Source organism: Paeniglutamicibacter sp. NPDC091659, assembly GCF_044756805.1.
In the GTDB taxonomy this organism is placed as follows: domain Bacteria; phylum Actinomycetota; class Actinomycetes; order Actinomycetales; family Micrococcaceae; genus Paeniglutamicibacter.
This window is the reverse complement of the sequence record NZ_JBIVTO010000001.1, coordinates 301,732-358,301: the sequence shown is the minus strand read 5'-3', so window position 1 is coordinate 358,301 and position 56,570 is coordinate 301,732. Positions and strand designations below refer to the sequence as shown.

At 64.4% G+C, this 56,570-nt stretch carries 54 protein-coding genes and 1 tRNA gene (1 of these 55 running past the window's edge); 32 read left to right on the top strand and 23 right to left on the bottom strand.

Going from position 1 to position 56,570, the window contains the following annotated elements; translation table 11 throughout:
• Positions 1-263: 263 nt before the first annotated feature.
• The 5 genes from ACIQLF_RS01725 to ACIQLF_RS01705 all read right to left on the bottom strand — a co-directional run bounded on the left by ACIQLF_RS01725 (position 264) and on the right by ACIQLF_RS01705 (position 2,499).
• Positions 264-557, bottom strand: coding sequence for a hypothetical protein (locus ACIQLF_RS01725; RefSeq protein WP_400293864.1), 294 nt, complete (start codon positions 555-557; stop codon positions 264-266).
• A gap of 11 nt (positions 558-568) precedes the next feature.
• On the bottom strand, positions 569-778 hold the full coding sequence (locus tag ACIQLF_RS01720) for a hypothetical protein (RefSeq protein ID WP_400293862.1): 210 nt from the start codon (positions 776-778) through the stop codon (positions 569-571).
• 398 nt (positions 779-1,176) lie between these two features.
• Entirely contained in the window at positions 1,177-1,554 is a 378-nt protein-coding gene (locus ACIQLF_RS01715; RefSeq protein ID WP_400293861.1) for a hypothetical protein, read from the bottom strand.
• The gene (locus ACIQLF_RS01710) at positions 1,555-1,917 is read right to left on the bottom strand and encodes a J domain-containing protein (protein ID WP_400293860.1); all 363 of its coding nucleotides are present in this window, start codon (positions 1,915-1,917) and stop codon (positions 1,555-1,557) included.
• 159 nt (positions 1,918-2,076) lie between these two features.
• Positions 2,077-2,499, bottom strand: coding sequence for an Hsp20/alpha crystallin family protein (locus ACIQLF_RS01705; protein WP_400293859.1), 423 nt, complete (start codon positions 2,497-2,499; stop codon positions 2,077-2,079).
• 141 nt (positions 2,500-2,640) lie between these two features.
• Between ACIQLF_RS01705 and ACIQLF_RS01700 the strand changes: the two genes are divergently transcribed.
• The 3 genes from ACIQLF_RS01700 to ACIQLF_RS01690 all read left to right on the top strand — a co-directional run bounded on the left by ACIQLF_RS01700 (position 2,641) and on the right by ACIQLF_RS01690 (position 4,361).
• Positions 2,641-2,937 carry a MerR family transcriptional regulator gene (locus tag ACIQLF_RS01700; protein ID WP_400293858.1) on the top strand — a complete coding sequence of 99 codons (297 nt, stop codon included), beginning with the start codon at positions 2,641-2,643 and terminating at the stop codon, positions 2,935-2,937.
• A gap of 742 nt (positions 2,938-3,679) precedes the next feature.
• The gene (locus ACIQLF_RS01695; RefSeq protein ID WP_400293857.1) at positions 3,680-3,910 is read left to right on the top strand and encodes a hypothetical protein; all 231 of its coding nucleotides are present in this window, start codon (positions 3,680-3,682) and stop codon (positions 3,908-3,910) included.
• Positions 3,911-4,055: 145 nt separating this feature from the next.
• Positions 4,056-4,361, top strand: a complete 306-nt coding sequence (locus ACIQLF_RS01690; protein ID WP_400293856.1) for a hypothetical protein — start codon at positions 4,056-4,058, stop codon at positions 4,359-4,361.
• 39 nt (positions 4,362-4,400) lie between these two features.
• On the opposite strand, the gene ACIQLF_RS01685 is transcribed toward ACIQLF_RS01690, so the two are convergent.
• Positions 4,401-4,586 (bottom strand): hypothetical protein, encoded by a 186-nt coding sequence (locus tag ACIQLF_RS01685; protein ID WP_400293855.1) that lies wholly within the window; start codon positions 4,584-4,586, stop codon positions 4,401-4,403.
• Positions 4,587-5,118: 532 nt separating this feature from the next.
• Positions 5,119-5,328 (bottom strand): hypothetical protein, encoded by a 210-nt coding sequence (locus ACIQLF_RS01680; protein WP_400293854.1) that lies wholly within the window; start codon positions 5,326-5,328, stop codon positions 5,119-5,121.
• Between the two features lie 1,463 nt (positions 5,329-6,791).
• On the opposite strand from ACIQLF_RS01680, the gene ACIQLF_RS01675 reads away from it, so the two are divergent.
• Together ACIQLF_RS01675 and ACIQLF_RS01670 are read left to right on the top strand one after the other, a co-directional pair.
• Positions 6,792-7,874 carry a glutamate--cysteine ligase gene (locus ACIQLF_RS01675; RefSeq protein WP_400293853.1) on the top strand — a complete coding sequence of 361 codons (1,083 nt, stop codon included), beginning with the start codon at positions 6,792-6,794 and terminating at the stop codon, positions 7,872-7,874.
• Positions 7,875-8,146: 272 nt separating this feature from the next.
• Positions 8,147-8,527 carry a LysR family substrate-binding domain-containing protein gene (locus ACIQLF_RS01670; protein ID WP_400293852.1) on the top strand — a complete coding sequence of 127 codons (381 nt, stop codon included), beginning with the start codon at positions 8,147-8,149 and terminating at the stop codon, positions 8,525-8,527.
• A 39-nt stretch (positions 8,528-8,566) separates the two neighbouring features.
• On the opposite strand, the gene ACIQLF_RS01665 is transcribed toward ACIQLF_RS01670, so the two are convergent.
• Complete coding sequence (locus ACIQLF_RS01665) at positions 8,567-10,012, bottom strand: MFS transporter (RefSeq protein ID WP_400293851.1); 1,446 nt, start codon at positions 10,010-10,012, stop codon at positions 8,567-8,569.
• 276 nt (positions 10,013-10,288) lie between these two features.
• On the opposite strand from ACIQLF_RS01665, the gene ACIQLF_RS01660 reads away from it, so the two are divergent.
• From ACIQLF_RS01660 to ACIQLF_RS01625, 8 genes are read left to right on the top strand one after another with little or no spacing between them, the layout of a single operon-like run.
• On the top strand, positions 10,289-11,929 hold the full coding sequence (locus ACIQLF_RS01660) for a TIGR04028 family ABC transporter substrate-binding protein (RefSeq protein WP_400293850.1): 1,641 nt from the start codon (positions 10,289-10,291) through the stop codon (positions 11,927-11,929).
• 38 nt (positions 11,930-11,967) lie between these two features.
• A complete protein-coding gene (locus ACIQLF_RS01655) occupies positions 11,968-12,912 on the top strand; it encodes an ABC transporter permease (protein WP_400293849.1) in 945 nt (314 codons plus the stop codon).
• The gene (locus ACIQLF_RS01650; protein ID WP_400293848.1) at positions 12,909-13,835 is read left to right on the top strand and encodes an ABC transporter permease; all 927 of its coding nucleotides are present in this window, start codon (positions 12,909-12,911) and stop codon (positions 13,833-13,835) included. Before ACIQLF_RS01655 ends, ACIQLF_RS01650 begins: the two co-directional genes overlap by 4 nt.
• Positions 13,832-15,469 (top strand): dipeptide ABC transporter ATP-binding protein, encoded by a 1,638-nt coding sequence (locus ACIQLF_RS01645; RefSeq protein WP_400293847.1) that lies wholly within the window; start codon positions 13,832-13,834, stop codon positions 15,467-15,469. Before ACIQLF_RS01650 ends, ACIQLF_RS01645 begins: the two co-directional genes overlap by 4 nt.
• Positions 15,466-16,494: a putative FMN-dependent luciferase-like monooxygenase gene (locus ACIQLF_RS01640; RefSeq protein WP_400293846.1), complete on the top strand. Its 1,029-nt coding sequence runs from the start codon at positions 15,466-15,468 to the stop codon at positions 16,492-16,494. The genes ACIQLF_RS01645 and ACIQLF_RS01640 overlap by 4 nt, the downstream gene beginning before the upstream one ends.
• The gene (locus ACIQLF_RS01635; RefSeq protein WP_400293845.1) at positions 16,487-17,245 is read left to right on the top strand and encodes an SDR family oxidoreductase; all 759 of its coding nucleotides are present in this window, start codon (positions 16,487-16,489) and stop codon (positions 17,243-17,245) included. The genes ACIQLF_RS01640 and ACIQLF_RS01635 overlap by 8 nt, the downstream gene beginning before the upstream one ends.
• Complete coding sequence (locus ACIQLF_RS01630; protein WP_400293844.1) at positions 17,242-17,847, top strand: CMD domain protein; 606 nt, start codon at positions 17,242-17,244, stop codon at positions 17,845-17,847. The genes ACIQLF_RS01635 and ACIQLF_RS01630 overlap by 4 nt, the downstream gene beginning before the upstream one ends.
• A 2-nt stretch (positions 17,848-17,849) precedes the next feature.
• Entirely contained in the window at positions 17,850-18,467 is a 618-nt protein-coding gene (locus tag ACIQLF_RS01625) for an alkylhydroperoxidase domain protein (RefSeq protein ID WP_400293843.1), read from the top strand.
• A gap of 101 nt (positions 18,468-18,568) precedes the next feature.
• Here ACIQLF_RS01625 and ACIQLF_RS01620 read toward each other — a convergent pair whose 3' ends face one another.
• The 9 genes from ACIQLF_RS01620 to ACIQLF_RS01580 form a co-directional block, all read right to left on the bottom strand.
• The gene (locus ACIQLF_RS01620) at positions 18,569-19,207 is read right to left on the bottom strand and encodes a hypothetical protein (protein ID WP_400293842.1); all 639 of its coding nucleotides are present in this window, start codon (positions 19,205-19,207) and stop codon (positions 18,569-18,571) included.
• A 10-nt stretch (positions 19,208-19,217) separates the two neighbouring features.
• Positions 19,218-19,376 carry a hypothetical protein gene (locus ACIQLF_RS01615; RefSeq protein ID WP_400293841.1) on the bottom strand — a complete coding sequence of 53 codons (159 nt, stop codon included), beginning with the start codon at positions 19,374-19,376 and terminating at the stop codon, positions 19,218-19,220.
• 6 nt (positions 19,377-19,382) lie between these two features.
• A complete protein-coding gene (locus tag ACIQLF_RS01610) occupies positions 19,383-20,954 on the bottom strand; it encodes a nicotinate phosphoribosyltransferase (RefSeq protein WP_400293840.1) in 1,572 nt (523 codons plus the stop codon).
• 72 nt (positions 20,955-21,026) lie between these two features.
• Positions 21,027-21,857, bottom strand: a complete 831-nt coding sequence (locus ACIQLF_RS01605; protein WP_400293839.1) for a ribose-phosphate pyrophosphokinase — start codon at positions 21,855-21,857, stop codon at positions 21,027-21,029.
• A gap of 225 nt (positions 21,858-22,082) precedes the next feature.
• Positions 22,083-22,997 (bottom strand): D-alanyl-D-alanine carboxypeptidase family protein, encoded by a 915-nt coding sequence (locus ACIQLF_RS01600; protein ID WP_400293838.1) that lies wholly within the window; start codon positions 22,995-22,997, stop codon positions 22,083-22,085.
• A 435-nt stretch (positions 22,998-23,432) separates the two neighbouring features.
• A tRNA-Gln gene (locus ACIQLF_RS01595) sits at positions 23,433-23,504 on the bottom strand.
• A gap of 439 nt (positions 23,505-23,943) precedes the next feature.
• Positions 23,944-25,152: an amidohydrolase gene (locus tag ACIQLF_RS01590; protein ID WP_400293837.1), complete on the bottom strand. Its 1,209-nt coding sequence runs from the start codon at positions 25,150-25,152 to the stop codon at positions 23,944-23,946.
• A 55-nt stretch (positions 25,153-25,207) separates the two neighbouring features.
• Positions 25,208-25,930, bottom strand: coding sequence for a hypothetical protein (locus tag ACIQLF_RS01585; protein ID WP_400293836.1), 723 nt, complete (start codon positions 25,928-25,930; stop codon positions 25,208-25,210).
• A gap of 34 nt (positions 25,931-25,964) precedes the next feature.
• Positions 25,965-26,687, bottom strand: a complete 723-nt coding sequence (locus ACIQLF_RS01580) for a DUF5058 family protein (RefSeq protein ID WP_400295000.1) — start codon at positions 26,685-26,687, stop codon at positions 25,965-25,967.
• A 264-nt stretch (positions 26,688-26,951) separates the two neighbouring features.
• Here ACIQLF_RS01580 and ACIQLF_RS01575 point away from each other — a divergent pair, with 264 nt between their 5' ends.
• The 9 genes from ACIQLF_RS01575 to ACIQLF_RS01535 all read left to right on the top strand — a co-directional run bounded on the left by ACIQLF_RS01575 (position 26,952) and on the right by ACIQLF_RS01535 (position 38,468).
• Complete coding sequence (locus ACIQLF_RS01575; protein WP_400293835.1) at positions 26,952-28,394, top strand: amidase; 1,443 nt, start codon at positions 26,952-26,954, stop codon at positions 28,392-28,394.
• Positions 28,391-29,602, top strand: coding sequence for a CaiB/BaiF CoA transferase family protein (locus ACIQLF_RS01570; protein WP_400293834.1), 1,212 nt, complete (start codon positions 28,391-28,393; stop codon positions 29,600-29,602). Before ACIQLF_RS01575 ends, ACIQLF_RS01570 begins: the two co-directional genes overlap by 4 nt.
• Positions 29,602-31,134 (top strand): carboxyl transferase domain-containing protein, encoded by a 1,533-nt coding sequence (locus ACIQLF_RS01565; RefSeq protein WP_400293833.1) that lies wholly within the window; start codon positions 29,602-29,604, stop codon positions 31,132-31,134. Before ACIQLF_RS01570 ends, ACIQLF_RS01565 begins: the two co-directional genes overlap by 1 nt.
• A 44-nt stretch (positions 31,135-31,178) precedes the next feature.
• On the top strand, positions 31,179-32,141 hold the full coding sequence (locus tag ACIQLF_RS01560; protein WP_400293832.1) for an Lrp/AsnC family transcriptional regulator: 963 nt from the start codon (positions 31,179-31,181) through the stop codon (positions 32,139-32,141).
• A 1,301-nt stretch (positions 32,142-33,442) separates the two neighbouring features.
• Positions 33,443-34,771, top strand: coding sequence for an MFS transporter (locus ACIQLF_RS01555; protein ID WP_400293831.1), 1,329 nt, complete (start codon positions 33,443-33,445; stop codon positions 34,769-34,771).
• 30 nt (positions 34,772-34,801) lie between these two features.
• Positions 34,802-35,470, top strand: a complete 669-nt coding sequence (locus ACIQLF_RS01550) for a GntR family transcriptional regulator (protein WP_400293830.1) — start codon at positions 34,802-34,804, stop codon at positions 35,468-35,470.
• Entirely contained in the window at positions 35,467-36,237 is a 771-nt protein-coding gene (locus ACIQLF_RS01545; RefSeq protein ID WP_400293829.1) for an aspartate/glutamate racemase family protein, read from the top strand. The genes ACIQLF_RS01550 and ACIQLF_RS01545 overlap by 4 nt, the downstream gene beginning before the upstream one ends.
• The gene (locus tag ACIQLF_RS01540; RefSeq protein WP_400293828.1) at positions 36,234-37,661 is read left to right on the top strand and encodes an amidohydrolase family protein; all 1,428 of its coding nucleotides are present in this window, start codon (positions 36,234-36,236) and stop codon (positions 37,659-37,661) included. Before ACIQLF_RS01545 ends, ACIQLF_RS01540 begins: the two co-directional genes overlap by 4 nt.
• A 30-nt stretch (positions 37,662-37,691) precedes the next feature.
• The gene (locus ACIQLF_RS01535; protein ID WP_400293827.1) at positions 37,692-38,468 is read left to right on the top strand and encodes an aspartate/glutamate racemase family protein; all 777 of its coding nucleotides are present in this window, start codon (positions 37,692-37,694) and stop codon (positions 38,466-38,468) included.
• A gap of 96 nt (positions 38,469-38,564) precedes the next feature.
• On the opposite strand, the gene ACIQLF_RS01530 is transcribed toward ACIQLF_RS01535, so the two are convergent.
• From ACIQLF_RS01530 to ACIQLF_RS01515, 4 genes are all read right to left on the bottom strand, one after another.
• Entirely contained in the window at positions 38,565-38,717 is a 153-nt protein-coding gene (locus tag ACIQLF_RS01530; protein WP_400293826.1) for a hypothetical protein, read from the bottom strand.
• 167 nt (positions 38,718-38,884) lie between these two features.
• Positions 38,885-39,631, bottom strand: a complete 747-nt coding sequence (locus ACIQLF_RS01525) for a YoaK family protein (RefSeq protein WP_400293825.1) — start codon at positions 39,629-39,631, stop codon at positions 38,885-38,887.
• Entirely contained in the window at positions 39,628-41,394 is a 1,767-nt protein-coding gene (locus ACIQLF_RS01520; protein ID WP_400294998.1) for a gamma-glutamyltransferase family protein, read from the bottom strand. Before ACIQLF_RS01520 ends, ACIQLF_RS01525 begins: the two co-directional genes overlap by 4 nt.
• Before the next feature lie 86 nt (positions 41,395-41,480).
• Positions 41,481-42,746: an Nramp family divalent metal transporter gene (locus ACIQLF_RS01515; protein WP_400293824.1), complete on the bottom strand. Its 1,266-nt coding sequence runs from the start codon at positions 42,744-42,746 to the stop codon at positions 41,481-41,483.
• Between the two features lie 108 nt (positions 42,747-42,854).
• Here ACIQLF_RS01515 and ACIQLF_RS01510 point away from each other — a divergent pair, with 108 nt between their 5' ends.
• The 9 genes from ACIQLF_RS01510 (at position 42,855) to ACIQLF_RS01470 (ending at position 53,439) form a co-directional block, all read left to right on the top strand.
• On the top strand, positions 42,855-43,574 hold the full coding sequence (locus ACIQLF_RS01510) for a FadR/GntR family transcriptional regulator (protein WP_400293823.1): 720 nt from the start codon (positions 42,855-42,857) through the stop codon (positions 43,572-43,574).
• 375 nt (positions 43,575-43,949) lie between these two features.
• A complete protein-coding gene (locus ACIQLF_RS01505) occupies positions 43,950-44,600 on the top strand; it encodes a TetR/AcrR family transcriptional regulator (RefSeq protein ID WP_400293822.1) in 651 nt (216 codons plus the stop codon).
• Positions 44,601-44,641: 41 nt separating this feature from the next.
• Complete coding sequence (locus tag ACIQLF_RS01500; protein WP_400294995.1) at positions 44,642-46,243, top strand: carboxyl transferase domain-containing protein; 1,602 nt, start codon at positions 44,642-44,644, stop codon at positions 46,241-46,243.
• A 21-nt stretch (positions 46,244-46,264) separates the two neighbouring features.
• Positions 46,265-48,403, top strand: coding sequence for an acetyl/propionyl/methylcrotonyl-CoA carboxylase subunit alpha (locus tag ACIQLF_RS01495; RefSeq protein ID WP_400293821.1), 2,139 nt, complete (start codon positions 46,265-46,267; stop codon positions 48,401-48,403).
• Positions 48,400-49,218 carry an HpcH/HpaI aldolase/citrate lyase family protein gene (locus ACIQLF_RS01490; protein ID WP_400293820.1) on the top strand — a complete coding sequence of 273 codons (819 nt, stop codon included), beginning with the start codon at positions 48,400-48,402 and terminating at the stop codon, positions 49,216-49,218. The genes ACIQLF_RS01495 and ACIQLF_RS01490 overlap by 4 nt, the downstream gene beginning before the upstream one ends.
• Before the next feature lie 175 nt (positions 49,219-49,393).
• Positions 49,394-49,807, top strand: coding sequence for an SHOCT domain-containing protein (locus tag ACIQLF_RS01485; RefSeq protein WP_400293819.1), 414 nt, complete (start codon positions 49,394-49,396; stop codon positions 49,805-49,807).
• A 178-nt stretch (positions 49,808-49,985) separates the two neighbouring features.
• Entirely contained in the window at positions 49,986-50,711 is a 726-nt protein-coding gene (locus ACIQLF_RS01480; protein WP_400293818.1) for a CoA transferase subunit A, read from the top strand.
• Between the two features lie 53 nt (positions 50,712-50,764).
• On the top strand, positions 50,765-51,427 hold the full coding sequence (locus tag ACIQLF_RS01475; protein ID WP_400293817.1) for a CoA transferase subunit B: 663 nt from the start codon (positions 50,765-50,767) through the stop codon (positions 51,425-51,427).
• A gap of 215 nt (positions 51,428-51,642) precedes the next feature.
• The gene (locus ACIQLF_RS01470; RefSeq protein WP_400293816.1) at positions 51,643-53,439 is read left to right on the top strand and encodes an ATP-binding protein; all 1,797 of its coding nucleotides are present in this window, start codon (positions 51,643-51,645) and stop codon (positions 53,437-53,439) included.
• A 36-nt stretch (positions 53,440-53,475) separates the two neighbouring features.
• Here ACIQLF_RS01470 and ACIQLF_RS01465 read toward each other — a convergent pair whose 3' ends face one another.
• Positions 53,476-53,820, bottom strand: coding sequence for a cupin domain-containing protein (locus ACIQLF_RS01465; protein ID WP_400293815.1), 345 nt, complete (start codon positions 53,818-53,820; stop codon positions 53,476-53,478).
• A gap of 266 nt (positions 53,821-54,086) precedes the next feature.
• On the opposite strand from ACIQLF_RS01465, the gene ACIQLF_RS01460 reads away from it, so the two are divergent.
• On the top strand, positions 54,087-55,442 hold the full coding sequence (locus tag ACIQLF_RS01460; protein ID WP_400293814.1) for a D-serine ammonia-lyase: 1,356 nt from the start codon (positions 54,087-54,089) through the stop codon (positions 55,440-55,442).
• 131 nt (positions 55,443-55,573) lie between these two features.
• Here ACIQLF_RS01460 and ACIQLF_RS01455 read toward each other — a convergent pair whose 3' ends face one another.
• Positions 55,574-56,570: the 3' portion of a cation:proton antiporter gene (locus tag ACIQLF_RS01455; protein WP_400293813.1), read on the bottom strand. 212 nt of this gene lie beyond the right edge of the window; the window shows 997 of its 1,209 coding nt (coding positions 213-1,209); its start codon lies beyond the right edge, outside the window — the gene reads right to left on this strand; its stop codon occupies positions 55,574-55,576.

The window sequence follows — 56,570 nt, the reverse complement described above, 5'->3', positions numbered from 1 at the left end:
CTGGAGCGAATTCCGATCGGTCAAGGGCGTGTGGCCACCCATCCGGAACGGCCGGGGAACACCGGCGAGGCCCCGGCAGGGGAAGCCCGGACCATGAAGGTTGGTGCGGCGCTAGGTCAGAAAGGCCAGGACGGGCACCCGAAAACCAGGCCGGCCGCAACGGGACCCGGCACGGGCATCGACGGGACGCATCGGCCCGCCGCGCAGCCCGTGGAGTTCCGGTTCGCAATCCCGCCCGGCTCACACTCCCGCGGCCGCGGGCCTCAGTCGGGTTGCGTGGCCGGCCGGCCGGGCCTGGGCCAAGGCAGGTCGTCGAGGACCTGCCAGAGCTCGTCGCTGCCGGCGGATGAGCGCGTCGTTCCCGTCAACGCATCCAGGGCCAGGGCCCGAAGGTAGCGGGCGACGGTGGCGGTCGCCTCGGCGTAGGCGGTGTGACCCGCCTGCCCGGCCGCAATGATGGCGGCGCATTTTTGCGCCTGGTACCGGCTCATGCCGACCGCAACGTCATCGTGTTCGTCGCGTTCATTGAGCAGTGCCTGGTATTTGTCGGGGTCCATCGGCCTCATGGTCAGGCCTTTTCGGTGTCGAGCCGATCTTGGCTCGCGCTGCCGTGTCCCCGCCGGGCGACGGCGCCCCGGGCAGTGGCCGGTTCCCCGCCCATCCGCCCGGCCGGCTGTGCAGCTCCCGCCGGATGCCCGCTGGCCAGCGCGAGGGCAGGTGCTGAGGTGTTTCCGGCTTCCCGGACTGCCCCGGGGATCTGGTCCTCATTCATGGTCATGGCCTCCTTGGTTCGTGTTCTGTTCCCATCCCCGGGGTAGGGCACCAAGTGCTCCGGGGGATCTTGCGCAGGAGGATGCCGCCGCACTTCGTCGCCGCGGCATCCACGCGGGCGTGCTGAGCCTGCAGGCCCGGGGGTGCAAGGACGAATCGTTGCTCATGCGCGTGGCTCCCCTCTTGGGGTGAGTGTAGCCGGGGCCGGGTGGGGGTTTGAACCTCTGCTGCTTCCCGGCCGGTGTCGGTGCTTGGCGGTGGCGCCGGCGGCTGTCCGGGCGCTGCGAACCAGCCGTTTGGCATGGCGTGCACGACCCGGCGGCAAGACCGGTTCAGCGGAACTCCATTAGCCGCACATGCCGCAGCCCTCGGCCGGCGGATCATTCCGTTCGCGCCCCGGCGCCTCTAGGTCCGGGTGTCGTAGATGAAGGCCCGTGCGTGGTCCACGGCCTTCCGGAACGCGTCGTTGCGCAGCCTGACGTCGTTCTCCTGCTGCGATTCCACGTAGTCGGTGATCCCCGGGCGCAACAGCCAGATCCCGCCGGCCGGCGGCAGGTAGATCACGGCGAAGGACCGTTCCCGGGCATCCTCGGCCCACATCGGGACCACGGCCAGGGCCGCGCCGGTGTCCGCGTTGACCCATTGGGCCCGCGGCACGGGAAGCTCACCGAGGTCGTGGAGCTCCGGGTCCAGGAACGGGGCAGTTCCCGTCCCCCACCGGGCCTCGAACCGTTCCAGGAACTCGGGCAGCAGCGGGGCGTCGTAGCGGTGCCAGGCATTCATTTAGATGCGCCTCCTTCCAGGCGGTTCCCACCACAGCGGGCCAACCGCCAACCACGGTGGCTGCGATCCGGCGCACCGGGCACGGCTCCGGCCCCGGCCCCGAGATCGGGCTTCGGGCAGGTCTGCCGGTGCGGGGTGTTGGCGGTCAAACAATTCCCTTCGGACCGGATCCCCCAGCACGGCATAGGCGTCCATGACCTCCTGGAGCCTGGCCCGCTCGGTTGCCTGCTCCCCGGAGGTTCCGGCGATCGGCCGCGTGTCCGGGTGGTGCAGGCGCACCAGGGCCCGGAAGGCACGCGCGATCTCCGCGGAGGTCGCCTCCGGGCCGAGGCGCAAGACCCCGTAGGGGTCGGGAGATTCCACGATGGTTGCCTTTCTTCCCCATGCACCGCGGACTCCGGGGCCGCCTCGGGAAAACGACCCCGGAGCATTACCTGCCTCTGCGGGAACGGTGCCGCGGCGAGGACCGCGAGGAAATCGCGGTCGGGGCGGAGCCGTCCCCGGGAAACAACCGCGCCTGGATCAGGGGCTGATGGAGTGCTGGTCCTCGGCATTGCTGGTGATGGCGATCTTGCGCGCCTTGGCCTGCTCGGCCACCGGGATCCGCAACCTCAACACGCCCGTGTCGTAGTTCGCCTCGATCCTCCCTGTGTCAAGGTTCTCCCCCAGCACCAGCTGGCGGCTGAAGACCCCGCGCGGGCGTTCGGCGGCCAGGATCTCCACCTCGCCATCCAGCGCCGGCCGTTCGGCCTTGACCGTGACGACGTTGTTCTCGACATCCAGGTCGATCGAGTCCGGGCTGACCCCCGGCAGGTCGAATTCGATCTGGAAGGTGTCCCCGTCGCGCCAGGCGTCCATGCTCATGGCCGTCGGCCGGGCCGCGGTGCCCCACACCTGTTGGGCGAGCCTGTCGAGTTCGCGGAACGGGTCTGAACGCATCAACATTGTTCCCTCTCCTTCACAGTTTTTGTGTGTTTGTGTGTGTTGCCGGCCCGCCGTTTTCTATTGCGGCGGGTATAGATTTTTTATAGCACTGCTGCAACACTGGGGCAAGAAGGTGATTCAAGAAATTTGGAGGGATGTTCGATGGCCGTGCAGGATCCCCTGGCCCGTGGCGTCTATGCCATCTCCGTGGCCGCCGATCTGGTCGGCATCGGCCAGCAGAACCTGCGCCTCTACGAACGCAGGGGCCTGCTGGAACCCGTGCGCACCAGCGGCGGCACCCGGCAATACAGCGAAAACGACGTGGCCGTCCTGCGCCGGATCACCGAACTGCTGGGCGAGGGCCTGAACCTCAAGGGCATCGGCCTGGTGCTGAGGCTGGAAGCTGAAAACCGGGCTCTCAGACTCGAGCTCGAACGCCGGACCGCCACCGGGTCCTGAACCGCCACGAGCCTCTCGTGGTGCGGCTTCGGCAGCAGTAGCAGCGGCATCTCGGGTGGGCGAGCCAGCGTGTTTGTGGAAGAACGCCGGTGGCAGGTCATACGGCCTAACCCCCAGCCGAACCGGCAAAACCTGTATCCCCGCACCCTCCCCCTGTATCCCTTGTATCCATGTTTCGCTCGAGGAAAGCCCTGCGGCTTTCCCGACCGAGGGGACTTGGGGCACGGGAAAGCCCGACCCGTGGCCGCGGCACGTTCATTCCGGCCGCGGCCACGGGTCCGCCACATCGAACTGCCGGGAACACCGACGAGGGCCCGGGCCGGGGGGTAGGCCCCTCGCCTGCACCGCACCCATTGGGGGTGCGGCAAACGGCCCGAAATGCGCGGGCGTGGGAACCCGGAAACCGGGCCGATCTGCCCTACCCGTGGGCCCCGGTTACGGCCGTGGAACAATGTGTTCCCCGCCCAACCCTCGGAAAACCTTGCTGCCGGGCCGTCCCGGCCCAATCCCGTTGGGCCCCCCCCGGGGCATCGTGCCGACGCCCGGCACACTCCACGACCGGCTGGGGTTCGTCGGGGCATCACGGCCCCGTCGCCACCGACCCTTCTGTCGCGCCTTGGCCGGGTCTTCGAAAAGCCGTGGACGAACGGGCTGCTGCCCGGGCGCGTACCGGGATTTTCCCGGCCGCCGGTGGGATAATTCATGCACTGCGGACACCGCAGATCGGACAGCATGGAAAGCCGTGGCGAAGATGGAAATCAAGTTCACCAAGGACGCCTTGAAGAAGCTGGAAGCCGAGCTCGGGAAGAAGTTCGAGGACCTCGTGGCCAAGCACCCGTTCAAGCAGGGCGACTCCCTGCAGCACATCGAGGAGACGTTGGTGTCGTTGCTCAAGAAGGTCGGCGGGGTCCTGGGCCCTGCCGCCGTGAAGGAGAAGGCCAAGGAAATCTTCGACAAACTGAACAAACACTGATTCTTCGGCCGCTGGGCGTCGGCGCGGCCGCGCCGCCGGCGCCGGCGCCTGGGTGAGCCGTGCCCTGCCGGAGGACCAGGTTACCTGCCACGGGGTCCTCCCGTAGTGCCTTGCCGCCAAACTCCCAAGTGGTTGAATGAGATTCATGGAGAACCATCCCGGAGACGACTCATGGGTCATCACGAGGGTCAGAGGCGACCTCTTTGAGCTGCGAAACACCAGCCCCCACGACCGGGTCGATGTCCGCGTTCAGCTTCGTGGAGGTGGGGCGGTCGGCGGCGAGTCGCATTGGCGGAAGGGCTACTCCTTGATCGGCCCGGGCCAGGCGGTGCAGTTCATCTTCCTGCATTCATCCCGGCTGCAAACCGACCCCTCCTACCTCGAGGTCCGGTACCGGGAGATCAGGGACGAGGGCGGTGTCGAGGGCATCGCGAGGGTGGACTTCCCGTAGGCACGCCTGCATCCCCTGAACACTCCTGCACCCGGCACCTCACCGGCCGTTCAGCTTCCGCCGCAGGCTGAGCAGCGCAGAGACAAAGATCCCCACATAGATCCACCAGATGACCGCAAAGGCGACCGAATGCCCCGGACCCACCAAATAGGTGAGGGGGATCAGGACGACCCCGACGATCGACATGCCGATCCACAGCCGAAGGTAAAGTATCTGCTTCATCATGCCGAGGTCTTGCTGCCGCCAAGGCCGGCGGTTGGGAAGCCCGAAAGGCTTGCGCCGTGCCTCCCGGATCGCGCCGCGGGTCTGCTCCCAGCAAAAGCATCCCTCCCCGGAGCCCGAAGGATTCCCGTCCGGGGTTCGGTCAGCTTTGGCCCGGGTGCCAGGTCAACCCCTCACCGCCTTTCACTGACAATTCCGTCATACGGCATCAGAACCATGCAGGCAAGGACCACCGCAGGGAACCTTCACTACCCGGCCCGGAACACCGGCCCAGCTCAGAACAGCGACGCGTGTCCCCTTGGTTTTCTGGGTCGGGGCTTTCAAGGCCTGGACTTTCAGGGCCCGGGCTCCGAAGTGTGCGGGGTTTCGGCCCTGCCAGTTCGCCGGGCCCCTCAAACCTTGGTATGGTTGCGGCTGCGCAGGTGTCCCCCAAGTTCCTGCGCAGCCGTTCCCCGGCGGATTCTTCCCCCAAGAAGCCTCCGGGAACGCGAAGGCCTCCGCCCCCGTTTTCGGAGGTGGGGGCCTTCGCCGTCTGTCAGGCCGCGGCCAGCACGTGCGGAGTGTCTCCCGGTTCGGTGAAATCGGCCAGGGACGGACCACTGGCCTCGGCGACCTGGGCCTTGGTCGCCCCGTGTTCCAGGGCGGTCTGCACGATGGCCTCCAGCGCTTCGGTCCGTTCGCGGAGCAGCACCCGTGCCGAGGCCACATCCTCGGCTGCCGCTCGGATGAGATCCAGTTGGCTCACTGTTCTTTCCTTTCAGGGGCCTAGAAGATTGCACCAAAAATTCTAGTAAGCAGCTCCCCCACGATCAAGACCACCATGTGGCCGCCGCGAGCGGAACCCCGGTCCGGCCGGAAACCAAGCCCCGGCCCGGCCTCCCGCCACCGAGGGCTGCCCCACCCTGGCACGGAAGCCCGCCCAAGTGCCCACATGCCTGGACACTGGCAGGTGCGGCAAGGGATTTCTTGCCCCCGCGCAATCTGCCTTGTTCGACGCATTCCACGGTGGTGTGATGGACAGGTACCCAGAACCGATTCACTGGTACCTCGGAGGAATCGGCACGCCAGGGATTTCCTTGAAAGGTCACCACCATGCTGCGCCATGAAGAGCTCAGGAATCTCAGCGGCGAGGGCACAGACCACCCCGGCCGTTACCCTTCCCGGGAAGGGACGGGAACGCCGGGCCCTGCCGCAGGTCCGGCCCCCCGGCAGGCCAACGAGCAACCCGGGCGGCCTGCGGCAACACGTACCTCGGGTTCCGGGGATCATACGGTCCGCGTGGTTCGAACGGGCCGCGTGATCCGTGTTGCCGGGGTGGTCCACGACGAATTTGCACCCGGACGCCCCCGCCTGCAAAAGCATGTGCCCCGCGATCCCGAAGCGTCACCGGACGCCGAAGCCACGGGCTGATCCGGCGAGGATCACGTCCTGCGCCGCCGGATATGCCAGCGGCAGACTCCACTGTTCCCCGGGCCGGCAGGCGCACCCGACTGGCCGCTGGCGGCTGCCGGAACACGGAGCATGCCATACGGAATCGCCCCCAGGCCCCTTGGCCCTCACCGCGCCGACACGTGTTTTGGTAGTCCAAGAAAGCCCATATTACGGGTCTTGAACACCTGCTGCGTCATGCGGCATCATGGATATGCGCACCTGCGGTGCGACCCGAAAACGTCGTTCATAGCGAAGGAATCATCCTGGACCAAGCCCATGAAAGCCCCACATCTCAGCCGCCACGACCAGTATTCCGGCCTGCGGCCCTCGCCCCCAGTTGACCGCTCACACGTCCTTGTCCATCAGCCGGGAACGCATCCCGTCTGCGACCTCTGCCAGACGGACGATTACCTGGTCTACGAACACGTCCGCGTGATCACGGGCCCCGATCCGGCGGCACCGCCGGTGTGGGAGGTCGATTGTTGGTGCGGGCAGTGCGAAACGTTCTACGGATACCGGACAACCCATCCGCCCAAGGATCCCTACGTTGTGCGATCGGCCCTCAAGGTCAGGGGGCGTTCCCCTGCTGCCGGGTCGTTCGGGCACTACTAGAGCCCCCCCCACCTCCACCGGATACCGTGAAACCATTCGTTGCGGCCGACCCCCACGGAAAAAAGGGCCCCGGGTGAGGAAACCCGTCGTCGATGTTAAACGGCCCGTCAGGTGTGGGCCACTCCCGAAGAATCCACACTCGCCACGCGAAAGCAGGTGCGCGCCATGCGTACTTTTGGGGTGGAGGAAGAATTTTTCATTGTGGACCCGTACACCGGCCTGCCGGTCGCACCGCCGGCCGCGGCGCGGGCCCACCTGCTGGCCCTCTCCGTGGACGGGACCCGCACCGTCGCCGAATTCCTCGCCTGCCAGGTGGAAAGCAACGGCCCCGTCTGCACCCACCGGGATGAGGCGCTGGCCTCGGCGCGAACCTACCGGGCCGCCTTGGCCCGGGCGACCCTGGACATGGGGTTGCAGGCAGTGGCCCTGGGCACTCCCCCGCGCCTCCCCGAGGCGCCGGCCGTCGTGAGCCCCGGCGACAGGTACCGTGCCATCACGTCCCTGTGCGAGGGAATTGCCACCGAGCACTATCTCTGCGGCCTGCACGTGCACGTGGGCATCGAGGACACCGCTTCGGGCGTCATGGCGCTGAACGAAATCCGCCGCTGGCTGCCGGTCCTGACCGCGTGCGGATCCAATTCGCCCTACTGGCGGGGGAGCGACACCGGTTTCGCCTCCTGGCGCAACATCCACTACCGACGCTGGGCGGTCCAGGGAATCCCGCCCCACTTCACCAATGAGCAGGACTACGAGCGGCGCATGAAATTCATATTCGACTCCGACGTCGTGCTGGATGCGGGACACATCAGCTGGGGCGCACGGCTCTCCGCCCACCACCCCACCCTCGAGGTGCGGGTGGCCGACACACAGCTGAACGCCACCAATTCGGTCCTTCTGGCCCTGATTGTCAGGTCGCTGGTGGACACCGGACTCAACGCGGCCACACCGGTCCTGCAGCCCTCGGCCGAGGCCCTGTACCTGGCCCAATGGCAGGCGGCCAAGTTCGGACTGCACGGCAACCACCTCGACCCCCTCGACGGGACCAAGACCTCGGCCACCCGAATGATGCGCAGCCTGCTGGACCACATCCAGCACGCGCTGAAGCAGAACGGGGATTTCGAGTATGTTTCCGCGGGCCTTGAGCGATTGATGGAGCACGGAACCGGCGCCGACATCCAGCGGACCCGCTTCCACCGGGGAGGGTTCAACGCCGTGCTGGACGAAGCTGCGGCGGCCATCGCGGCCTAGCCCGCCTGCTCCCCCGCCGGCCACTGCCGGTCCCGCATCAGATGCAGGATGAAGTCAGATGCGCCGATAACGGCACATATGAAACCGGGAAACGTGCCGGTACCTAAGTTTTTCCCACGTAAGGAAAAATTTGAATCCGTCCGTTGCTTCATATGAGCGGCAGCTGGGCCACTTTCGGGCTTTGGCTCCTTGGATGTGTAGTTCTATGCGGCGTCTTGCTGCGCTCCACCAGACCATCGATAGTCAATGCGCGCTGACTAGGTACAGTGTTGGTGCTTCCCGATTCCCACCCGCTTGCGGCCCTGGAAACAGTGGCTGTCGAGGACTTTGCCGGGGAAGACTTCGTGATCTTTCCCTACAAGTACATGAGCGGCTTCTTCTCCGTGGTGCAATCGCTCTTCGACGGGCACCGGCAACCCCGCATCGTTGAGCAGGCCATCCACCAGGAACCCATCCTGGGCTTGGTGGCCGCAGGCGTCGGAATGTCGATACTGCCCGAATCCGTTTCACGCTTCCAGATGCCCTCTGTTGTGTTCAAGCCCATTGCGACGCGGCCGCAGAGTTCCCTGTACATGGCTCGCGGATCCGCCAACCCCGCTGCCGAAGCATTCATGGACTGCCTGCGTAGCGTTCCGGTCGAAACCGTCATTTGAAACAACTGACCCATGCTCCGCCGAAGGTCCTGCCTGTTCTTAGGCGGGGTCTTCGGCCTCGGTGGATTCCAGGCCGTCCTCTTCGTCGACCGCTACGGGGGCACTCTCGGGGGCATTTGTATAAGCAACCGAGAGTCGACGGTAGGACCGCGTGCACAGCGCACCGAGCGCCAGCAGCAGCGAGGCGATCCCGGACACCAGGAACACCAACGCGATCCCGCGGGCGTCCCCCTCACCGAGCAACCAGCCCCAGTCGTCCTGTCCCGCCCGGGATTCCATGTACGGGATGATCCAGAACTCGGCCAGCGGCGCGATCATGAACGCGGTGATCGGGGCAGCCGCCGCCTCGAACGTCATCGCGAAGCCGAAGACCCTGCCCTGCGTCTCGAACGGGGTAACGCGTTGGATCACCGTCTGCTCCGCAGCCTCGACCGCAGGCATCAGGATCATGAAGAGCCAGATCCCCACCAGGTAGAGCCACCACCATTCGCGCAGCGTGAAGGTGGCACCCAAGACGCCGGTGACGGCCACCAGGACCAGCATGGTCCGGATCGGATTCTTGCCCAGCCCGAACTTGGCCACCAGCGCACCTCCGATGATGAAACCCGTGGCCGTCACACCCAGCACCACACCCCAGATCTCCACCGGAAAGAGCGTGAGGCCGTACGGGTCCATGAGCGCCATGAACACCCCGCCGGTGAGGTTGTTGAAGGTGGTGAACAGGATCAGCGCGAACAAACCTTGGGTCGCCCGGACCGCGGAAATGCCTGCCCTCAATTCGGCGAAGTTCTCGCGTTTCTCGGCACGAACGATCTTGGGCTCGGGAATCCTGATGGCCAGCAGGTGGACCAGCACCGCCACGACCGCCACAACCGCGATGATGATCGTGCCGCCCATGCCGAGCATGCCAATGGCCAGGCCACTGAAGACGCTGGTGACAAGGAACGCGATGCCCTGCACCGAGCCCACCAACCCGTTGGCGTTCGCCCGCTTCGCGGCAGGCACCAGCAAGGTCACCGTGGTTGAGAGGGCGATGTTGCGCAGCTGTTCCACCACGGCACCGATCAGCAGCACCACGGCAAATACCCAGAACCAGAACCCGGAAATATCAAGCAGGTCGGCTTCCGGGATCAGCAGGAACATCGTGCCGGCCAGCCCGAAGCACAGCAAGGTGAACAGGGTCGAGCCGAGCATGACGGCATGCTTGCGGTACCTGTCCACGATCACGCCAAAGAACAGGCCGAAGAACGAGACTAGCAACATGTACGCGCCGCCAATGACCCCCGTGGCCAGCACCGAACGGGTCTCCAAATAAACCCAGAAAGTCAGGGCAAACCAGAGGAAACTCGTCACGACGTTGGCTACGGCGGTGTTGACCAGTACATGCAGGAACGCACGGCGCCCGGGATCGGGCACCGTCGCCTTGCCGGTGGTTTGCGGTTCCAAAAAACCGTCGTCGGCAGTACGCGAGTCTTCCTGCGACATGGTTTAAGCCTATGACCGACCCCGTGTCTTGCGGTAGGTTCTGGCGGCCACGGGTTATCGGCGGACGGCATTCCAGGAGTCGGAAAATTTGCTCTTGGTACTCCTTGCCCGATGAAGCCAGGTGACGGCGCAGCCAACGCAAAACATGACGTCAAATTCCAATTATTGCTCCATGTAACGTTCGATGTCCCCCGGTGTAGCGGCATTGGAAGTGGGTACCGTCCCAATGAAAGCATCGGAAAATCAACCCATTGGATCTTCCAGAAGGAGAAGGCCGTGAAGCCGACATCCAAGGCGCTGCGCACGTTCGGTGCACTAGCCTCAGCCGCAACGCTACTCTTGCTCACCGCCTGCTCTCAGGGCGCGAGCGCAAACACCTCGGCCGACTACGGGCAGCCAGTGGCCGGCGGCACGCTGACCTACCTGGAGTATCAGGCCCCGACCTGCCTCTACCTGCCGGCCGGCGGCTTCTACCCCAACAGCGGTGTGTTGAACCAGATCACCGACAAGCTCACCCACCAGAATCCCGAGACACTGGAAGTCGAGCCGTGGATCGCCGAGTCCTGGAAGATCAACGAGGACGCCACCAAGTACGTCTTCACGCTGCGTGAGGGCGTCACGTTCTCCGACGGCAGCCCGCTGGATGCCGCTGCCGTCGCCAAGAACTTCGACACCTACGGGCTGGGCAACGAGGAGCTGAAGCTCACGGTCGCCGAGGCCGTCAACAACTACAAGGCCAGCAAGGTCATCGACGAGAAGACCGTCGAGTTCACCTTCACCAAGCCCTCCCCGGGATTCCTGCAGGCCACCTCCGTCATCGGTTCGGGCCTCGTCTCCCCCAAGACCCTCGCGCTGCCCTACGAGGAACAGTGCCAGCTGAAGAACATCGTCGGTTCGGGCCCGTTCACCGTCGAAAACCAGGTCATCGACAAGGAAATCGACCTCAAGGCCCGCGAGGACTACGACTGGGCTCCGGCCTCCGCCGCCCACACGGGACGCGCCTACCTGGACGGAATCAAGATCATCGTCACCCCCGAGGACAGCGTCCGCGTGGGCTCGCTGACCAGCGGTCAGGCCGACGCCGTGCGCTACGTGCAGGCCTTTGACGAAGGCACCGTCGAGGCCGCCGGATACAAACTCTATGCCCCGGCCACCCGCGGCGTGAACAACTCGCTCTCGCTGCACCCGGGCAACCCGCTGCTGGGCGACGTGAAGGTCCGCCGCGCCCTGCTGCACGCCGTGGACACCCAGGAACTCGTCGACACGGTCTTCAGCGCCAACTACCCCAAGGCCACCGCGGTACTCTCCTCCAAGGCCCTGGGATACAAGGACCAAAGCGAAAAGCTCGCCTATGATCCGGCTCTTTCCAATTCCCTGCTGGACGAGGCCGGATGGACCCCGGGTGCCGACGGCATCCGCACCAAGGACGGCAAGGTCCTGGCCTTGGATGTCTACGAGTCGTTGGCCCAGCCGCAGTCCAAGAAAACCCTTGAATTGATCTCCCAGCAGCTGGGCAAGATCGGCGCGAAGCTGAACATCAAGCCGCAGGATGCCGGAAGCTACGCCACCGACATCAAGGACGCCTCCAAGACCGCCATCTTCCACTCGATGGTCGGCCGCGCGGACCAGGACGTCATCAAGAGCCAGTACCACACGGAAAACCGCGACACCCTGCTCTCCACCGACGCGAAGCTCGACACCCTGCTCGAGGCCATCGCCTCCGAGCCGAACACCGCCAAGCGCAACGCCAAGGTGGCAGCCGCCCAGGACTACCTGATCGACCAGGCATACGTGATCCCGCTCTACGAGGAGCCGCAGGTCTTCGGCACCGCCGACTACGTGCAGGGCTTCGGCTTCGAGGCGGTGGGCCGCCCCAGCTTCTACGACACCTGGCTCCCGGCCGACCACCAGAAGTAAGCACACCCCCACCCACACCGATCCGAGGAGAGACCCCCATGGGCAGGCATCTATACTCCCGTCTGGGCCAGGCAGCCCTCGTGCTTCTTGCCGCCTTCGCTGCAACGTTCCTGCTGCTCCAGGCCATGCCCGGGGATTCGATCCTCATCAAGTTCGAAAACCCGGAACTGGGCCTGAGCCCGGCGCAGATCGCCGAGGTGCGGGCCCAGTATGGGGCGGACGAGCCGGTGCTCCTCCAGTTCATCCAAACCCTGGGCGGCTTCCTCACCGGCGACTTCGGGTACTCGGTGGAAACCGGCACCCCGGTGCTCGAGCGGTTGGGTGCGGCACTGCCCGAAACCCTGAAGCTTGCCGGATCGGCCTTCGTGCTGGCAGTGGTCCTGGCCGTGGGCATCGCATTCACCGCCAGCTACACCCGCTTCCGCTGGCTGCGCAACATCCTCACCTCGGTGCCGGCCCTATTCATCTCCATCCCGACGTTCTGGCTGGGCATCCTGCTCATCCAGCTGGTGTCCTTCAAATGGAAGCTGGTCCCGGCGGTGGGCGGCACCGAGCTGCAGTCGCTGATCTTGCCGGTGCTCACCCTCGCCATCCCCATCAGCGCCCCGCTGGCCCAGGTGCTCTGCCGCTCGCTGGACGCCGTATACCTGCAGCCGTTCGTCGAGGTTGCAGCCGCCAAGGGCGCCTCCCGCAGCTGGATCCTGTGGCGACACGTGGCCCGCAACTCGCTGCTGCCGGTGCTGACCATGGCCGGCCTGCTGGTGGGCGAACTGATTGCCGGTTCGGTGGTCACCGAAACCGTCTTCGGCCGCAACGGGATCGGCAGGCTCACCGAACGAGCCGTGGCAGCCCAGGACATCCCGGTGCTGCAGGGAGTTGTCATCCTCTCCGCTGCCGTCTTCGTCTTGGTCAACCTGCTGGTCGACCTGCTCTACCCGGTGCTGGACCCGCGCCTGAGAACCCCGATTGGAGTCAACGCATGAGTGCCACCCTCACCGAAAGCACGCCCGCAGAAGTGCAGGCACCGGCATTTCCGGTGCCCCCGGCGAGCGCTGAGCAGGACCCTTCAGCGGCCGGAGGCCGGGCCTGGCGCATACTCTCTTCCTTGCGTCCCGGGCTCGTGCTGGCTTGGGCCGTCATTGGCCTGGTCATTGCCTGGGCTTTGGTCCCGGGGCTGTTCAGCTCCGAGAATCCGCTGGCCGGGGTCGCCGCCCAGAAGCTGCGCGCCCCGAGCGCCGAGCACATCTTCGGCACCGATGCGATCGGCCGGGACCTCTACGCCCGCATGGTCCACGGCTCCATCCACTCGCTCTCCGGCGCCCTGCTCGCCGTTACCCTCGGAATGGTGGTTGGCACGCTGATCGGCTTGCTGGCAGGTTCCTTGGGCTCTTGGATCGACACCGTGCTGATGCGCATCATCGACGTGCTGCTGGCAGTCCCGGCACTATTGCTGGCCCTGAGTATCATCATCTTGATGGGCCCGGGCACGCTGAACGCGGCGGTGGCCGTGGGCATCGGCTCGGTTGCCGCATTTGCCAGGCTCACCCGCTCCGAGGTGCTCAAGGTGAGCCGCCTGGACTACGTGGAGGCGGCCTATGCCAGCGGCGGGCGCCGCTGGGCCGTGTTGGCCCGCCACGTGCTGCCCAACTCGCTGGGCCCGGTTGCATCCCTGGCTGCCATGCAATTCGGCACCGCCATCCTTGCCATTTCCACCCTCGGCTTCCTGGGCTACGGCGCACCGCCGCCCACCCCCGAATGGGGTCTGCTGATCGCCGAGGGCCGCAACTACGTGGCCACCTCCTGGTGGTTGACCTCGATTCCCGGCCTGTTGGTCGTCGCGGTGGTCCTCTCGGCCAACCGCATCAGCCAGTCACTCGGCGGAACCCGCAACGGAGGCACCCGATGAGCCTGTTGAATGTCAAAAACCTCAATGTTTCGTACCTGACGGGGCGGAACGCCACCCGAGTCGTCCACGACGTTTCCTTTACCATTGAACCGGGCGAGGTATTGGCCTTAGTGGGCGAATCGGGTTCCGGCAAGTCCACCACAGCCCACGCGCTGATCGGCTTGCTCGCCTCCAACGGAAAGCTCGAGAGCGGAAAGATCGAACTCAACGGCACCGATATCGCCGGGTGGAACGACAAGCGCCTGCAGGCGGTGCGCGGGGCGCAGATCGGGTTGATTCCGCAGGACCCGGGCAGCTCGCTGAACCCGGTGCGGACCATCGGTTCCCAGCTCGGCGAGGTGCTACGCATCCACCGCCGCGAATCGCGCTCCACCGTGGGTGCCAGGGTGCACGAGTTGCTCGAACGCGTGGGGTTGGACAACCCGTCGCTGCGTGCTCGCCAGTACCCGCACGAACTATCCGGGGGCATGCGCCAGCGCGTGCTCATTGCCAACGCCATCGCACTGCGGCCGGCGCTGGTCATCGCTGACGAGGCCACCAGCGCACTGGACGCCACCGTGCAGAAGACGGTGCTGGACCTGCTCGATGACCTGCGCACCGAATACGGCACCGCGGTCCTGTTCGTCACCCACGACCTGGGCGTCGCCGCCGAACGCGCCGACTCCATGGTGGTGATGAACCACGGCCGCATCGAGGAAGCCGGGCCCACCTCCCGCATCCTGCAATCCCCCGGCACTCCCTACTCCCGCATGCTGATCTCCAACGCCCCGGCGCTGAATCCACGCTCGCCGCGGACGCACGTGACACAGGTTGCGGACGAGGCAAGGAAACCTGCCATCGAGGTCACCTCGCTGGTGCGCGAATTCCCCACCGGGCGGCGCACCGAGCCCTTCCGCGCCGTGGACGAAGTCTCCTTCACGGTGGCCCGGGGCACCACGCACTCCATCGTCGGGGAATCGGGCTCCGGCAAGACCACCACGGCACGCATGATCCTGGGGCTCACGACCCCGAGCTCCGGCAGCGTGAAGATCGACGGGGAGGAAACCACGGAGCTACGCGGCGAAGCCCTGCGCCTGCAGCGCCGACGCATCCAGCTGGTCCAGCAGAACCCGTTCGCCTCCCTGGACCCGCGCCAAGGCATCGGGTCGATCATCCGCGAACCCATGCGCAACTTTTCTCTCGGCACGCCCGCCGAACAGCAGGACGCCGTGCTCGACCTGCTGGACCGCGTGGCACTGCCGCGCACCATCCTCGAGCGCAAACCTCGCGAGCTTTCCGGCGGCCAACGCCAGCGCGTGGCACTGGCCCGGGCCTTGGCGCCGCAACCGGCGATCCTGGTGCTGGACGAGGCAGTCTCCGCCCTGGACGTCACGGTGCAGGCCCAGGTACTCGACCTGTTGGTGTCCCTGCAGGACGAGCTCGGCCTGAGCTACCTGTTCATCTCCCACGATCTGGCCGTGGTCCGGCAGATTTCCCACACCGTCAGCGTCATGCGCCGAGGGAAGGTCGTCGAGTCAGGGAACGCCGCCGACATCTTTGACAACCCCGGCACCGAATACACCCGCAATCTCCTGGCAGCCATCCCGTCCCCCGCCACGGCACCCGCCCCCGACTTCGAAAGGTCACTCGCATGAGCAACCGCAGACTTGGCTTCTTTTCCCGGCTCCTCGACCAGGCCCCGGCCGGCGAGCGCTACGCGCTGGCCACCGAACAAATCGTGAATGCCGAGAAGCACGGCTTCGAGTCGGCATGGGTGGCCCAGCACCACTTCCACGAGACCGAGGGTGGACTGCCCTCCCCGCTGGTGTTCCTGGCCCACGTGGCGGCACAGACCCGCTCGATACGCCTCGGCACCGGGATCATCACGCTGCCCTTGGAGAACGCGGTCCGGGTGGCGGAGGACGCGGCCGTGCTTGACCTGCTCTCCGGTTCCCGGCTGGAACTGGGCGTGGGCAGCGGCGGCACCCCCACCTCTTTCCCCGCGTTCGGGCACGAAAGCTCCGAACGCGGAAGGATCTTTGCCGAGCATCTGGAAATCCTGCGCACCGCATTTGCGGGCGGCGACCTGCTGGGCACAGGAAACCGACTCTACCCCGCGGCACCTCGGCTCGCCAAGGCCCTGTGGCAGGCCACATTCTCCCCCGGCGGCGGGGAACGTGCGGGTGCAGCAGGGGACGGATTGATGCTTTCGCGCACCCAGCCACGCACCGCCGAGGCCCCCGACGTCGCACTCTCCGAGCTGCAGATTCCCATCATCGAGGCGTACCTGGCCGCGCTGCCGTCCGGTGCCACTCCACGGATCATGGGCTCGCGCACGGTGTTCATCGCCGACACCCGTGCCGAGGCACTGGCCCACGCCGAAGTCGGGTTGCGCCAGGCCGCCGCCCATTTCCGCAAGATCGGGCACACCCTGCGCGAGGACAGCATCGAGTCACTGGCTGCCAGCCTTGATTCGCACATCGGCACCCCGGACGAGGTCACCGAATCCCTGTCGCGGGATGCAAGCCTCGAGCATGTCACCGACCTGGTGGTGCAGGTCCACTCCATCGACCCGCCGCACGAGGCCATCCTGCGTTCCACCGAACTAATGGGCACCGTGGTGGGCCCGGCGCTCGGCTTCGGCTCGCGGCAGCTCGCGTCTTCCGGAACCCATGTCTGAGCCGCTCGTCGGGCTCGGCGACATCACCGGGCAGCGCAAGGTGGTGGTGCTGAGCGGCGCAACAGGTGGCATGGGCCGGGCCATCGCCGCGGACTTGGCCAAGGACTTTGACGTGGTCGCCCTGGGCCGGGACGCGGGGCGGCTTTCGGCCCTGGCCTCGATCGACGGGGCCTTCCCCGTCTCCTGGGACTTGCTTGACTACCCCCGGATTCCGGAGCTGGTTGATGCCCTGCCCCGGATCGATGTTGTGGTGCACACCGCGGCCATTGCCCGCCGACACAGCGTCGCGGATGCGAGCATCGCCGACTGGCGCGAGCACCTGGAGCTGAACGTAGTGGCCCCGGCGGAGTTGACCAGGGTGGCGTTGCCCGCCCTGCGGGAGGCCCGCGGACAGGTGGTCTTCATCAACTCCGGTGCGGGATTCACCGCCGGAGCCGGACACAGCGTGTACTCGGCCTCCAAGTTCGCGTTGCGTTCCCTGGCCGATTCCCTGCGCAAGGAAGAGGAAATCCACGGGGTGCGGGTGGCCTCGGTGCACCCCGGGCAGACCGACACCCCGATGCTGCGCGAGGACCACCTCGCGGCGGGCTCCGAATACGCACCGCACAAATACATCAGGCCCGACTCGGTGGCCGCCGCCGTCCGCACGGTCGTCACGGCCACCGAAGACACCCAAATCACCACGGTTTCGGTGCGCCCGCGCACCGAGCTTGGCCCACCCAGCCGCACGGAAAAGGAAGTCCACCCATGAGTCCCACCCCCACCGACGTCATTGACGAATTGGTTGGCATCACGCCGGGTTCGGCACTCGATGCCAACCGCAACCGGCGCCCCGAAACCAAGGCCAACGCCCAAGCAAGCTACGCGGCCCTCTTCAACGCAGGCACCGAGGCCTTCACGCTTACCGAACGCCTGGCCGTGGCCGCATTCGTGACGGGTCTCAACGCCCAGCCCGAATCGCACGCCCATTATGCGGGGCTGCTCGCCGAGGCGGACCCGAAGCTTGCCGCGATCGTAGCGAACCACGTTGCATCGTCCACCACCACCGGCCCGTACGGGAATTACCCGGCCGAGGGGCCGCTGGCCGGCGAGAGCGAGGACGGGGTGCGCCTGCGGGTCAAGGACCCGGAGCTTGGTGCCAGGCTGTCGTCCGCACTCGAGCATGCCCACCTGCTGGTGTTCCGTCCGCGGGAAGCGGCCCGCGAGGACCTGGGACGGCTCTTGGCAGCAGGCTGGGACACCGATGGAATAGTCTCGCTGTCCCAGCTCGTCTCGTTCCTCAACTTCCAGGTCCGCGTCGTTGCCGGCCTGCGTCTGCTCGCCTCGACTCCCACCTCCACCGCAAAGGACTGATCATGACCGAAACAGCAATCGTTGGCCTGATCGAGCATCCGCACAACGAGCCGCCACTTGCCTTCACCCAGGAAAACCTCGGTTGGGTCCCATGGCTCGAGCCGCTGCCGGAGGACGAACTCACCGAGCTTCACTACGATGCCCTTGTGGACAAGGCTCGGGCCAAGAACGACTACTTCAGGCTGCTGGTCCGCGACCCGGAAATCCTGCGCACCCGCACCAAGACCGACAAGGACATCTTCTACAACACCTCCGAGGGCCTGCCGCGTGCCGAGCGGGAACTCGCGGCCACCGCGACCTCGCGCGCCAACGGGTGCATCTTCTGCGCCTCGGTGCATTCGCGCTTCGCCTCGCACTACTCCAAGCAGAGCGGGGACGTGCAGCGCCTTTTGGACGACGGTGTGGCCGCACCGCAGGGCCCGCGTTGGCGGGCCATCATCGACGCCTCCGCCGCGCTGACCAACACCCCGAGCACACTGGGAGCCTCGCACCTCGAGGCGCTGCGCGAGGCGGGCCTGGACGAGCTGGAGATCAGCGATGTCATCCACGGCGCGGCGTTCTTCAACTGGGCGAACCGGTTGATGCTCTCGCTCGGCGAGCCGACCCCGCCGGCCGTGTAGGCCCCGGGCCAATCCAAACAACCGCTGGCACGGGACGTCGGAAATCGCCCGGGGGGGCCGAGGTCCCGTTGCTTTGCTACTTTCGGTGCCGCTCGTGGCGCCTAGACCCATTCCCAGACGGCCGGCGGCCGGCCGCGGCCGCCGGCCGGAGCAGCCGGGGCCACGCGCTCGAGCAATTTGTTCGAGCCCAGGGCGCGGCCGATGTTGGCGGTCTCCGGGACCGGCAACCCCGCGGCCGCCGAAAGTTCCTTCATGCGGGCAATCAACTCCGCGGTGTCGAAGGTGTCCCCCAGCAGCGCCCGGGTGGTGCCCAGGTTGATCCACAGCGAATCAAGCAGGACAGTGGCGGCCCTGGCGACGATCGCCCGGTGGTCGAAGGGAAGATCCGGAAGACCGTCGAGGGGAACCATCTCCACCCGTTCGTCGCTCAACTCGGTGTTTGGATCCAGGATGACGAGGCGGGCGATCGAGAGCGTCGGGCCGCGCTCGTCGCGCTCGAAATCATCGAACACCCCGGCCTCGACGCTTGCCAAGATCGCGCCAGCCGCCACTCCGGCCTTGCTCAGCAAGGCACGCTCGACGGCCTCGGCCAGGCGCTCGTGGGCGTTCAGCAGGACCCCGGGCAGCGCCGCACGACCGGCGAACGGATCGTATTCGCGCACGCCCAGCACCAGGTGCAACGATCCCTCGTGCAAGATCACGGGCACGGCATCGATGGAGACCAAAGGCTGAGTAGGCATGCCCTTGATATTACCCATCTTCCAGCTGCCGTTTCAGGGCCAGAACGATGCCCATCCGCTCGTTGCGGCCGCGCTGGTAGGCGCGCCACCCCAGCGGAGGCTGGTGCTCGAAGTCCGCCAGCTCCCGCTCGGCGGCCTCGAGCCGCTCCTCAAGGGTTCGATTCTCCATCGCACATCACCGCAGGTTCCCGAGCACCGCACGCACGTCGTTGAAGGACTGGGTGCGCAGGAAACGGCCATCTGCCCACACCGGCTCGAGCAGCGAGTCGGCTTCTTCCTGCGCCGTGGCCTTCTCGATGAGCACCAGCTCGCCGGATTCGTCCCTGGCCACCGCGAGGCGGCCGGTCGCCGACTTCTTCATGCCGCTATCGGTGACCGGGTCCTTGAGCAGGTCGTGCTCTTCGCCGTTGATCCGCGCCCAGGTGGCCTTGATGGCCGAGGAGAAGGTGTCGCGGGTGACGTACTGGTAGGTGTACGAGCCGACGCCGAAGACGACGTTCTCGGCGGCGAAGCCCAGGGCTTCGAGACGCCCGGTGATGTCCCGGGCGCGGTCCATGGTGATCGAGTCGCCGTAGATCAGCCCGTAGTGTCCGTCGATGACCTTGTAGCCTGCGTCGTTGACGGTGCCGCCGGCCAGTTCCCAGAGGATCTGCACGGCGCCGAAGTAGGCGGGATCCTCGGTGATGGTGGCGGGCTTGTTGCCGTGCGCGATCGCCGGGTTGCTCCGGGTACCGCACAGGATATCGGCGGGGTCGCCGGAGTCGGGGCGGATGACGACCTTGCCGTCGCGCGCCATGATCTGGCCCTTGAGCGCCGGGAGGATTTCCAGCAGGACCTTCCAGAAGTCGAAGGTGTCGGCGACGATCGAGACATTGCCGCTGGTGTGCACATCCAGGATGCGCTTGAAGGTCTCCAGTTCCGATGATTCGCTGATGCCCGCGCACATCACCGAGTGCTCGGTGGCCGGGATCGAGCCGAGCACCTGGCCGTTGTCGGTTCCGCATGCCGAGGGGTAGTAGCGGCGGACCCAGTCGATGGTGGCCAGCGAGTCGGAGCCGGTGAAGCTGAGCAGGTGGCCCGCGCCGGATGCGGCAGCCGCCGCGGCACCTGCCATGCCACGGAAGGAGAAGTCGTGCAGCTGCCAGTTCACGAATGCCGCGTCCCCGCCGGTCTTGGCCGCCGCGTCATCGAGGATGCCGCGGAACTCGTTGGCGATCGTTGCCGAGGTGGAGGGCTGCCAGATTGCAGCGGAGAGGACCGTCTCGATGTAGTTGGGCAGCCAGAAGAATTCGGGTTCGGTGTTTTCCACGGTGATTGACGGGACCCGCAGCGGAACGCGGGTGCCTTCCGGCAGGGCGCGGAACATCAGCGGCAGGTAGCCGCGGCGGTGCAGGGCACGGACGTGTTCGGCGCCGATGCCGTGGTTCGGGCCGAGCACGCCGGTGAGCGTGTCGAGGTATTCGTTCACCGCGTCGTCCTCGTCCGCAGCGAAGAACGGCGCGAATGCTTCGATGCAGTAGGACTGCAGGAAGGCCTGGAGTCCAAAGTGGACCACCTTGTCCACGCCGTCGATGCGCGAGGCGCGGTTGGTGAAGTTGACCAGCACCTGTGTGGTCCCGGCCGGGTACAGGCCGCGGTGGCCGAGCTTGTAGGCGTCGGTTTCGAACAGCGGAGCCGTGACTGCGGCCTTGGTGGCGGGGCCGGTGAAGGTGTTGCTTTGCGTTGGGATGCTCGCGGTGGTTGACATGTTCATTGTCCCTTCGGGAATGTTGGTCGTTTTCAAGAAGATGATGGGAAGCGGTGCGGGCGACGTGTCCGGCTAGGCGTTGACGCCGACTTCGAGGAATGCGGCGAGTGGAACGATGGTGGCGTTCACGTCGGGGTTCCGGTGTCCGGGGTGCGAATCCGTGGTGAAGATGCGTCCGTAGGCCGAGGCGATTTGGGCGGCGCGTCCGGAGAACACCCCGTGGCTCACCCACAGATCGAGGCGGTCCTTCGGTAACCCCGTGGCCTGGGCCAGCCCCATGAAGGTTCCGCCGCCGTCGCAAATGTCGTCAACGACCAGCATCCGACCGGACTCGGGAAGTTCTTCGCACCGGAATGCGGAGAGTTTTCCCGTGGCGAAGTCGCGCACCTTGGTTGCCCGGTAGAGCGGCAGTCCGAGGGCGTCTGCGGCGCGACGGGCCCGTTCGACGGCGCCGGCGTCGGGTGCAATCACGCCGACGTAGTCGCGCCCCTGGCTTGGGAGGCTGGCGGCGATGACCTCGTCCGAGTGGACCACGGTGAGGTTGTCGACAAGTGCCGGCATCACGGGCGAGTGCGGGTCGAAGCAGACAACACGGTCGGCCTGCATCGAGTTGATCAGGTTCGCGTAGACCTGCGCTCCGAACGGTGTGCCGCGATCCTGCCGGGCACCCGGGAGGTAGGGAATCTTCGCGGTGACGGTGTGGCCACCTTGGTGACCATGGTCGATCCACATCGCCGCCGAGACGTAATCATTGGCATCAGCGCCGGAGATCAGCACGTGCGATGGAGTCTGTGCACTTTCTGACAGTGTCTTGATGTGCTGCTCCCCCGCCGGGAACGTCATTTCCGTTGCGTCGGAGAAAACGGTGAATCCTGCCGGGACGGTTGCGTATGCCTTGATCATGAAATGAGCATAACACGAATAAACATCATGCGATGTTTATTCGTTGGGATCTGCCGCAACTCTGCAGTACCGAGCTATCCGGGCTTGCCCAAAAGACCCGAAAACAAGGCAGCAGGCTATCCAAGAAACAACACAGCCCTTCTTTGGAATCTCATAAAGATTCCAAAGAAGGGCTACAGTTCGACGCCATTCAGGGCGTTAGGTTGCATCCTTGAGCGCGGCTGCTCAATTCTTCTTGTTGAATTGCTCCAGCGTGGCAATCTTCTTGGTTTTCATGGTCCTTGCCACCGAGGTTCCGACATACCGGTAGTGCCAGGGCTCGAAGTTGAATCCGGTGATCTTTTCCATACCATTGGGATACCGGAGAATGAACCCATACCTATGGGAATTCGCGGCGAGCCAGCGGCCTTCTTTGGTCTTGGCAAAGCAAGTCCGTTCTTGGCACAGCCCGCTCGCTGCACCCAGGTCAATGGACAATCCTGTTTGGTGCTCCGACAGCCCCGGCAGTGCAACGACCTTGCGTGCGTACTGCGCGCCATAAAGCTTGGTGTACTTAGCCAGTTCGGCCTTCTGGCTATCGTACGACCGGTAGCCAGAAACAACCTTCAGCCGGATTCCCTTGCCCTTCGCGGCCGCATTCAATTCCTTGAATGCGGCCGCGGCATCGGTACGTAGTTTTTGATTCGAGTTGGGGAGCTTGCCCAGCTTGGGCTTGTAGGCTGCTGACAGCTTGCTGCGTTTGCCCAGCACGGCGCTCGTTTCAAACGATGAGCCCTTGGCGGCATCCGTCTTCTTGGCGTGGGCGCTGGAGATGTAGCCACTCTTGCCCTTGTACGAGACTTTGTACCACCCATTGACTGCAACCGCGGTCGCCTTGACCGAGGCACCCCTTGGGATCAGGCCCATCGATGCGGAAGCGCTGGTGTTGGACTTCCGCAAGTGCACATTGCTGCTGGTTTTGACGTAGTAATTCACGCTCTTCAAAGCGGCGGGCAACGCGGCCCTTGACGCCGTCGGATCAACCTGTAGCGCGCCCGTTGTCGCTGACGGACTCGGCGCCGCTGCACAGCCGCCGAGCAATACCGCTGAAATTGCGAGTGCGGCAATGATCTTGGTTCCATGCCTACTTGAGGCGGCCATAAGTAATTCCCATCGGTTACGCAGGGTTTCCAATTCATCAGCCCCGACCGTTTTGGTTGTTCGGGTTTGCCGATCTATACCAATTTTCGCCCATTCGACGGATACGGGGAGAACCAATGCCCGGCCTGGCCGACAACGGCTTACAAACACGGGTCACTGGATAGGAGCACATAGACGAACCTGTAGCGAATCAACATTCAAGTGGAGTCATTTGCCCATAAGCGGGTACGTGTGTTGGTTCTGAAGCTCAGGTCTAGCGAGCTACCTGAACGATGATTCCTGACCGACATATGCCGGAACACGCCGAGCATCGAACGAGTCGATCTTGCTCTTATCGTGTGGCGCAGTACATGCCGTCCGCACAAGAATAAACGTAATTGATTTTAGAAGAATTCTTCAATGAAATAATCATTTTGATGATGCTCACAGATAGAGCTGGGATACCAGGACTCGAACCTAGAACGACAGTACCAGAAACTGCTGTGTTGCCAATTACACCATATCCCAAAAATTGCGAAAGAATCCCTGTTCGGCGGCAAGCCAGAGCATGAATTAGTAGCGCAACTCGACCACAAACAGTACCCTAACTCCGCCCCATATTCACAATCCCGACAATGCCGACGAGTTCCTGTCGATATCAGCGGGAATGGAGCTGCAAGTGGGGTCCGTTTAGCAGTCAAATCTGGTCGAAGGAACACATTCCAAGACCTTCGCCGCTCCAATCCCCGCTGCGGGACGCGTCCCGATCCTTCATTTGGTCATTTCCGTGTGCCCATCTGCACCCCTCAGCTCGGCTGTGGCAGCGGTCGGGAGTGGCCACGACCGGCCGGAACCGGCCCCCGAGAGCGAGGCAATCGCGCACAAGACATGCCGCCCGGCCAAGCGACCCGGGGCGCGACCAGGCGGGTGTGGGGTCCTTGCCTCCCGGCCCACACCCGCCTAAGCCCTATGCCAGGTAGCTGGAAATTGCTGCCAGTGCGGCGCGCACGCCGCTGGTGAGGGTCGGTTCCATGACCGGCAGGAAGTACGGCGAATGGTTCACCGGCGGGTTCTCCTGCTCTGCGGGGAATCCTCCAAAGAACCAGTACACCGTGGGCACGCCGATCGAGTCGCCCAACCAGCCAACGTCCTCGCTACCCATCACCGGAGGTGCCAACACCACGCATTCCTCCCCCAGCTCCGCACGCAGCGCAGCAATCACCAAGCTCGTATGCTCGGGGTCGTTGTAGCAGCGCGGGAAATCGTAGATGTGCTCGATGTCCGGCTGCGGCGCGCGCGAGGCCTGGGCCTCGGCATTGACTATCCGGGATACGGCTTCAAGCACCGTGGCGCGCACCTCGGGAGTCAGCGTCCGGATGTTCAGCGTGAATTCGGCGCGGTCGGGAATGATGTTTTCCTTCAGGCCCGCATGGAAGGTTCCGGCGGTGACCACCGCAGGTGTGGTCGGTGCGAGTTCGCGGGACACGATGCCCTGCAGCCTGGTGATGATGTGCGCGCCGAGCACAATCGGGTCCACGGAATCCTGCGGCTGCGAACCGTGGGACTGCCGCCCATGCAGAGTCACCCTCAGGGCGTCGGCGAGCGCCATCGCGGTGCCCGAAGAGATGTGTACGGTGCCGGCTGCGTAGGGGAACACGTGTTGGCCCAGCACCACCTCGGGCCTGGGGGCACGTTCCCACAGCCCGTCCGCCACCATGGCCCTGGCTCCGGCGCCGGTCTCCTCCCCCGGCTGGAAAAGCAGCACCAGCGTGCCGGCCCAGCCCTGCTTGTTTTCCCACAGCACGCGCGCTGCAGCCAGGAGCACGGCCACGTGCGTGTCGTGGCCGCACCCGTGCATCACCGGAACTTCGGTGCCGTCCGGCAATTGCCCCGTGGCCCGCGAAGCGTACTCGGCACCCGTGTCCTCCTTGATGGGCAGCCCATCGGTGTCCGCCCGGAACGCAATGGTTGGGCCGTGGCCGTTGCGCATGACGCCCACCACCCCGGTGCCGCCGCAACGGAAATTCTCGATGCCCAGCGCGGTGAGCTGTCGTTCAATGAAGACCGCGGTGGCGTGTTCCTGCATGGAGAGTTCGGGGTTCCGGTGCAGGTGCACATAGGTTTCGTTCAGCCAGTCGGTGTCGAGAGCGGCGAGGCTTGGGGATTCGGTAGTCATGAGGGGTGTTGCCTTCCTGTCGCGTGATGTCTTGTGGGGCTGTGAGGTGCGGTGATTAGTCGACTTCGACTGCGGTGTGGATTTCCTTGCGGTCACGAAGAACCCAGGAAAGTACGATCGAGAGGACCACCACCAGCGCCGTGGCAAACAGTGCCACCTTGGGCGCTGCGGGGATGATCAAGAACTGGAAAAGCAGCGCGAGGGCAATGGCGATGATCGTGGAACGCAGGCGCCGCATGCTCACGATGGCCTGGACAAGAACGGCACCCATCAGTGAGGGAAGGATGTAGAGTCGCGCCACCTCGATGACCTCGGTGGGCACCATGGACACCAACCAGGTTCCGAGCAGTCCCACAAAGATCAGCAGGCTGGTCAGGTGGACGGTGGCGGCACCGCCGATGGCCATGACAGCCGCCAGGTCACCGCGCCTGGTTCCGGGCTTGGCGTTGATGCTGGACTGGGCCACAATGGCCGCCGGCAGCAACTTGTTGGAAATGTTGCCAATCATGAAGGCCTGGTACATGGCCGCCGATCCGAGGATCGGGAAGTAGGTCAGCGGTTCAACTAGCCAGAAGACTCCGAACGTCGCGGCCACGGCCGCAAACGCAATCCAGATCATGGATGCGGTAATTTCCAGGCCCGAGAAGAACACCAGGTAGACGGGTCCCAGAAGGGAAAATACGAGCCCCGCAAGCATGGTGATCGATCCGTAGCGCGTGGTTTCGGCCTCGAAGCGAGCCATTGAGGCGTCGGCGTGGGAAGTAACTGCAGTAGTCATCGTTTTCGCTTTCTTTCTCGAGTTGCGCTGTGAACTAGGCCGTGTGCGTGAAGTAGGCGGAGACGATCGCAATGATGATCGCAAAGCCCAGAGCCCATTCCTTCAGCCACCTCAGCTCCAGCTTCTTGGCGACAAAGAGGCACAGGGCCATGGTTGCTGCGGAAATGAGCATCGTGATGGCGTGAACGTTTGATTTCGGAAGTTCGGCAATGGCCAGCATCGAGAAGGCACCGAGCAGGGCGGCAGCGGGGATCAGCGCCATGATCGCCGGGTTGGTCTTGGCCAACTTTTTGCCGCCGCGCTTGAGGATCGGGGTGAGGATCAAGGTTGAGAGCATCCACATGCCACCGGAGAGCGACATGGCCATGAAGGCGACCGCGAAGACTTGTTGCGTGTACTCAGGCCCGCCGAGCACCGTTCCCATGGATATGGCAGCCAGTGACGCGGAGGCGGTTTCCGTGGAGGCCGAGCCGATCAGTCCGATGCGGACCAGCACGGCGGGAGTTCCAAAGAGTGCCAGCAGGGCGATAGCCACCAGGACCACGGCCAGCGAGGGACCGATCGAGGCAACGGCGCCGGCCCTGAAGGATTCCTTCAGTTCACTCGCGGGCATGTCGATGTGCGGCGCTGCCCGTCGGGCGGCCTTGATGTAAAGGAAGGTCTGAACGAAGATCACGGCAAAGACGCCGAGCGCGCAGATCCAGAGGAACGGTGAATTCGCGACGGCCCAAATGTCGGTTGATGCGGGGTTGGCCATGGACGGGCTGATATGTGTCACGGGGAGAACTCCTAGCGGTCCGGGGGACGCCGCCCCGCTGCTGTGAGGTGCGTCTCTTTTGATCTACGGTCCACCTCGCTCGCACAACTGGCAACCAATGGTGGAATTCGTCAGGAATTTGTCGATTTCCCCCATATCGACCAATTCATTCGTCCAGACTTCCCAGACGGTGCGGGAAATCGACACACTGTGATCACCAGCACTCCTCGGTACGGACCGAGCAACCACAGAAGGACGTGAATCATGGACGGCATTCAGAACATGGGAGCCAGGGACGTGACCGAGGCAATCAAACGACGCGAGCTCTCGGCCCGCGAAGCGCTCCAGAGCCACATCGACCAGATCCACCGGGTCAACGAATCGATCAACGCGGTCATCACCACCGATTTTGAACGCGCCGAAACCCTCGCCGCGGCAGCCGATGAGGCAACCGCACGCGGCAGCGCCACCGGGGCACTTCACGGATTGCCGATGACCCACAAGGACACCTACAACACCGCGGGACTGCGCAGCACGCAAGGATCGCTGACCCTGCGCAACTTTGTACCCGACACCGACGACCTGCTCATTGAGCGCCTCACCACCGCCGGGGTCATCCGCACCGGCAAAACCAATGTCCCTGAATTCGGGGCCGGTTCCCACACGTTCAACGAACTCTTCGGCACCACCACCAATCCGTACAACACCACGCTGAGCGCCGGCGGTTCCTCGGGCGGAGTCGCATCCGCCATCGCCTCGCGCATCCAGCCCCTCGGTGACGGGTCGGACATGGGCGGTTCACTGCGCATCCCCGCAGCCTTCTGCAACGTGGTGGGATTCCGCCCCTCCTACGGCGTCATTCCCATGCCCGCAGCCACCAACTCGTGGGCCTGGTTGGCCCGCGGCGGCCCCATCGCCCGCAGCGTCGACGACATTGCGCTGTTCATGAGCGCCACCGCCGGGGACAGCCCCCAGGTGGCGACCCCCAACACGCTCGCCGGGCATCACTTCGAGAACCTCCCGGACAACGCGCTGCGCGGAATCCGCATCGGCTACAGCAGGGATTTTGGGCTCGGCGTACCCGTGGAACCGGAAATCCTCGCGGTGCTGGATGCCCAAATCGCCCACTTCGAGGCTGCTGGCGCACACGTGGAGGAAGCCACCATCGACCTGCGCGATGCCGACCTGGTCTTCAGCAACACCCGCGCCTACGACTTCGCCACCGGGCTCGGTGAATTGGTTCGCAGCCAGGGCGACCTGATCAAACCGGAAGTGATCTGGAACGTTGAGAAGGGCTGGGCGCTGAACGCGCAGGACCTCATCAACACCACCGCGGCTCGCACCCGCCTGGAAATCGCCGTCCAGGAGTTCTTTGCCCGCTACGACCTGTTCCTGAGCCCGGCCGCCCAGGTGCTGCCCTTCGACGCCTCGTGGCGCTACCCGCAGCAGATCGCCGGGGTCCCGTCCACCACGTACCTGGATTGGATGCGCTCGGCCTGCCTGCTCTCGGCCACCTCGCTGCCGGTGCTCTCCATGCCCGCCGGCTTCACCAGCGGCGGCCTGCCGGTCGGCTTGCAGATGGCCGCCAACCACTACCAGGACGTCTCCCTGCTGGCCTTCGCACAGGACTTCGAACAACGCACCCGATACGCCGAGCAGGCACCTTCGCTGATCACCACTCCACAGACCCCGCAGGACATCCGATGAACGCCACCGCAACAACTCCCGCAGCATCCCAAACAGCGACAGCCAGGGGACCGCTGCGCGGAATCACCGTCGTCGACCTCAGCCGCGCCCTGGCCGGACCGCACGCGGGCATGATGCTCGGGGACCTCGGTGCACGCGTCATCAAGGTGGAGAACGCCGGCACCGGGGATGACACCCGCTCCTGGGGGCCGCCCTTCGTAGGCCCGGAGGACGACAGCCAATCGACCTACTTCCTCTCCTGCAACCGCAACAAGGAATCAATCAGCCTGGACCTGAAGAGCCCGGACGGCACTGATACCCTGCGGGCCCTGATCGCCAACGCGGACGTGCTCATCGAGAACTTCCGGCCGGGTGTGCTGGACCGGCTGGGGTTCGACACCGAGACCATGAACTCCCTCAACCCGCGCCTGGTGGTCCTGTCCATCAGCGGGTTCGGCCACGACGGGCCCGAGGCCCAGCGCAGCGGCTACGACCAGATCCTTCAGGGCGAGGCGGGGTTGATGTCGCTGACCGGCTCCTCCCCCGAGGACCCGCAGCGGGTGGGTGTTCCCATTGCCGACCTGCTCTCCGGAATGTACGGCGCCTACGGCGTGCTGGCCGCACTGCGCGAACGCGAGCACACGGGCGCCGGCCAAGTGGTTCGCACTTCGCTCCTGGCCGCGGTCATCGGGGTCCACGCCTTTCAGGGCACCCGCAGCACCGTGGCCGGGGAGGTTCCCGCGGCCCAGGGCAACCACCACCCCTCGATCGCGCCCTACGGCCTGTTCCGCAGCAAGGACGGTTTTGTGCAGATCTCGGTGGGAAGCGCCAAGCTTTGGCGGTCCTTCGCCGCCGCATTCGGGCTGGAGCAGCTGGAGGGCTTCGGCGAGAACGCCGAGCGCGTGCGCCGGCGCACCGAACTCATCGAGATCATCGAGGGGAAGTTCGGCGAATTTTCCACCCGGGAACTGCTGGCCAAATTGCAGGATGCCGGGGTGCCCGCGGGCATCGTGCGCACCCTCAATGAGGTCTACGCCTGGGACCAGGTGGCCTCCCAAGGCCTGCTGATCGACGTCGAGCACCCCCTGCTGGGTTCACTCACCCTTCCCGGTGCGCCCCTGCGCTTCTTCGCCCCCGACGGCACCGAACACACCAACACCGATCACCAGGCACCTCCCCTGCTGAATCAACACGGCGATTCCATCCGGTCCTGGCTGGTGGGCAAGTAATGCCCGCCCTCGCCCCGACGCCGCGGGTTCGCCGCAGCGCCCGCGAAATGATGGATACGGTTCTTGACCCCGGGTCCTTCCGATCGTGGGATACCCCCGCCGACTACAGCGACCAGGAACCCGGGTACCGTGCGGAGTTGTTGGCCGCGGCCGAACGCAGCGGTGTAGACGAATCGGTCATCACCGGCGAGGGCAGCATCAACGGGCGGCGGGTGGCCATCATTGTCAACGAATTCTCCTTCCTGGGCGGTTCCATCGGGCGTTTTGCCGCCGGCCGCCTGGTGCAGGCCTTTGAGCGTGCCACGGCCGAAAGGCTGCCGGTCCTCGCCAGCCCGGCCTCCGGCGGAACCCGCATGCAGGAAGGGACCCCGGCCTTTGTGGGCATGGTGAAGATCGCCGCCGCCGTCCGGGCCCATCGCACCACGCGGCAGCCCTACCTGGTCTATTTGCGCCACCCCACAACGGGAGGCGTCATGGCCTCATGGGGGTCTTTGGGGCACATCACCGTGGCCGAACCCGGGGCGTTGCTGGGATTTTTGGGCCCCCGGGTCTACGAGGCCATCTACGGCGAACCGTTTCCCCCGGGGGTCCAGGTCGCGGAGAACCTTCACCGCCTGGGGTTGATCGATGCGGTGGTTCCCGTCGAGGAGCTCGCCGGGGTACTCACCCGAGCGCTGGAAATTTTGAGCCACGGAAGCGAGTCACGCGCCCCGGCGGAGTCCGAGGACGCCGCGCCACCGACTGCCGAACCGGAGGACCGCGTGCTGAGCCGTGACGAGGTGTGGGCCTCAATCATGGCGACCCGCCACCCGCGCCGCCCCACGGTGCGTCACCTCATCAAGTACGGAGCAGCGGATGTCCTGCAGCTCTCGGGCACCGGCGGTGGCCAACGCGACGCACGCACCTACCTGGCGCTGGCCCGGTTCGGGAATTCGGCCTGCGTTTTTGTGGGTCAGGACCGCTCCGCAGGAGACACCGAACCGCTGGGGCCCGCGTTTCTTCGCGAGGCCCAACGCGGCATGGCACTGGCCGAATCGCTGGGCATCCCGCTGGTCAGCGTCATCGACACGGAGGGCGCGGCACTTTCCAGGCAGGCCGAGGAGGGTGGCATGGCCGCGGAAATCGCCCGATCCATTGCCGGGCTGATCGGGCTGCGCACCCCCACCGTCTCGATCCTCCTGGGCCAGGGCACGGGCGGCGGCGCCCTGGCGTTGATCCCGGCGGATCGAACGATTGCCGCCTCAAGCGCCTGGCTCAGTCCCCTACCACCGGAAGGGGCCAGTGCCATTGTGCATCGCTCCACGGATCGGGCCGCGGAATTGGCCCACGCCCAGGCCGTTGATGCCTACTCGCTGCGGAGGCGCGGCATTGTTGACGTGTTGGTTCCCGAACCCTCGAACAGCGAGCGGCAACCGCGCGAGTTCATCAGAGGGATCGCCGACGCGCTCGAAGTTGCTCTGGAAGAACTGGCCGGCTCCAGGTTGGATACGCTGGTGTCAGCGAGAGTCGCCAAGTACGCGGCGATCGGCTGATTCATCGGCGAGCGCGTCTACGGGTAGGGAATAGGTGGTGCTTGATGGCCGAAGCCGGGCTGAGTACGTTGCAACGGCGCATCATTGGTGCGCTGCAGGTCGATGGCCGCGCCACGTGGCGCAAGATCGCGCAGGTCCTGGACGAGCATGAGCGCACGGTGGCACGGCAGGGAGCCGAATTGCTGGCCGCCGGGATCATCACGGTGGCCGCCATCCGGACCCGGGAATCGGCTGTCATCATGCGCCTGACCTGCAACCCCGGCACGGCACGCCTCGCCTGCGAATCCATGGCCCAACGCCCGGACACCAGTTTCAGCTATCTGGTCACCGGCGTGGGTGATGTGGTGGCGGAGGTTGTTTATGAGGGAAACGCGCTCAACGAGATCCTCAACCTGCAGCTTCCCTCCACCCCCGGGTTGACGTCCTGCGCCACCTATCCGGTGCTCAAGTACTTCCGCACCATCCGGGGCTGGCGGGTTGGTGTGCTCACCGCCGCGGAGGAGCTGGCGATGGGCACCGAGCTGACCAAGGACGACACCCGGCAGCAGGGCGTGCGCGAACAGAGCTTGCGTCTGACGGAAAACGACGAGTTGATTGCCCAGGCCCTGCAGCGCGACGGCCGGGCGAGCGTAGAGGCAATCGCCCGGCAGGTCAGGCTCTCCGAATCGACGGTGTCCCGCCGCATCGACTGGCTGATCAGAAACTCGCATCTGGCCATCCGGACCCTGGTTGAGCCCGAGGCACTTGGCCTGCGCACCGAGGCGCTGCTGTGGATTCACACCGCACCGAACAATGTCGAGGCCCTTGGCACAGCACTGGCCAAGCGCCCCGAGGTTCGTTATGCCGCGGCCGTCGCCGGGGACTGCCAGCTGGTGGTGGACGTGACGGTGGCCAACCCGGCCCAGCTCTACCAATTCCTGGCCGATGCTTCGTGGAGCAAGTCGATGACCAACATGCAAACCACCATGGTGATGCAGGCCCGCAAGCGTGGCGGGCAGTTGCTCTGATCCCTCGGCCTTTCAACGATGAGGATCACCGGAGGTGGTGCTTCTCGATGCCGCTAAGCGCATTCGCGTCCGTCGCACCGAGGATCAATGAATGAACTCCTTGAGTAAAAAGGTGCTGGCCGCTACGAACGCGCTACCGGCGGCCGCCTCGATGTGTTGAGAGCTTTTGCGCGTTCAAGCCCCGAAAGATAAGCAGCCAAGCAGCCCCAGCAGGAACGCATCAACTCACCGGTAGTCCACACGGCAACATCGTCTCGAATCAAATTGGCAACTCCGAGCAACACGATGGTCAATGGAACGACCGCGGCAATGAGCAATCCCAAGGACTGGACGAGCGAGTAGCGCGGCAACTGCCTGAACGCAGCGTTGCCATCGGTCGCCAGGCCCCGGTGCTCCACCGCCGTCGCGAAAACATGCCCCGGCCAGAAGACGACGACCGTACCCCAGCATCTTAAGATGCATGTCTTGTGAAGTGACGTCGTACCGATTGGCGACAACGAGAATCGCCGAAACTGCAACCAATCCACACACGGCCGATTCAGAGAATAAGTCGGCTTTTCGAAGCTTGGAAGCCGTGACGCCCCTTTTTGTCGTTCGTAACAAATCGCTCCTTCGCACGTCGCATCCGAAGCGCAGGCAGGAAGTGTTCACTTACGGTTCCGCAAAGAACCTGTGGTGGAGCCTAGCCCCATCACTGGACTCCACCACAGGTTTCCACCGTCTGCTAGACAAGCTGATCCTCCGTCAAAACTCTTGATTCCACTCCCGGACTCTGTCGGGAACCTCCCGGTCTCCATTCACCAATTCACGCGGCGGTTGGAGACCGGGACTCCCCTGTCGCGCACAACGAAAAACGCAAAGTCAAACACGGATCCGACCGACCATTGGGCCCCGAAATTCGACATTATTGTCGCACCGCCTGCAGTCATCGCCAATGCAGTTTTCGAGTAGCTAAATGGATCAGCCTCTTGGGCGTTCGTGGCGGGCGGGGAATGGTTTTATGCTTGCCCGTCGGATTCACGTACCGGATCGGATCTGGTTTCCTCACGCGTCGTCGGCCATGGGGAGTATCAGTCACCATGTCCCAACAGATACCGCCAGGATCCGCGGATCGACCGCAAGTGCGTCTTGGTATGGAAAAGAAGCCCATCGAAACCTTGTTGAGTGACTGGCGTCACGGATAGATTGACTTTGGAATCCCATCTTGGGATCCCAAATGGCGAAACCGAACAACGGTGGTAGCCGCCAGGCGCCTTGTGTTATCCGTCCATAGCTTTGCCACCTTCCACCAAGGAATTCTCATGTCCACAAATCAATCCGTTGCTGCCTCGGGCAAATTCGCTTCGGGCGACGGTGCTTCATCCCGTCCAACCAATGTGCGCTGGCGGCTTTTTATCCTGCTTCTCATTCTCGTCACGGTGAACTACGTTGACCGCGGCTCCTTGTCCGTGGCACTGCCGATGATCCAGAAGGAGTTCAATCTCCCTCCCGAGCTCCTGGGCCTCCTGCTCTCCGCTTTCTTCTGGACCTACGCGGTAATGCAGGTTCCCGTCGGCTGGCTCATTGACAAGTTCGGAGCCCGCAAAATGCTGACCGCTTCTTGCGTAGGCTGGGGCGCGGCAACCGCCGCCTCCGGGCTGGCCGGCGGGTTCATGTCAATGTTCATCGCACGCATGGGCATTGGCATCACCGAGGCGGGCGTCATGCCGGCTGGCGGCAAGCTCAACGCCTTGTGGATGCCCGCCAAGGAACGCGGCCGCGGCGCGACGATCCTGGATGCAGGCGCTCCACTTGGCGCCGGCCTTGGCGGCATCGCGATCGCCACACTCATTGGCCTGACCGGATCATGGCGCTGGGCCTTTGTGATCGCCGGAGCGGCAACCGTAGCCCTCGGATTTGCCGTCTGGATGTACGTGCGTGACCAACCCCGAGATCACCCGAAGATCAACGCGGCGGAAGTCGAATACATCGAAGCCGCACACCAAGAAGAGGACGCACTGAATCCGACCCAGACGGGTGGGGGCAAGCTGCGCAACTACCTGAAGTACCGCTCGTTCTGGGCGATGTGCCTGGGCTGGTTCGGCTTCAACGGCGTCTTCTACGGCCTGCTGACCTGGGGCCCCCTGTACCTATCGGAATCCAAGGGCTTTGATCTGAAGGAAATCGGATGGTCGACCTTCGTGATTTTCGGTGCCGGCTTCGTGGGCGAGATCTTGGGCGGCATCCTGGCTGACAAGTTGCAGGCTCGCGGCTTGGGAACCAACAAAGTCATGCGTTCGCTTCTCGGCTTCTCCGCGGTAATGGTCATGCTGGGCCTGATCGGCACCACGGTGATTCCTGAGGCCGTGACCGCAGTCATCATGCTCTCGGTTGTCCTCTTCTTCCTGCGTTGGGTTGGCCTGTTCTGGAGCGTCCCCGCAATCCTTGGCGGGCGGGCCAACGCAGGCCTGTTGGGCGGCGCCATGAACTTCAGCGGCAACATTGCCGGCTTCCTGACACCCATCGTGGTCGGGCTGATTGTGGGCGCCACCGGCGGCTACACCTGGGCGCTGCTCTACTTCGTAGCTTCCGCAGTGATCATGGGCGTAGCGGTCGTCACCCTCGATTACAGCAAGCGTCTGGCCATCTAGCACCAAACACATCAAGGAAGAGCAGGGATCATGCACAGCCACGAGAATCCGACCAAATCCCGACCACTCCGCGAGCAGGTTCGAGATACCTTGCGTTACCGAATTTTCGAGGGCTACTACGCACCGGGAACACGACTCGTTGAACGCGAACTCGCAGCAGAATTCAGCGTTTCGCGGCTTCCTGTCCGGGAAGCCATGCGGATGTTGCGCCAAGAGGGCCTCGTGGTGGAGAAATCCACTCGCGGCTCCATGGTGGCGACACTCAGCGAGAAGGATGTGCGTGACCTGTTTGACCTGCGCGAGGCTCTCGAAGTGTTCGCCTGCCGGCTCGCCGCCGAGCGGGCAACCGACGAGCAGCTGAGTGAACTGTCCGAACTGCTTGACGCGGCCAGCGCCCTGCTGGCCGCGGGCAGGTTGGACAAAGCCCAACGCACCAACAACGAGTTCCATGACCGCGTCATCGCCATCGCGGACAATGACCCCCTGCGAGCGGCGCTGGAACCGTTGATGGGCCGTCTGCACTGGCTATTCCGTCACGTCGACGACCTCGGTGAACTTATCAATGAACATCGATTGCTCTTGGCGGCCATCGCCAGTGGCGACCCACTGCGGGCCGCCACGCAATCGGCTGACCACATCGCCAAGTACCGGGCCCAGTTCCCGGTCTTGCAGGCCACCACTATTCCAGGAAAAGCATGAGACTACTGATCATCAACCCCAACATTTCCGAGGACGTCACCGAGCTGATCGCCGCCGAGGCCCTGCGCAGCAAGTCCCCGGATACTGAACTGGTGGTGCGAACCGCCGGATACGGAATGCAGTACATCGAAACCCGCTTTGAGTCGATGCTCGCCGGCCCGGCCGTGGCCGAAGTCATCGCCCAAAACCCCGGCGCGGATGCCATAGTTGTCGCCGCCTTCGGGGACCCCGGACTGCCGGCACTGAAGGAGTTCAGCCGGGTGCCGGTGATCGGGATTACAGAGGCTGCGTTCGCTGCCGCGTCCCTGCTTGGCACACGGTTCTCCATCATCGCGATCTCCGCTCGCATCACCGCATGGTACCGCGATTGCGTGGAATCCAACGGCTACGCTTCCCGCTTGGCCTCGATCCATTCACTCACCGACCCGCTGCGCGCCATCGGTTCGGTGCAGGAAGACCACGCGGAGATACTCGTGGAATTGGCAAACCGCGCGGTCACCGAGGATGGCGCGGACGTCATCATCCTGGCTGGTGCGCCGCTTGCCGGCCTTGCCCGGCAGGTACGCGATAGGATCCCCGTTCCCGTGGTCGACGGCATCGGTTCCGGTGTGCGGCTGGCCGAAGCCATCGCCGGGATGCAAACCGGAACCCACCGCAGCGGTTCCTGCGCGCCTCCCCCACTCAAGGACCGCCGCGGACTTTCTTCGGCTGTCGATGCCCAACTTTCCAACCTGCAACAGGGTGACCGACAAGAGGCGAATTCATGAACAACGATCTGGTTATTGCCAACGGACTCGTCGTCAACGCAACGGGGCGGAAACACGCGCATGTGGTCGTGAACGGCGGGCTGGTCACAGAAGTCATCGGGGGCTCTGCTCCGGTACCCGAAGCGGATCGCGTCATTGATGCCACCGGGCTGCTTGTCCTTCCCGGCGGCGTGGATGGCCATTGCCACATAGCCCAGCAAACGGGTGCCTACCACTCGAAGGACGACTACGCGACAGCAACGCGCGCTGCCCTGGCCGGCGGCACCACCACGGTGTTGGACTTCGGCATTCCTGCCAATGCCTCCCAAACTCCCCTGCAGGCGGCCGAATACAAGTTGTCGCTCGTCGACCAGGCGCGCTGCGACGTGGCACTTCATGCTTCCGTGGTCGCTTGGGACGAAAGTGTCCCCACGCAGCTCGAGATCATGGCGGACTGGGGCATCCGTTCCGTCAAGCTCTACGCGACCAACCGCGGCACCACCATGGCCGACCCCGACACCATGATCCGCGTCCTGCATGAGATGGCCCGGTTGGATGGCTTGGCCTACGTGCATGCAGAACACGATGGAATCATCGTCGACTGCACCGAGCGTCATGCCGCCGATGGCCGCATCGGCATCGAGCATTTGCCCGCCACCCGGCCGCAACTCGCGGAAGAAGCTTCGGTCAAGGAGGTCCTGTCCATGGCCGAATACACGGGGGCGGCCGTTTACTTCGTTCATTTGTCCACCCCGGACGCCGTCGACCTGGTCTTTGCCGCCAAATCCCAAGGCGTTCAAGCCTATTCGGAAACCTGCCCCCACTATGTGGCTTTGGACGACAGTGTTTACGCAGGTCCGTTGCCTGAGTACTACGCGTGTTGTCCCCCCATGCGCGACAGGGAAACCATGCTCGCGCTGCGGGAATCTTTGAACGCCGGCAAAATCGATACCGTGGCTTCCGACCATTCCTGCTACGACCTTGAGCAGAAGCGCGAGCATACCGAAGACATCAGGCTCATGCCACATGGTTTACCCGGTGTGGAAACCCGATTGCCTGTCACCTTCAGCCACATGGTGGACGAGAACCTGGAAGGCTTGGAAAGGTTCGTTTCCGTATTTTCAACCGCGCCGGCGCGGCTCAATGCCTTGCGCGGGAAGGGGGCAATCGCTCCTGGATTCGATGCCGATGTGGTGCTGATCGACCCAACGGTCCGGAAGCAAGTGGCCGGAGCGGATTTGCATATGGGCACCGATTTCACGCCGTTCGAGGGCATCACCTTGCGAGGGTGGCCGCACACGGTGTTGCGGTCCGGAACCGTGGTCCTCGACAGGAAGGGGTTCACCGATCCCGGCGCAGTGGGCCGAGTCCTGGCGCAGGAACCTTTTTCCGAGGCATTACGTTGGCCGGCGCTAGGCGCTCCGCACTTTCAGCAAGTCAGTTAGAAGAACGACCCTCAAATCAGAAGGGGAATCATGAGTACATACACACCCCAAGCAGCATCACAGGCAACCCGGGTCAGTGGTCCGGCCTCGACCCGCCCCATTCGGTTGGGCATGATCGTTCCGTCCTCAAACACTTGCCTCGAGCCACAGAGTTACCGAATGCTGGGCGATCGTGAAGATGTCACGATGCACAGCACCCGGATACCTGTGACAAGAATCGCCCTGGATTCCGCGTCCAACAATCAATTTGACGCCGACTCCATGGCGCGAGCCGCCGAGCTCTTGGCCACGGCGCAGGTCGATGTCATTGCGTGGAACGGAACCAGCGGATCTTGGCTCGGCGCGGACCACGACCGCCGGATCACCGATGTCATCACCCGGAATACCGGGATACCGGCAACCACCAGCACGCTGGCCTACTTCGAAGCATTTGAAAGATTCAATTTGTCATCCATCGGGCTGCTGACCCCTTACACAAAGGATGTCAACGAACGGATCACCCAAAGCTATGCCGCATCGGGGATTTCGGTGCGGGGTGAGCGCCACTATTCCCTGAGCGACAACGAATCGTTCGCTCGGCTGGATGCCGAACAGCTTGTGCCGTATTCGCAAGAGCTGCTCCTGCAGAAACCCGACGCCTTGATCTACCTGTGCACGAACCTCTATGGTGCTCCGGCGGTCAGCCGGCTCGAGGAACAGTTCGGAATCCCCGTGCTGGATTCGGTGGCCGTCACCCTCTGGCATTCCCTGCTTTTGGCCGAGGCTCCACTGCTGGATCGCCGCTGGGGCCGCCTACTTTCGCCCTGAGAAGCTGGGAACTCTCAAAGCTGTTGTCAGCACCGACGACGCAGTAAACAGCAGGGGAGTCAGCGCCGCTGACTCCCCTGCTGTTGGCGTCAAGGCCTACTCGACGAGCTTGCCCTCCCTCGACGCATCCTGGGTAAAGTCATGGGTTTCCTCGCCGCGCGCCGGGATACCCTCCCGGGCCGCACCGGCGCTCGTCAATCGCACCAAGTTGACCTGCATCTCCGCAACCGTCGCCGGGTAGTCGCGCATGGGTCTTCGTTCTGATTCAGCGCCGGTTTCCTGAAAGTCGAGCGGAGTTCGCGCGTCGTCGTCTGGTACCCGCAGGCGATGACCGCCGGGTACCAGACGACGACGTTCAACAAGCCGGTAGAAATCCCCCGCTAGTTGATCAAGTTCATCCTCGAGCGTTGCAGTGCTCAGACGGCCATGCTTCTCTCAGCCCTTCTTCGCTTCTCGCCAATAAAGGTCACAGCGATCGACAAACAGGCCGAAGCCAAGATCGGAATCCACATTCCATATGGAAGCAGGAAGGCTCCGCACAAAGCTCCGAGCAAGATGAGCAGAACGGCCGTCAGGCGCTTCACCCAATCTTGTTTTAGCCTGGCTCCGAACCATGAGTCTGCGGCCAAGCCGGTGATCGTCGAGGTCACCACTACCGTTGTGACATCAGCGATTTTGACCTGCCGGGCAGCAGCGGCTTGGGCGCCCATGACGAACCCCAGAACGGCTGCCAGGGCAACGGCCGAATGCGGGATTGCCCTCAGTGGGACCACCATCGTGAAGATGGCACAGGCCAGCAGCATCGCCGACACTAGGCCGAAAATTGTCGTAGTTGCAGACGTCCAACCTTCGCGATGCCCCCGCAACAGCCGGCCACCAACAACAGCGCCCAAGAAATAGAGAACCAGCGCCATGGCAGGACCAAGCACGGGCAAGTCCGTGGTCCCGGACAAAGCCATTCCCAGGATCACGACGTTTCCGGTCATGTTGCCGGTAAACACTCGATCCAGCCCCAGGTAACCGACGGCATCGATAATTCCGGTCGAGAACGTCATGGCCAGCATCAGCCAGGTGAGTAGCTTTGCCTCCGATATGCGCGGGCGACTTTTTCGGAGTCGATTCGAAGGGTCTGTTTTCGTTTCCTCACCAACAATTGAAGTCATCGTCCGACCGCGTATCCCTGCATGCCCCGCGCATTGGCGGCTGCCTTGAGCACGCCGGTCTTGGGGTCTCGCGACACCGCACACATGCGGCCGATCTCCCAGCTGCCTGCCTTCCCGACAATATGGCCACGCGACTGAAGCGCTTCAATGACCGTCTCGCCGATCCTTTCCTCGATGAGAACCACGCCTAGTTGGTGCTCATGCGGGAAGAAGGAACTCGGGAAGTGCGTGCTGTGGAATGCCGGAGCATCGATGGCCTCTTGGAGGTTCATGCCGCCCAGGAGATAGTTCAGCAAGAAGTGAAGTTGCCACTGGTCCTGTTGGTCTCCGCCCGGAGACCCGAAGGCCATGGTCGGTTCACCGTCCTTGAGAATCAGCGTCGGGGAAAGCGTCGTTCGAGGTCGCTTGCCAGGAGCCAACACGTTGGGGAGGTCTTCTTCGAGCCAGGCCATTTGCAACCTGGTTCCCAGTGGGAACCCGAGTTCCGGAATCACCGGAGACGAGTGCAGCCATCCCCCGCTGGGCATGGCCGAAACCATGTTTCCCCACCGGTCGACCACGTCAACATGGACGGTATCCGTACGTGCCTCGCCGTTTGCCTTCGGACCGGAATCCAAGGCGGCGGCCACTGCGTTCGGTTCACCCACGCCGCTCAGGCCGGTTGGATCGAAGTCGGCTTTCGTCTCGAGACGAGGCATCCGCGGCTCCCGGCCATCGGGCGAGCCCGGGCGAATTTCGTGGGATGCGTTTTCGCCAATGAGTGCCCGACGCTCGTCGGCATAGTTCGCAGAAAGGAGCGCCGCAGCGGGAACGTCTGGAACGTCCCCGTACCAGGCGTCCCTGTCCGCAAAGGCAAGCTTCGTTGCTTCCAGGATCTTGTGAATCCCGTCGGCCGTGCCGGGAACAACATCCAGACCCTCCAGCAATGACAACTGCTGCAGGAAAACGGGACCCTGGCTCCAGAAGCCGACCTTGCAGACCGTGACACCGCCGAAATCGGCGGTAACCGGGGCCTCGTAGTGTGGTCGCCATTTCCCGATGTCGTCCTTGGTGATGAAACCTCGGTGGTCTTCTCCCGTCGAGTCCCTCCACGAAGTCTTTGCAAACCCGTCGATGGCCTCTGCTACGAATCCACAAGTCCATTCATCGATCACGGCTTCAAGAGCCGCATCTCGCGTGGCACCGCTGCCAAGCGCCGCGGATTCAACATCGACCAGCCGCTGGTAGGTCTGCGCCAGCGCGGGATTGGTCAGGAGCTGCCCAACGGTCGGCACTTCCCCGTTCGGCAGGTATACCTCGGCCGATGGGCCCCAATGCGTCGTGAAAAGCGGCGCCATGCGTCCGATGTACTCCACGACCTTGGAAGTCGCCGGGTATCCGTTTTTCGCGTATCCGATCGCGGCGTCCAATACCTCTTTGAGGCTGAATGTTCCGTGGTCTTTCAGGAATGTCAGCCACCCCAGTGTGGCGCCCGGTATCGCGGCTGCCAGAAGCCCCGTCCCGGGCACCATGTCGATGTCCAGCTCCGCAAAGGCCTCGAGGGTGGCTCCGGCAGGAGCCGGCCCTTGAGCGCAAAGCACGACCGGCTTGCGCTCACCTGCCTTGGCAAAGATCAGCGGGAGATCTCCGCCGGGGCCGTTCTGGTGCGGCTCAACTACTTGAAGGGCAAATCCAGAAGCAGTTGCAGCGTCGAACGCATTTCCGCCGCGCTCAAGTATTCCCATGCCTACTTGCGACGCCAACCAATGGGTCGACGACACCATGCCAAAGGTACCGGCCAGTTCAGGGCGAGTAGTGAAGTTCACTTAGTAACACCTTTTCGAAGAAATAACATACAAATTCAATAAAACTAGAGTGAAGACAGCTCGTTTGCCGCCAAGGCGACGAACATAACGAGCCCGAGAACCAATGATGTGTTCATGGCGATACCGTTGCGGTGTTTCTTGTCCAAGCCCTTGGAGTTCATCAACCAAAGCAAGCCACCGATCAGCACGGGCATAAGCAACGCACCCATCGCGGCGTAAATGAGCACGAGCGTCACCGGCTTGTCCAGGAACAGCATCGACAGCGGAGGGATGCACATCCACACGATGTAGGCGCGGAACGGAATCGAGCGAGCCGCATTCTCATCTCGCTCATGGGTCGTGCCTCGGAAAATGTTGACGATGTCGTTGAAGACATTTGCCAGTGCGTTGTATCCACCGATCAGTGAGCTGAAAACGGCCGAGAACATGCCGATAAGCAACAGCCACTTCGCCGGCTCACCGAACTGTTCACCAAACGGTTCCGCCAGCTGCTTCAAATCTGACAGTCCGCTGACCCCAGTACCGCCATTTTGCAGGAACGCCGCTCCGACGATCATCATCGCAAGCATGAAGATGAAGGTCATGCCGTACCCGATAACCAGGTCCAATCGCATGGAACCAATCCATCCCGGGCCCGTCCAACCGCGGTCCCGCAGCCAGTATCCGTAAGACAGGAGTCCAATGGACATGCCTACGCCACCCATGATGCCCAGGACATAGAAGGTTCCTCCGTCGGGAACCCTGGGAGTCAGCCCTCCCGCCAGGATGCCCATGTCGGGGCGTGTCAGTACCGCAGCGCCGACAATGGAGATAAACATGACGGCAACGAAGAACGCCATGATCTTCTCAAAGGATGCATACTTGCCGATCCACAAGATCGCCATGCCGAGGAGAACGGCGACAACCGCGCCCAGCTTCACGTCGACGCTCGGGAACATGGCGTTGATCGTCAGCCCCAGCGCGCCCGCAATGGCAGCGCCGTAGAAGAATCCCAGAATTACCGAGTAGATCCCAAAGTAAGTAGTGAATGCCTTGTTCAGCTTGTGGAAGCCTCGCAAGGGGCTAATCCCCGTCGCCAGCGACCAGCGCCCAATGCACTCGGTGACTATGAACTTAATGAAGCAGCCTACAACCACGGCCCAGGCAAGCGCCAATCCATAGCTGGCACCGGAGTTCAATGATGCAATCAGGTCGCCCGCGCCAACTCCGGCCGCGGCAACAATCAGCCCGGGGCCAGCTACATTGACAATTCTTTGCAACCGAGACCCTTGAGGCTTCCCCAGTTGATCTGGACTGGTTTTCGTCTGCATGCCAACACTCTCCTTTGGTGACGCAGGCCATACTGGTCTGCTGGTCTGACCAATATGCCATGCGTACACTGTACTTAGCAAGGTCAACATTCGAGGAAGGAACGCAACATGGTCAATTGGTCGTCAATCAACCAAAAATGGAACTCTCTCGGTGGGAACTTGGCTGCTGAACTCGAGCTGATGATCGTGCGTGGGGAACTGCCACAGGGTGAAAAGATTCCGCCGGAACGAGAACTCGCGGCCACGCTGGGCGTTTCGCGTGCCACCTTGCGGGAAGCCCTCTTGGAGCTGGAGATCAAGGGGTTGCTTAGTCGTCGCCCCGGACGCGGAACCATAGTGTTGGAAACCCCGACCGAGTCGCAGTTCGAGCAGCTCAGTGAGGCCTTTACGGCAGCGCAGCAGGATTTCTCGCAGGTCATGGAAATGCGGTTGACCATTGAGCCTGCAGTGGCCCGTTTGGCTGCAACCAAGGCAACCGCGGCCGACATCCGCAAGTTGGAGCAGATACTGGCGGAGTCGGAGAAAGAAACAAGCTCCATGAAGTTGCTTGAGTTGGACCAGACATTTCATGTGGCCCTTTCCGACATCGCCCGCAATCCATTGCTGTCGGACCTCATCCGCATCGTCGGCGACTGGGCGGGAGCCTCCCGTCGCCTTGGGTTTCAGGGCGGCAAGCGAAAAGAAGCTTCCTTGCATGGACATTGGCAGATTGTCGATGCGCTCCGCGCCGGCCAGCCTGCCCTGGCGGAAAACGCCATGAGGGAACATATTTCTGGCATCCAGGAGCTAATTGCCCCCAAGGCCGATCAGTCTCCCGAAAGCAACTAAGACTTCCCATTTTCCGGAGCCGACGAATGAATGGCATTCCAACAAGGACCGTCTCGTCATCCCGATTGTCCGCGAGCCGTAACACCGGTATCTCCTAGCTGTCCCGCCGGCCATGAAAAATTCGATCGATGGCAGGCTATACAGAGAGATTCACTTCGAATCACGGCTCGGCGGAACCTGACCAACCCCACCCTTGCTCTCAATCCATCACACCCTCACGGTAGGTTCTCACCCGTAGACACAGTTTGTCGTGGTTGATGCCTTCAACCACCAATCAAATGATTGACAACTTCGGCGTTCTTGGACTTGACTGACAGCAGATACCCAATCGATCGATTGGGAGGCGTGTTAGTCCTCCAACAGAGGGAACGTTCCATGGATCTAGGCAAGGTGCAGCGGGCAGCGGTGCTGCTCTTCGCCGCGCATGGGTTCGCCGCAACGGGGATCCGCGAGTTGGGCGCTGCGGCCGGCATCAACTCCGCCACGATCTACCACTACACGGGCAGCAAGGAAGACCTCCTGGCCAGCATCATGCGCTCATGCTTGGAAGCCATGATCGATGCAGGTTCCGCCGCCCTGCGCATCAGTGCCGAGCCCACCATCCAGCTGACTGCCCTCGTTGCCTCGCATGTCGGCTTTACCGCCACCAACCCGCTCACGTCCCGCGTTGCGGAGTATGAAATGCGCGCGCTGGGACCCGAAAACCGCTACGCCATGCAGGGCCTGCGCGACGAGTACGAGTCGCTCTTCGCGCTGGTAGTCGAACGCGGACTGCGGGTCGGCGATTTCACCGTGGATGACGCCACCATGGCGCGGCTCGCCCTCATGGAAATGGGAACCGGCGTTGCCCATTGGTACCGGGCCGACGGCCGCCTCACCCTCACCGAGGTCCAACACAACTTCGTCAACATGGCCTGCAAGATGCTGTCCGCCGATCACACTTTGTTCGACGGCACCGACTACATTCGCCAACCGGTATTGCTGGGCAGCGAACCGACGCCGAACTCCACGAGCATTCCCGCCTAGTCTTCCCCAACGCTCGCCAGAAAAGAGGAAATGTGCAACGACTGACCAGCAGCATCGATACCGCGGATCCCGGCTTCCTCAAGAACGCAGCCGAGCAGGAGGATCTGGTCACCGAACTGCGTCAACGTCTGGCCACTGCGGCGCAGGGAGGCTCCGAGAAATCCCGGCAACGCCACGTAGACCGCGGCAAACTGCTCCCCCGCGACCGCGTCGATGCCCTGCTGGACGAGGGTTCGCCGTTCCTCGAGATTGCACCGCTGGCCGCGGAAGACATGTACGGCGGCGACTCCCCCGGGGCCGGGATGATCACCGGAATCGGCATGGTCCACGGCCGCTACGTCATGGTCGTGTGCAACGATCCCACGGTCAAGGGCGGAACCTACTTCCCCATGACGGTCAAGAAGCACCTGCGCGCCCAGGAAATCGCGCTGGAAAACGGGTTGCCCTGCGTCTACCTCGTCGACTCGGGCGGCGCCTTCCTGCCCATGCAGGACGAGGTGTTCCCGGACCGCGAGCACTTCGGGCGCATCTTCTACAACCAGGCCAACCTGTCGGCACGCAAGATCCCGCAGATCGCCGCGGTGCTGGGATCCTGCACGGCGGGCGGCGCCTACGTCCCGGCGATGAGCGACGAGACGGTGATCGTCCGCAACCAGGGCACGATCTTCCTGGGCGGCCCGCCGCTGGTGAAGGCCGCCATCGGCGAAATTGTCACGGCCGAGGAACTCGGCGGCGGCGAGCTGCACGCCAGCGTCTCGGGAGTCGTCGACCATCTGGCCGAGAACGACGCCCACGCGATCCGCATCGTCCGCGACATCATCCAGACGCTGCCGCCCACCCCCGAACCGGTCTGGGACGTCATCCCGGAGGTTGCAGCACCGGTCGAGGACCCGGACCAGATCTACGGCACGGTGCCCACCGACGTGAACGCCTCCTACGACGTCCGCGAGGTCATCGCGCGGATCGTCGACGGCAGCGAATTCCACGAGTTCAAGGCCAACTACGGCACCACGCTGGTCACCGGGTTCGCGCGCATCCACGGGCACCGCGTGGGAATCGTCGCCAACAACGGGGTGCTGTTCTCCGAGTCCGCGCTCAAGGGCGCACACTTCATCGAGCTCTGCGACCAGCGCGGCATTCCGCTGGTGTTCCTGCAGAACCTCTCCGGCTTCATGGTGGGCCGCGACTACGAGGCCGGCGGCATCGCCAAGCACGGCGCCAAGATGGTCACCGCGGTTGCCACGGCACGCGTCCCCAAGCTGACCGTCATCATCGGCGGGTCCTTCGGGGCCGGCAACTACTCGATGTGCGGGCGGGCCTATTCGCCGCGCTTCCTGTGGATGTGGCCGGCAGCGCGGATCTCCGTGATGGGCGGGGCGCAGGCGTCCTCGGTGCTTGCGACTGTCAAGCGGGACCAGCTCGAGGCGGCCGGTTCCACGTGGAGCGCCGAGGACGAGGCCGCCTTCAAGGAACCGCTCAAGCAACAGTACGAGGACCAGGGAAACCCCTACTACTCCACCGCCCGGCTCTGGGACGACGGGGTCATCGACCCGCTGGACACCCGGCGGGTCCTGGGCATGGCGCTGGACGTCTGCGCCACCCAGCCGCTGCCCGATACCTCCTTCGGCCTCTTCAGGATGTGATGCACCATGATCGCCAGGAACATGACCACCAATCCCTCTGACAACGCGCTCTTTGACACCAAGCTCTTTGACACCGTGCTGGTCGCCAACCGCGGGGAGATCGCCGTGCGCGTGATCCGCACGCTCAAGCGCATGGGCATCCGCTCCGTGGCGATCTATTCCGATGCCGATGCCGGGGCCCTGCACGTGCGCGAGGCCGACGTCGCCGTCCGGGTGGGGGCGTCCCCCGCCGCCGAAAGCTACCTGGACACCGAGGCGGTCATCGAGGCCTGCCGGCGCAGCGGCGCGCAGGCCGTGCACCCCGGATACGGTTTCCTCTCCGAGAACATCGAGTTTGCGCGGGCCCTGAAGAACGCGGGCATCGTTTTCATCGGGCCGGGCATCGACGCGCTGCTGCTCATGGGCGACAAGATCCGTTCCAAGAACCACGTCTCCGCCCACGACGTCCCGGTGACCCCGGGCATCGCCGAACCCGAGCTCAGCGACGAGGAACTCATCGACGCAGCCGCGGAGATCGGGTTCCCGGTGCTGATCAAGCCCTCCGCCGGGGGCGGCGGCAAGGGCATGGTGGCGGTGGAATCCCCCGACGAGCTGCCGGCGGCGCTGGCCAGCGCCCGGCGGACGGCACTGAACTCCTTCGGCGACGACACGCTCTTCCTGGAACGGCTGGTGCGCAGCCCGCGGCACATCGAGGTGCAGATCCTCGCCGACACGCACGGCAACACCGTGCACCTCGGCGAGCGCGAATGCTCCCTGCAGCGCCGGCACCAGAAGGTCATCGAGGAGGCCCCCTCCCCGCTGCTTGAACACCAGGCGGACGGCGGGCGCATCCGCGCCGAGCTCGGTGCCGCGGCCGTGGCCGCCGCGGAGTCGGTGAACTACGTGGGCGCCGGGACCGTCGAGTTCCTGGTTTCCGACGAGGCACCCGGCGAGTTCTTCTTCATGGAGATGAACACCCGGCTGCAGGTGGAGCACCCGGTCACCGAGGAGGTGGTGCGCATCCGCGGCGGGCGGATCGACCTGGTCGAGGCGCAGGTGAGGATCGCCGCGGGCCAGCCGCTGGGCTTCACCCAGGAGGATGTCACGCTGTCTGGCCACGCGATCGAGGCCCGTGTGTATGCGGAGGACCCGGCCCGCGACTTCATGCCCTCGACCGGCACCCTGCTGCGGGTGGAGGAACCCGCGGGTCAGCACGTGCGGGTGGACTCCTGCCTCTTGGAGGGCTTTACCGTCTCCCCGCACTACGACCCCATGCTGGCCAAGGTCATCGCCTGGGGTTCGGACCGGGGCGAGGCGCTGGGGCGGTTGGACCGCGCGCTGGCGCAAACGGTTGTCCTGGGCGTGCTGACCAATATCGAGTACCTGCGGTTGCTGCTGAACGATCCCGATGTTCGTGCGGGAAGACTGGACACCACGCTGATCGAGCGCAAGATGCCCGGCATGGAGTTCCATGCGCTCGGCGATGCGGAGCTGGTGTTCGCTGCCGGGCTGGCCCTGAACCGGCAACCGGGCACGGGCGGCACTTGGCGGGCGCGTGATTCGTGGCGGCTCGGCGGCCCCGCGCGCACCCGGAGCGTGCTCGAGGTCGACGGGGAACTGCGGGTGCTCCAGTCCACCCCCGGAGAGAATAGCCGCACGTTCCTGGTCGGGGGCGAGTCGTTCGAGTTCACGACGCTCGGCACCAACGACTGTGCCGTCGACGGGATCAGGCAACACTTTGCCGCGGCATTCGGGGAAGACTCCACCCTGTGGCTCAGCCGGGACGGCTGGGTGTCCTGCCTGCGGGTGATCGGCCGCGAAGAGGAGCTGGGCAGGGAGCTGTCGAGCCTGCAGCTCAAACCGGGAGACAAGTCACCCGACGTAAAATCCCCCATGCCAGGCACCGTCATCGCCGTGGGTGTCGTCGACGGACAACAGGTGCAGGAGGGTGACGTGTTGGTGACCATCGAGGCCATGAAGATGGAACACCCCATGCGCTCCCCCGGGGACGGGACCGTGCGGATCGGACGACTGAGGGTGGGTGACCTCGTCAAGGCCCATCAGGTCGTCGCCACCATCACCAACAACGCCGCCAGCAACGATGGCGAACTTGACTCCCCAGAGTCGCTGGATGCCTCCAACAACTCCAACAACCCGGAGGAAGCGAGGATGCCGTCATGACCGCATTCACCATGGGGCCCGCCATCCTCTTCTGCCCCGCGGACCGGCCCGACCGCTATGCGAAGGCGCTCGAACGCGCCGACGCCGTGATCATCGACCTCGAGGATGCGGTGGCCCCCGGTAACCGTGAGGCGGCACGGGCGGCGCTCATCGGACACCCCCAGGATCCGGAACGCATCATCGTGCGCGTCAACCCCGTCGGCAGCACCGACTTCGCGGCGGACCTGGCGGCGCTCGGCTCCACGCAATACCGGACGGTGATGCTGGCCAAGACGGAATCGGCCGCGGATGCCGCCGCGCTTGGGGACTACTCGGTCGTGGCCCTGTGCGAGACCGCCCTCGGGGTGCTCAACTCCCCACAGATTGCCGCGGCCCCGAACGTCGTGGCGCTGATGTGGGGCGCCGAGGACCTGATCGCCTCGCTGGGCGGCTCGTCCTCGCGTACTGAGTCGGGCGCCTACAGGGATGTGGCGCTCCACGCCCGTTCGCAGGTGCTGCTCACCGCCGGGGCACACGGCAAAGCGGCCATCGACTCGGTGTACCTGGACATCGGGGACCACGCGGGCCTGCTGGTCGAGTCGCTCGACGCCCAAGCCTCCGGATTCGGAGCCAAGGCCTCGATCCACCCCGGGCAGATGCCCGTCATCCGCCAGGGCTTTGCCCCCACCCCGGATCAGGTGGAACGAGCCGAAAGGATGCTGGACGCAGCCGCCCGGAACGGCGGCGTCTTCGCATTCGAGGGCCAGATGGTCGACGAGCCGCTGTTGCGCCATGCACGTGCGGTGCTCGAGCGAAGCGGCAAGGAGGTTCAATGATTCCGCAACGGCCCCGTAGTCGCCGCTCGGCTGGGAAAAACCGCCGCCGGGCTCCCCAACTCTGGTAAAGCAGCGTCTGATCACTAAGAATGTAAGGTGTCACCGACCGGTGGCGCACCTAGGACCCCGTTGTCGGCACACCGGACGGGATCCGCAGACCCCAAGGAGGTCACCCATGGATTTTTGGGCATCATTTTGGAACATCATTTGGTTCTTCGTTTCGGCCTTCATTTTCATCGCGTACCTGATCGCGCTTTTCAGCATCATCACGGACCTTTTCCGGGACCGCGAGCTGAGCGGCGGGTTGAAGGCCCTGTGGTTCATCGCCTTGATCTTCGTCTCGCTCCCCACCGCCCTCATTTACCTGATCGTCCGCGGCAAGGGCATGGCGGAACGCAGCCGGAAGAACATCGAGGAATCCACCCGCGCGGCCGAGGACTACATCCGCACCGTGGCGCAGGTGAGCCCCAGCGACGAGATCGCCAAGGCCAAGGCACTCCACGAATCCGGTGCCATCACCGCCGAGGAGTACGAGCACCTGAAGGCTCGCGCTTTGGGCACGTCCTCCGCATCCGTGCCGCAGCAGTAACTGCCGGCACCAGGGATCACCCTGGCACAGGGACCGGCTCCGTGAAGTCGGTCCCTGTGCCGTTTTCGGTTACCGGCCGGCACCACGGGGCACGCCAAGATCCCCTCGGACACCGGCCATGTCGACGGCCCCGTCCCGGCCCCCAACCACCCAGCGAGAGAACTCCGAGGAAGTGCACATGCAACCGTCACCACACGGAAAAGTCCACGGCAACGCGACCGAAGCCCTGGCTGACGTCCTGGCCGACGGCATCACCATCGCCGTCGGCGGCTTCGGGCTCAGCGGCATTCCCGTCGACCTGATCAACGCGGTCCGGGACTCCGGGGTCCGGGACCTGACCATCGTCTCCAACAACATGGGTGTCGACGGCAAGGGACTCGGGGTGCTCATCGACTCCGGCCAGGTCCGCAAGGTGCTGGCCTCCTACGTGGGCGAAAACAAGGCCTTCGCTGCGCAGTATCTCTCCGGCGAGCTCGAGGTCGAGTTCGTCCCGCAGGGCACCCTCGCCGAACGGCTCCGCGCCGGGGGCGCCGGCATCCCTGCTTTCTACACCAAGACCGGAGTGGGCACCCTGGTCGCCGAGGGCAAGCCCCTCGAGGAATTCGACGGCGAACTCTATGTGCGCGAGCGCGGCATCGTCGCGGACCTGGCCCTGGTCCACGCCCACACCTCCGACACCGACGGAAACCTGGTTTACCGGCACACCGCGCGGAACTTCAACCCGGTCGTCGCCACCGCCGGGAAGGTCACCATCGCGGAGGCGGAGGTCATCGTCCCCCTTGGCGGCATCGACCCCAACCACGTCATCACCCCGGGCGTCTACGTGCAGCGGCTGGTGCAGGCCATCGACAAGGTCAAGGACATCGAACAACGCACCGTCCGCCCCCGCCCCGCAGCCAACTGATTTCACGACAAGCAACTTCGAGCAAGCAATCACGGAAAGAAGGAGCGTTCCCCATGAGCTGGAGCAGGGACGAGATGGCGTCGATCGCGGCCATGGAACTGAACGACGGGGACTACGTCAACCTGGGCATCGGCATCCCCACGCTGGTCGCCAACCACGTGCCCGAGGGCGTGCGCGTGGTGCTGCAAAGCGAAAACGGGCTGCTGGGCATGGGCCCGTTCCCCTACGAGGGCGAGGAGGACGCGGACCTGATCAACGCCGGCAAGCAGACCGTCACCATGCTGCCCGGGGCCAGCGTCTTCGATTCGGCCACGTCCTTCGGCATGATCCGCGGCGGCCACGTGAAGGTCGCCGTCCTCGGGGCCATGCAGGTTTCCGGAGCCGGTGACCTGGCCAACTGGACCATTCCCGGCAAGATGGTCAAGGGCATGGGCGGTGCCATGGACCTGGTGGCGGGAACGCCGCACGTGATCGTACTGACCGAGCACGTGGCCAAGGACGGCAGTCCGAAGATCCTCACCGAATGCAATCTGCCGCTGACGGGCGTCAGGGTGGTCAACAAGATCATCAGCGACCTCGCGGTCTTCGATATCACCGATTTGGGAACCGGGCCAGGGCTCGTCCTGACGCGCATGGCACCCGGTGTCACGGTCGAGGAGCTGCGTGAGAAAACCGAAGCCGAGTTCGCCGTCTCGGACGCCGCATCCAAACATTAATTTCTTCGCAAACATCGAACGAAGTATGGATGTTTCAAACATTAATGTTTGAAACATCCACTTGAACGACAGATGAACAGCGAGCGTTTCGGATTGTTCAACACTTTAAATCCATACTGACCTGCATGTACACATACGGAATGTGGCACACGTCTAACTTTGAAGGTTGTTACCAACATATTGAATGTTTAGACATTACTGCCTAAGCTGGGGGCATGGCATGGACTCCCGAAAGTATTCACCTCCTCTTGGCACGACTTCGCTCGAACGCCGGAGACTTCACCGATGTTGAAGTCAGGGGAGCTTCCAAGGGATGCCCCGACCTCAAGGAGACGCTCAGCGCCTTCGGCAACATGCCCGGAGGCGGCAACATCGTCCTCGGGCTGGATGCCGCCAACGGGTTCACCGCGACGGGGATCGAAGACCCCGGCGCCCTTGAAGCCCTTGTTGCATCGCAGGCCCACACCGCAGTGGTGCCCGAGGTCCAGGTCGCCTTTGAGCGCGTGGTCCTCGATGGCGAAACCGTCGTCATTGCCAAGGTCGCCGGAGTTGCTCCGGAGGCGCGGCCCTGCCGCACCGTCCAAGGGAACCTCGCTTACCTCCGCCAGTCCGATGGCCAGTACCGGATGTCGGAACAGGAAGTCCAGCAGCTCTTGGCCGCCGGAGCACGCCCCCGGCACGACACCCGTCCTGTCGACGAGACGTCGATGGCGGACCTGGATTCCCAGCTGCGCGACCACTTCATCGCCGTTGCGCGTTCCACGTCGCGCCGCCTGAGCGAGGTCTCAGACGAGGAAGTGCTTCGCTTCAAACGCGTGATCGAACCCCAGGGCGACAGGTTGACCTTGGCGGGGCTGTACGCGCTGGGCCGCTACCCGCAGCAGTTCGAACCGCACCTCTCCATCACCGCAGTCGCCGAACCCGCCACCCGAGGCGAGGTCCGCAACCTCGACCGCGTCGAGTTCGACGGACCGCTGCCCGAGCTGCTGGACCGGGCGGTCGAATGGGTCCAGCGGAACACCCGCACCGAGGTCCGTTTCGGCTCCAACGGGCACGGACAGGACGAAACCGAAATGCCCATGGTTGCCGTACGCGAGCTCATAGCCAACGCCCTGGTCCACCGCGACCTGGGGCCGCACACCACCGGCAAGAACGTCCAGATCCGGTTGACCGGCGACCAGCTGGTGGTTTCAAGCCCCGGCGGCCTCTGGGGCCTGAGCCAGGACCAGCTGGGATGGCCCGGCGCCAAGTCCTCGGTCAACGAGTTCCTGTACGAGATCTGCAAGATGACGCGCACTGCGTCTTCGCACCGTGTGGTCGAGGGCGAGGGTGGAGGCCTGCGCGAGGTCCGGTTGGCACTCAGGGATGCCGGGCTGCGCCGCCCGGGGTTCAACGACAACGGCGTCAGGTTCACCGCGTCGATTCCGCGCGGCACGCCGCTCACCGCCGCGGACCGCCAATGGCTGGGAGAGTTGCCAGCCGCGGCAGGGCTTTCGGAAATCCAGAAGCAACTGCTCGTCTCGATGCACCACGGCCGGTCGTGGAACAGCGAACTGGTCCAAGACGAGTTCGGGTTCTTCGACGCCGCCGAGGCCGTCTCTTCGCTGCAGGGACTGGTCCACGCTGGTCTTGCCGTCGCAACCGGCAAGGGCGCCTCGTTTGCCATCACCCCGGCGTTGGTTCCGGCAGCCGTCGAGGTTGCGGCAAGTCCTGTCGATAGCTCCCCCACGACCGGTTTGTACGCCGGCTCGCAGGTTGGACACGATATCTCGGCTTCGCAGGCGGCACCCGCGCTTCGCTCCCCCGAGCCGATGAAGACCTCGAAGAACGCAGCGGCGATCCTGCGGGAACTGGGCTCCGTTCCGGTGGAGGTCGCGGACATTTCCGCGAAGACCGGACTCACCGCAAACCAGATCCGCTACGCGCTCTCCCCGCTGCTGACCTCGGGAATCGTCGTCCGCGAAGGCGGGCAGGGGCACAAGGTGACGACCTACAGCCGTGCAGGTTCCTAGAGCGCAAGAACTTGCAGGAAGATACCGGGCCCGGCCCTACTCCTGCGTGACGATGTCGACGGAGACCTCCACCGCCGGAAACGCGCCCCGGTTCTCCAGCCAGTGCAGCGTGTTTCGGTCCTCGGGCCAGCCAACGCCCGGCCCGTGGTCAGTGGCGACTCCGTCGCGGTGGTCGGTGATCGTCCCTTGCAGGATGTGGACGAGTCCTGGCCTGCCTTTGTGGTCGTGAATCGGGCCGAAGACGCCTCCGGGTTCGATGGTCACCCTGCGCATCCGCAGTTGGCGTCCCGCCATGCCCTCGATCTCCGGGCCGAGGTCGACGGTCGCCATGAACTCCACCGTGACACCTTTCGTTTCGGGTACTGCCTCTTCGTTGCCCATCGTGCTCGCTTCTCCGTGCTGCCGGTACTCACATGTTTGGCTTCGGCCCGAGAGGTGTCAAGGTTTCGGGCGGCTGAACCGGCCGGATCGCAACAACCGCTGCAAGGTCTCTGACCACGGAACGGCCGGAAGTCTGGCACAGCCCGCAGGTGCGCCACCATGGACAAATCCCGGGGCGCGGCTGTGACCGCCGACTCGCCGGTAGCGATTCATTGCCCTACATTAGGAGGCAAGACAGACCCGAAAGCATGGAGAAACCAGCAGTTATGAACCAGACCCCCGACCTCGAAAAGCTACTCACCGATCCCGTGGTCGCGGCCCTGGCCCGTGCCGAAGAAACCGCCTGGTTCACCGCTTCCCCCACCGAAACCGCAGCAGGCATCGAGGCATCGGGCATCGACCCGACCATCGTCGCCGACGCGCAGGCGCGCTTCCTGCGCTTCGCCCCCTGGTTCGCCGAGCGCTTCGCCGACACCCGCGCCACCCACGGCATCCTCGAATCCGCGCTGGTCGGCATCCCCGACATGCAGGCGGAACTGGGCAAGCGCTTCGGCACGGAACTTCCGGGCAAGCTCTGGGTCAAGCGGGACGACTCCCTGCCGGTCAGCGGCTCGATCAAGGCCCGCGGCGGCATCCACGAGGTGCTGCAGGTCGCCGAGCGCCTCGCCGTCGAGGCCGGCCTCATGGGCCCCGACGACGACGCCCGCGTGCTGATGACCCCGGCCGTCCAGGAAGTGCTCTCCAAGCACGGCATCGCCGTGGGCTCCACCGGCAACCTGGGCCTGTCGATCGGCATCGTCGCCTCCGAGCTCGGATTCAAGACCACCGTCCACATGTCCCTGGACGCACGCGCCTGGAAGAAGGACCTGCTGCGCTCCCGCGGCGTCGAGGTCGTCGAGCACGCAGGCAACTTCTCCGACGCGGTCGAGGCCGGGCGCAAGACCGCCGAGGAAGACCCGAGCGTGTGGTTCGTCGACGACGAGGCCTCGCTGATGCTCTTCGCCGGCTACTCGGTCGCCGGCGCGCGGCTTGCCGGGCAGCTGAAGGCCCTGGACATCGCCGTCGACGCGGACCACCCGCTGATCGTGCACCTGCCGTGCGGCGTGGGCGGCGGACCGGGCGGCGTGACCTTCGGGCTCAAGCTGGCCTTCGGCGACGCCGTGCACTGCGTGTTCGCCGAACCGACCCACTCCCCGTGCATGTCCTTGGGCGTGCGCACCGGCCTGCACGACGGAATCAGCGTGCAGGACATCGGGCTCGACGGCCTCACCGCCGCCGACGGCCTGGCCGTGGGACGCCCCTCGCGCCTGGTCGGCGAGCACCTGCAGCAGCTGATCGACGGCTACGTGACGGTCACCGACGAGCGCATGAAGGCCTTCCAGGGACTGCTCCACGACACCGAGGACATCGACATCGAGCCCTCCGCCGCCGCGGGCTTCGCCGGCCCGTGGCGCATCCTCGGTGACGAGACCTACCGCAACGCGTTCGGGCTGGACGATGCCCGCATGGCCAACGCCACCCACATCGTCTGGTCCACCGGCGGTTCCATGGTTCCCGCGGCCGAGATGGCAGGCTACGTGGCCGAGGGCCAGCGCCTGGCCGGCGAGGTTGTCTGGGGCTAGCCTGACGCGGCCGTTCGCGCCGATGGCGGTGCACCTTTCGGGGTGCACCGCCGTCGGCGTGTGCGGGGGCATCGCCGGCGTGGAATCCCGCCCTGCGCCCGGCGGACGAACCCGACCCGCGTGCGGCGCTCTCAGTATTCCCCCTCCGTGCTTGCCGCCGGGTTGATGTGGGTTGAAACGCCGGGCAACAGGCTGAGCGCCGTGAGGGGGAAGATCAGGCACGACAACATGCCGGCGCCGACGAGGGCCGCCGCCGTCGCTTCCGACAGTGCACCCTCCGCGACCCCGATCTCCGTGACCGCCACGATCAGGGGCAGCGCCGTCGCGCTGAAGAGCCCCAGGGAGACACGCTGACGCACCGAGGCCCCGGGCGGGGCGGCGAATGAACCCGGCAACCCGCGGACCACGATGAGTGCCACGAGGAACGCCGGCAGCAAGAGGAGCGCGGAGCTCGAACCCACCAGGGCGGCAAGATCGAAGGTGACTCCCGTGGTGACGAAGAAGATCGGCACGAGGAACCCAAAGGCCACCGCTTCGAGCTTGGACTCGACGAGGTGCCGATCCGCATCGCTCGCCCCGCGGAGCACGACGCGGCACAACACACCGGCGCCGAATGCGCCCAGGAGCATGTCGAGTCCCATGGCGATGCTCAAGGTGACAAGTGCGACGACGACGAGCAGCGCGATTCGCACGGCGAACTGACCGCTGGTGTGCAGCGTGGCGGTGACCAGGCGGTGCAGCCGCTCGTGCCGCCGGCGCCCGGCCAGCACGATCGCCGCGACAGTGATCGCTGCAAACACGATGACCACCACGAGCGCTTCGGCCGGCCGGCGTCCGCTGAGGAACAGCGAGATCGCCAGAAGCGGCCCGAACTCGCCGACCGCCCCCACCGCGATCGCCGAGGTGCCAAACCGGCTCGACAGCAGTCCGGCGTCGCGAAGCACCGGCATGATGGTTCCCAGCGCGGTCGTGGTCAGCGCGATGCCCACGATGATTCCCGTTTCCATGGGCGGAAAGAGGAGAAGTCCGATGCCGACCCCCAGCACCAGCGAGCCGACCCACCCGAAGGCCGCCCGGCGGAGCGGACGCCCCTGGATGAGCGCAAAGTCGATCTCGTTGCCGGCCATG

Bases quoted from the DNA above. Each gene is read 5' to 3' on its own strand.
- ACIQLF_RS01600 (WP_400293838.1), bottom strand. From the start codon at position 22,997: ATGGCCGCCTCAAGTAGGCATGGAACCAAGATCATTGCCGCACTCGCA.
- ACIQLF_RS01685 (WP_400293855.1), bottom strand. From the start codon at position 4,586: ATGATGAAGCAGATACTTTACCTTCGGCTGTGGATCGGCATGTCGATC.
- ACIQLF_RS01675 (WP_400293853.1), top strand. From the start codon at position 6,792: ATGCGTACTTTTGGGGTGGAGGAAGAATTTTTCATTGTGGACCCGTAC.
- ACIQLF_RS01490 (WP_400293820.1), top strand. From the start codon at position 48,400: ATGACCGCATTCACCATGGGGCCCGCCATCCTCTTCTGCCCCGCGGAC.
- ACIQLF_RS01550 (WP_400293830.1), top strand. From the start codon at position 34,802: ATGCACAGCCACGAGAATCCGACCAAATCCCGACCACTCCGCGAGCAG.
- ACIQLF_RS01475 (WP_400293817.1), top strand. From the start codon at position 50,765: ATGAGCTGGAGCAGGGACGAGATGGCGTCGATCGCGGCCATGGAACTG.
- ACIQLF_RS01465 (WP_400293815.1), bottom strand. From the start codon at position 53,820: ATGGGCAACGAAGAGGCAGTACCCGAAACGAAAGGTGTCACGGTGGAG.
- ACIQLF_RS01645 (WP_400293847.1), top strand. From the start codon at position 13,832: ATGAGCCTGTTGAATGTCAAAAACCTCAATGTTTCGTACCTGACGGGG.
- ACIQLF_RS01520 (WP_400294998.1), bottom strand. From the start codon at position 41,394: ATGGTGTCGTCGACCCATTGGTTGGCGTCGCAAGTAGGCATGGGAATA.
- ACIQLF_RS01625 (WP_400293843.1), top strand. From the start codon at position 17,850: ATGACCGAAACAGCAATCGTTGGCCTGATCGAGCATCCGCACAACGAG.
- ACIQLF_RS01700 (WP_400293858.1), top strand. From the start codon at position 2,641: ATGGCCGTGCAGGATCCCCTGGCCCGTGGCGTCTATGCCATCTCCGTG.
- ACIQLF_RS01570 (WP_400293834.1), top strand. From the start codon at position 28,391: ATGAACGCCACCGCAACAACTCCCGCAGCATCCCAAACAGCGACAGCC.
- ACIQLF_RS01635 (WP_400293845.1), top strand. From the start codon at position 16,487: ATGTCTGAGCCGCTCGTCGGGCTCGGCGACATCACCGGGCAGCGCAAG.
- ACIQLF_RS01705 (WP_400293859.1), bottom strand. From the start codon at position 2,499: ATGTTGATGCGTTCAGACCCGTTCCGCGAACTCGACAGGCTCGCCCAA.
- ACIQLF_RS01510 (WP_400293823.1), top strand. From the start codon at position 42,855: ATGGTCAATTGGTCGTCAATCAACCAAAAATGGAACTCTCTCGGTGGG.
- ACIQLF_RS01565 (WP_400293833.1), top strand. From the start codon at position 29,602: ATGCCCGCCCTCGCCCCGACGCCGCGGGTTCGCCGCAGCGCCCGCGAA.
- ACIQLF_RS01575 (WP_400293835.1), top strand. From the start codon at position 26,952: ATGGACGGCATTCAGAACATGGGAGCCAGGGACGTGACCGAGGCAATC.
- ACIQLF_RS01485 (WP_400293819.1), top strand. From the start codon at position 49,394: ATGGATTTTTGGGCATCATTTTGGAACATCATTTGGTTCTTCGTTTCG.
- ACIQLF_RS01480 (WP_400293818.1), top strand. From the start codon at position 49,986: ATGCAACCGTCACCACACGGAAAAGTCCACGGCAACGCGACCGAAGCC.
- ACIQLF_RS01505 (WP_400293822.1), top strand. From the start codon at position 43,950: ATGGATCTAGGCAAGGTGCAGCGGGCAGCGGTGCTGCTCTTCGCCGCG.
- ACIQLF_RS01725 (WP_400293864.1), bottom strand. From the start codon at position 557: ATGGACCCCGACAAATACCAGGCACTGCTCAATGAACGCGACGAACAC.
- ACIQLF_RS01690 (WP_400293856.1), top strand. From the start codon at position 4,056: ATGGAGAACCATCCCGGAGACGACTCATGGGTCATCACGAGGGTCAGA.
- ACIQLF_RS01650 (WP_400293848.1), top strand. From the start codon at position 12,909: ATGAGTGCCACCCTCACCGAAAGCACGCCCGCAGAAGTGCAGGCACCG.
- ACIQLF_RS01495 (WP_400293821.1), top strand. From the start codon at position 46,265: ATGACCACCAATCCCTCTGACAACGCGCTCTTTGACACCAAGCTCTTT.
- ACIQLF_RS01640 (WP_400293846.1), top strand. From the start codon at position 15,466: ATGAGCAACCGCAGACTTGGCTTCTTTTCCCGGCTCCTCGACCAGGCC.
- ACIQLF_RS01560 (WP_400293832.1), top strand. From the start codon at position 31,179: ATGGCCGAAGCCGGGCTGAGTACGTTGCAACGGCGCATCATTGGTGCG.
- ACIQLF_RS01615 (WP_400293841.1), bottom strand. From the start codon at position 19,376: ATGGAGAATCGAACCCTTGAGGAGCGGCTCGAGGCCGCCGAGCGGGAG.
- ACIQLF_RS01715 (WP_400293861.1), bottom strand. From the start codon at position 1,554: ATGAATGCCTGGCACCGCTACGACGCCCCGCTGCTGCCCGAGTTCCTG.
- ACIQLF_RS01610 (WP_400293840.1), bottom strand. From the start codon at position 20,954: ATGTCAACCACCGCGAGCATCCCAACGCAAAGCAACACCTTCACCGGC.
- ACIQLF_RS01530 (WP_400293826.1), bottom strand. From the start codon at position 38,717: ATGCGCGACTACCCGGCGACGGTTGCGGAGATGCAGGTCAACTTGGTG.
- ACIQLF_RS01545 (WP_400293829.1), top strand. From the start codon at position 35,467: ATGAGACTACTGATCATCAACCCCAACATTTCCGAGGACGTCACCGAG.
- ACIQLF_RS01580 (WP_400295000.1), bottom strand. From the start codon at position 26,687: ATGGCCAACCCCGCATCAACCGACATTTGGGCCGTCGCGAATTCACCG.
- ACIQLF_RS01630 (WP_400293844.1), top strand. From the start codon at position 17,242: ATGAGTCCCACCCCCACCGACGTCATTGACGAATTGGTTGGCATCACG.
- ACIQLF_RS01470 (WP_400293816.1), top strand. From the start codon at position 51,643: ATGGCATGGACTCCCGAAAGTATTCACCTCCTCTTGGCACGACTTCGC.
- ACIQLF_RS01540 (WP_400293828.1), top strand. From the start codon at position 36,234: ATGAACAACGATCTGGTTATTGCCAACGGACTCGTCGTCAACGCAACG.
- ACIQLF_RS01665 (WP_400293851.1), bottom strand. From the start codon at position 10,012: ATGTCGCAGGAAGACTCGCGTACTGCCGACGACGGTTTTTTGGAACCG.
- ACIQLF_RS01620 (WP_400293842.1), bottom strand. From the start codon at position 19,207: ATGCCTACTCAGCCTTTGGTCTCCATCGATGCCGTGCCCGTGATCTTG.
- ACIQLF_RS01590 (WP_400293837.1), bottom strand. From the start codon at position 25,152: ATGACTACCGAATCCCCAAGCCTCGCCGCTCTCGACACCGACTGGCTG.
- ACIQLF_RS01535 (WP_400293827.1), top strand. From the start codon at position 37,692: ATGAGTACATACACACCCCAAGCAGCATCACAGGCAACCCGGGTCAGT.
- ACIQLF_RS01605 (WP_400293839.1), bottom strand. From the start codon at position 21,857: ATGATCAAGGCATACGCAACCGTCCCGGCAGGATTCACCGTTTTCTCC.
- ACIQLF_RS01585 (WP_400293836.1), bottom strand. From the start codon at position 25,930: ATGACTACTGCAGTTACTTCCCACGCCGACGCCTCAATGGCTCGCTTC.
- ACIQLF_RS01555 (WP_400293831.1), top strand. From the start codon at position 33,443: ATGTCCACAAATCAATCCGTTGCTGCCTCGGGCAAATTCGCTTCGGGC.
- ACIQLF_RS01720 (WP_400293862.1), bottom strand. From the start codon at position 778: ATGACCATGAATGAGGACCAGATCCCCGGGGCAGTCCGGGAAGCCGGA.
- ACIQLF_RS01525 (WP_400293825.1), bottom strand. From the start codon at position 39,631: ATGACTTCAATTGTTGGTGAGGAAACGAAAACAGACCCTTCGAATCGA.
- ACIQLF_RS01515 (WP_400293824.1), bottom strand. From the start codon at position 42,746: ATGCAGACGAAAACCAGTCCAGATCAACTGGGGAAGCCTCAAGGGTCT.
- ACIQLF_RS01460 (WP_400293814.1), top strand. From the start codon at position 54,087: ATGAACCAGACCCCCGACCTCGAAAAGCTACTCACCGATCCCGTGGTC.
- ACIQLF_RS01655 (WP_400293849.1), top strand. From the start codon at position 11,968: ATGGGCAGGCATCTATACTCCCGTCTGGGCCAGGCAGCCCTCGTGCTT.